Origin of the sequence: Rhodococcus sp. IEGM 1381 (assembly GCF_030056795.1) — a bacterium.
Classification (GTDB): domain Bacteria; phylum Actinomycetota; class Actinomycetes; order Mycobacteriales; family Mycobacteriaceae; genus Rhodococcoides.
In genome coordinates, this window is sequence record NZ_JASHKQ010000006.1 from 1 (window position 1) to 56512 (window position 56512).

59 protein-coding genes and 2 pseudogenes (1 of these 61 cut by a window edge) are annotated in these 56512 nt (G+C 62.4%); 21 read left to right on the plus strand and 40 right to left on the minus strand.

The annotated features are described in order from the left end of the window. Nucleotides 1-386, plus strand: a pseudogene (locus QM797_RS15460) (pyridine nucleotide-disulfide oxidoreductase); the annotation flags it as partial. Nucleotides 387-438: 52 nt separating this feature from the next. Then, entirely contained in the window at nt 439-1323 is an 885-nt protein-coding gene (locus QM797_RS15465) for an SMP-30/gluconolactonase/LRE family protein (protein WP_283276528.1), read from the plus strand. Nucleotides 1324-1376: 53 nt separating this feature from the next. Here the strand turns inward: QM797_RS15465 and QM797_RS15470 are convergent, their stop codons facing one another. The 3 genes from QM797_RS15470 to QM797_RS15480 are packed head-to-tail and all read right to left on the minus strand — an operon-like array spanning nt 1377 to nt 5292. Further along, complete coding sequence (locus QM797_RS15470) at nt 1377-2840, minus strand: aldehyde dehydrogenase (RefSeq protein WP_283276529.1); 1464 nt, start codon at nt 2838-2840, stop codon at nt 1377-1379. 14 nt (nt 2841-2854) lie between these two features. Next, a complete protein-coding gene (locus tag QM797_RS15475) occupies nt 2855-4015 on the minus strand; it encodes an NAD(P)/FAD-dependent oxidoreductase (protein ID WP_283276530.1) in 1161 nt (386 codons plus the stop codon). Beyond that, nucleotides 4015-5292, minus strand: coding sequence for a cytochrome P450 (locus QM797_RS15480; RefSeq protein ID WP_283276531.1), 1278 nt, complete (start codon nt 5290-5292; stop codon nt 4015-4017). Before QM797_RS15480 ends, QM797_RS15475 begins: the two co-directional genes overlap by 1 nt. A 173-nt stretch (nt 5293-5465) precedes the next feature. On the opposite strand from QM797_RS15480, the gene QM797_RS15485 reads away from it, so the two are divergent. Next, on the plus strand, nt 5466-5657 hold the full coding sequence (locus QM797_RS15485) for a ferredoxin (RefSeq protein WP_042938387.1): 192 nt from the start codon (nt 5466-5468) through the stop codon (nt 5655-5657). A 67-nt stretch (nt 5658-5724) separates the two neighbouring features. Here the strand turns inward: QM797_RS15485 and QM797_RS15490 are convergent, their stop codons facing one another. After that, nucleotides 5725-6462 carry a FadR/GntR family transcriptional regulator gene (locus QM797_RS15490; RefSeq protein ID WP_008713202.1) on the minus strand — a complete coding sequence of 246 codons (738 nt, stop codon included), beginning with the start codon at nt 6460-6462 and terminating at the stop codon, nt 5725-5727. A gap of 165 nt (nt 6463-6627) precedes the next feature. On the opposite strand from QM797_RS15490, the gene QM797_RS15495 reads away from it, so the two are divergent. Then, nucleotides 6628-7392, plus strand: coding sequence for an enoyl-CoA hydratase/isomerase family protein (locus QM797_RS15495; protein WP_283276532.1), 765 nt, complete (start codon nt 6628-6630; stop codon nt 7390-7392). On the opposite strand, the gene QM797_RS15500 is transcribed toward QM797_RS15495, so the two are convergent. After that, nucleotides 7393-8544: an ABC transporter substrate-binding protein gene (locus QM797_RS15500; protein WP_283276533.1), complete on the minus strand. Its 1152-nt coding sequence runs from the start codon at nt 8542-8544 to the stop codon at nt 7393-7395. It abuts the gene before it with no gap. Between the two features lie 108 nt (nt 8545-8652). On the opposite strand from QM797_RS15500, the gene QM797_RS15505 reads away from it, so the two are divergent. Next, nucleotides 8653-9237 carry a nuclear transport factor 2 family protein gene (locus tag QM797_RS15505; RefSeq protein WP_283276534.1) on the plus strand — a complete coding sequence of 195 codons (585 nt, stop codon included), beginning with the start codon at nt 8653-8655 and terminating at the stop codon, nt 9235-9237. 12 nt (nt 9238-9249) lie between these two features. On the opposite strand, the gene QM797_RS15510 is transcribed toward QM797_RS15505, so the two are convergent. Together QM797_RS15510 and QM797_RS15515 are read right to left on the minus strand one after the other, a co-directional pair. Beyond that, entirely contained in the window at nt 9250-10506 is a 1257-nt protein-coding gene (locus tag QM797_RS15510; RefSeq protein ID WP_283276535.1) for an MFS transporter, read from the minus strand. After that, a complete protein-coding gene (locus QM797_RS15515) occupies nt 10503-10916 on the minus strand; it encodes an acyl-CoA thioesterase (RefSeq protein WP_283276727.1) in 414 nt (137 codons plus the stop codon). The genes QM797_RS15510 and QM797_RS15515 overlap by 4 nt, the downstream gene beginning before the upstream one ends. A 150-nt stretch (nt 10917-11066) precedes the next feature. On the opposite strand from QM797_RS15515, the gene QM797_RS15520 reads away from it, so the two are divergent. The 3 genes from QM797_RS15520 (at nt 11067) to QM797_RS15530 (ending at nt 13203) form a co-directional block, all read left to right on the plus strand. Then, nucleotides 11067-12188 carry an NDMA-dependent alcohol dehydrogenase gene (locus QM797_RS15520; protein ID WP_283276536.1) on the plus strand — a complete coding sequence of 374 codons (1122 nt, stop codon included), beginning with the start codon at nt 11067-11069 and terminating at the stop codon, nt 12186-12188. Between the two features lie 9 nt (nt 12189-12197). Beyond that, complete coding sequence (locus QM797_RS15525; RefSeq protein ID WP_283276537.1) at nt 12198-12608, plus strand: nuclear transport factor 2 family protein; 411 nt, start codon at nt 12198-12200, stop codon at nt 12606-12608. A gap of 76 nt (nt 12609-12684) precedes the next feature. Then, nucleotides 12685-13203, plus strand: a complete 519-nt coding sequence (locus QM797_RS15530; RefSeq protein ID WP_283276538.1) for a nuclear transport factor 2 family protein — start codon at nt 12685-12687, stop codon at nt 13201-13203. Here the strand turns inward: QM797_RS15530 and QM797_RS15535 are convergent. The 8 genes from QM797_RS15535 to QM797_RS15570 all read right to left on the minus strand — a co-directional run bounded on the left by QM797_RS15535 (nt 13188) and on the right by QM797_RS15570 (nt 19160). After that, a complete protein-coding gene (locus tag QM797_RS15535; protein ID WP_283276539.1) occupies nt 13188-13691 on the minus strand; it encodes a pyridoxamine 5'-phosphate oxidase family protein in 504 nt (167 codons plus the stop codon). The two genes, QM797_RS15530 and QM797_RS15535, sit on opposite strands and share 16 nt — an antisense overlap. Further along, the gene (locus tag QM797_RS15540; RefSeq protein WP_283276540.1) at nt 13688-14143 is read right to left on the minus strand and encodes a nuclear transport factor 2 family protein; all 456 of its coding nucleotides are present in this window, start codon (nt 14141-14143) and stop codon (nt 13688-13690) included. The genes QM797_RS15535 and QM797_RS15540 overlap by 4 nt, the downstream gene beginning before the upstream one ends. 10 nt (nt 14144-14153) lie before the next feature. After that, nucleotides 14154-14993 (minus strand): mycofactocin-coupled SDR family oxidoreductase, encoded by an 840-nt coding sequence (locus QM797_RS15545; protein WP_283276541.1) that lies wholly within the window; start codon nt 14991-14993, stop codon nt 14154-14156. 2 nt (nt 14994-14995) lie between these two features. Then, nucleotides 14996-15409 (minus strand): MaoC family dehydratase, encoded by a 414-nt coding sequence (locus tag QM797_RS15550; protein WP_283276542.1) that lies wholly within the window; start codon nt 15407-15409, stop codon nt 14996-14998. After that, nucleotides 15406-15846, minus strand: coding sequence for a hypothetical protein (locus tag QM797_RS15555; protein WP_283276543.1), 441 nt, complete (start codon nt 15844-15846; stop codon nt 15406-15408). The genes QM797_RS15550 and QM797_RS15555 overlap by 4 nt, the downstream gene beginning before the upstream one ends. Next, on the minus strand, nt 15843-17399 hold the full coding sequence (locus QM797_RS15560) for a class I adenylate-forming enzyme family protein (RefSeq protein ID WP_283276544.1): 1557 nt from the start codon (nt 17397-17399) through the stop codon (nt 15843-15845). The genes QM797_RS15555 and QM797_RS15560 overlap by 4 nt, the downstream gene beginning before the upstream one ends. 33 nt (nt 17400-17432) lie before the next feature. Continuing rightward, nucleotides 17433-17840, minus strand: coding sequence for a nuclear transport factor 2 family protein (locus tag QM797_RS15565; protein WP_283276545.1), 408 nt, complete (start codon nt 17838-17840; stop codon nt 17433-17435). 168 nt (nt 17841-18008) lie between these two features. Further along, nucleotides 18009-19160, minus strand: a complete 1152-nt coding sequence (locus tag QM797_RS15570) for an acyl-CoA dehydrogenase family protein (RefSeq protein WP_283276546.1) — start codon at nt 19158-19160, stop codon at nt 18009-18011. 74 nt (nt 19161-19234) lie between these two features. Between QM797_RS15570 and QM797_RS15575 the strand changes: the two genes are divergently transcribed. Then, nucleotides 19235-19999: an SDR family NAD(P)-dependent oxidoreductase gene (locus tag QM797_RS15575; RefSeq protein ID WP_283276547.1), complete on the plus strand. Its 765-nt coding sequence runs from the start codon at nt 19235-19237 to the stop codon at nt 19997-19999. A gap of 6 nt (nt 20000-20005) precedes the next feature. Here the strand turns inward: QM797_RS15575 and QM797_RS15580 are convergent, their stop codons facing one another. Genes QM797_RS15580 through QM797_RS15625 form a run of 10 tightly spaced genes read right to left on the minus strand, consistent with a single transcriptional unit; the run spans nt 20006 to nt 30728 of the window. Then, nucleotides 20006-20797 (minus strand): SDR family NAD(P)-dependent oxidoreductase, encoded by a 792-nt coding sequence (locus tag QM797_RS15580; RefSeq protein ID WP_283276548.1) that lies wholly within the window; start codon nt 20795-20797, stop codon nt 20006-20008. 6 nt (nt 20798-20803) lie between these two features. Beyond that, nucleotides 20804-22006 carry a CaiB/BaiF CoA transferase family protein gene (locus QM797_RS15585; protein WP_283276550.1) on the minus strand — a complete coding sequence of 401 codons (1203 nt, stop codon included), beginning with the start codon at nt 22004-22006 and terminating at the stop codon, nt 20804-20806. Further along, nucleotides 22006-23478: an aldehyde dehydrogenase family protein gene (locus QM797_RS15590; protein ID WP_283276552.1), complete on the minus strand. Its 1473-nt coding sequence runs from the start codon at nt 23476-23478 to the stop codon at nt 22006-22008. Before QM797_RS15590 ends, QM797_RS15585 begins: the two co-directional genes overlap by 1 nt. 1 nt (nt 23479) lies before the next feature. Beyond that, on the minus strand, nt 23480-23953 hold the full coding sequence (locus tag QM797_RS15595) for a MaoC family dehydratase (protein ID WP_283276553.1): 474 nt from the start codon (nt 23951-23953) through the stop codon (nt 23480-23482). Continuing rightward, nucleotides 23950-24840, minus strand: a complete 891-nt coding sequence (locus QM797_RS15600; protein ID WP_283276554.1) for an HpcH/HpaI aldolase/citrate lyase family protein — start codon at nt 24838-24840, stop codon at nt 23950-23952. The genes QM797_RS15595 and QM797_RS15600 overlap by 4 nt, the downstream gene beginning before the upstream one ends. An 11-nt stretch (nt 24841-24851) precedes the next feature. After that, complete coding sequence (locus QM797_RS15605) at nt 24852-26018, minus strand: acyl-CoA dehydrogenase family protein (RefSeq protein ID WP_283276555.1); 1167 nt, start codon at nt 26016-26018, stop codon at nt 24852-24854. A 15-nt stretch (nt 26019-26033) separates the two neighbouring features. Next, nucleotides 26034-27677, minus strand: a complete 1644-nt coding sequence (locus QM797_RS15610) for an AMP-binding protein (RefSeq protein WP_283276556.1) — start codon at nt 27675-27677, stop codon at nt 26034-26036. Then, a complete protein-coding gene (locus QM797_RS15615) occupies nt 27674-28699 on the minus strand; it encodes an LLM class flavin-dependent oxidoreductase (protein WP_283276557.1) in 1026 nt (341 codons plus the stop codon). Before QM797_RS15615 ends, QM797_RS15610 begins: the two co-directional genes overlap by 4 nt. Before the next feature lie 35 nt (nt 28700-28734). Continuing rightward, entirely contained in the window at nt 28735-29505 is a 771-nt protein-coding gene (locus tag QM797_RS15620) for an SDR family NAD(P)-dependent oxidoreductase (protein WP_283276558.1), read from the minus strand. A 32-nt stretch (nt 29506-29537) separates the two neighbouring features. Continuing rightward, nucleotides 29538-30728, minus strand: a complete 1191-nt coding sequence (locus tag QM797_RS15625; RefSeq protein ID WP_283276559.1) for an acyl-CoA dehydrogenase family protein — start codon at nt 30726-30728, stop codon at nt 29538-29540. 121 nt (nt 30729-30849) lie between these two features. Here QM797_RS15625 and QM797_RS15630 point away from each other — a divergent pair, with 121 nt between their 5' ends. From QM797_RS15630 to QM797_RS15655, 6 genes and pseudogenes are all read left to right on the plus strand, one after another. Beyond that, the gene (locus QM797_RS15630; protein WP_283276560.1) at nt 30850-32016 is read left to right on the plus strand and encodes a thiolase family protein; all 1167 of its coding nucleotides are present in this window, start codon (nt 30850-30852) and stop codon (nt 32014-32016) included. Nucleotides 32017-32028: 12 nt separating this feature from the next. Beyond that, complete coding sequence (locus tag QM797_RS15635; protein WP_283276561.1) at nt 32029-32793, plus strand: SDR family NAD(P)-dependent oxidoreductase; 765 nt, start codon at nt 32029-32031, stop codon at nt 32791-32793. Continuing rightward, a complete protein-coding gene (locus QM797_RS15640; protein WP_283276562.1) occupies nt 32790-33554 on the plus strand; it encodes a crotonase/enoyl-CoA hydratase family protein in 765 nt (254 codons plus the stop codon). The genes QM797_RS15635 and QM797_RS15640 overlap by 4 nt, the downstream gene beginning before the upstream one ends. Before the next feature lies 1 nt (nt 33555). Continuing rightward, nucleotides 33556-34292, plus strand: a pseudogene (locus QM797_RS15645) (SDR family NAD(P)-dependent oxidoreductase). A 41-nt stretch (nt 34293-34333) separates the two neighbouring features. Then, nucleotides 34334-34705: a TRAP transporter small permease gene (locus tag QM797_RS15650; RefSeq protein WP_283276728.1), complete on the plus strand. Its 372-nt coding sequence runs from the start codon at nt 34334-34336 to the stop codon at nt 34703-34705. A gap of 221 nt (nt 34706-34926) precedes the next feature. Further along, complete coding sequence (locus tag QM797_RS15655; protein ID WP_283276563.1) at nt 34927-36195, plus strand: cytochrome P450; 1269 nt, start codon at nt 34927-34929, stop codon at nt 36193-36195. 24 nt (nt 36196-36219) lie between these two features. On the opposite strand, the gene QM797_RS15660 is transcribed toward QM797_RS15655, so the two are convergent. From QM797_RS15660 to QM797_RS15685, 6 genes are read right to left on the minus strand one after another with little or no spacing between them, the layout of a single operon-like run. Next, nucleotides 36220-37050, minus strand: a complete 831-nt coding sequence (locus tag QM797_RS15660; protein ID WP_283276564.1) for a mycofactocin-coupled SDR family oxidoreductase — start codon at nt 37048-37050, stop codon at nt 36220-36222. After that, entirely contained in the window at nt 37047-37763 is a 717-nt protein-coding gene (locus QM797_RS15665) for an ABC transporter ATP-binding protein (protein ID WP_283276565.1), read from the minus strand. Before QM797_RS15665 ends, QM797_RS15660 begins: the two co-directional genes overlap by 4 nt. Then, a complete protein-coding gene (locus tag QM797_RS15670) occupies nt 37747-38574 on the minus strand; it encodes an ABC transporter ATP-binding protein (RefSeq protein ID WP_283276566.1) in 828 nt (275 codons plus the stop codon). Before QM797_RS15670 ends, QM797_RS15665 begins: the two co-directional genes overlap by 17 nt. Then, nucleotides 38571-39503: a branched-chain amino acid ABC transporter permease gene (locus QM797_RS15675; protein ID WP_283276567.1), complete on the minus strand. Its 933-nt coding sequence runs from the start codon at nt 39501-39503 to the stop codon at nt 38571-38573. The genes QM797_RS15670 and QM797_RS15675 overlap by 4 nt, the downstream gene beginning before the upstream one ends. After that, nucleotides 39500-40390 (minus strand): branched-chain amino acid ABC transporter permease, encoded by an 891-nt coding sequence (locus QM797_RS15680; RefSeq protein WP_283276568.1) that lies wholly within the window; start codon nt 40388-40390, stop codon nt 39500-39502. The genes QM797_RS15675 and QM797_RS15680 overlap by 4 nt, the downstream gene beginning before the upstream one ends. 40 nt (nt 40391-40430) lie before the next feature. Continuing rightward, complete coding sequence (locus tag QM797_RS15685; RefSeq protein ID WP_283276569.1) at nt 40431-41594, minus strand: ABC transporter substrate-binding protein; 1164 nt, start codon at nt 41592-41594, stop codon at nt 40431-40433. Between the two features lie 227 nt (nt 41595-41821). On the opposite strand from QM797_RS15685, the gene QM797_RS15690 reads away from it, so the two are divergent. The 3 genes from QM797_RS15690 to QM797_RS15700 are packed head-to-tail and all read left to right on the plus strand — an operon-like array spanning nt 41822 to nt 44668. Further along, a complete protein-coding gene (locus QM797_RS15690; RefSeq protein ID WP_283276570.1) occupies nt 41822-42748 on the plus strand; it encodes an alpha/beta hydrolase in 927 nt (308 codons plus the stop codon). A gap of 10 nt (nt 42749-42758) precedes the next feature. After that, nucleotides 42759-44351: a flavin-containing monooxygenase gene (locus QM797_RS15695; RefSeq protein WP_283276571.1), complete on the plus strand. Its 1593-nt coding sequence runs from the start codon at nt 42759-42761 to the stop codon at nt 44349-44351. 11 nt (nt 44352-44362) lie between these two features. Next, complete coding sequence (locus tag QM797_RS15700; protein ID WP_283276572.1) at nt 44363-44668, plus strand: EthD family reductase; 306 nt, start codon at nt 44363-44365, stop codon at nt 44666-44668. A gap of 56 nt (nt 44669-44724) precedes the next feature. Here the strand turns inward: QM797_RS15700 and pyrE are convergent, their stop codons facing one another. From pyrE to clpB, 5 genes are all read right to left on the minus strand, one after another. Continuing rightward, entirely contained in the window at nt 44725-45273 is a 549-nt protein-coding gene (gene pyrE / locus QM797_RS15705; protein WP_283276573.1) for an orotate phosphoribosyltransferase, read from the minus strand. Between the two features lie 105 nt (nt 45274-45378). Further along, nucleotides 45379-45957, minus strand: coding sequence for a LemA family protein (locus QM797_RS15710; RefSeq protein WP_283276574.1), 579 nt, complete (start codon nt 45955-45957; stop codon nt 45379-45381). 57 nt (nt 45958-46014) lie between these two features. Continuing rightward, entirely contained in the window at nt 46015-46995 is a 981-nt protein-coding gene (locus QM797_RS15715) for a TtfA family protein (RefSeq protein ID WP_502942350.1), read from the minus strand. A gap of 93 nt (nt 46996-47088) precedes the next feature. Further along, nucleotides 47089-48030 (minus strand): DUF5666 domain-containing protein, encoded by a 942-nt coding sequence (locus QM797_RS15720; protein WP_283276576.1) that lies wholly within the window; start codon nt 48028-48030, stop codon nt 47089-47091. 150 nt (nt 48031-48180) lie between these two features. Next, entirely contained in the window at nt 48181-50727 is a 2547-nt protein-coding gene (gene clpB / locus QM797_RS15725; RefSeq protein WP_283276577.1) for an ATP-dependent chaperone ClpB, read from the minus strand. A gap of 200 nt (nt 50728-50927) precedes the next feature. Between clpB and QM797_RS15730 the strand changes: the two genes are divergently transcribed. Continuing rightward, nucleotides 50928-52091: a globin domain-containing protein gene (locus QM797_RS15730; protein WP_283276578.1), complete on the plus strand. Its 1164-nt coding sequence runs from the start codon at nt 50928-50930 to the stop codon at nt 52089-52091. Nucleotides 52092-52108: 17 nt separating this feature from the next. On the opposite strand, the gene QM797_RS15735 is transcribed toward QM797_RS15730, so the two are convergent. Further along, complete coding sequence (locus tag QM797_RS15735) at nt 52109-52780, minus strand: hypothetical protein (RefSeq protein ID WP_283276579.1); 672 nt, start codon at nt 52778-52780, stop codon at nt 52109-52111. A 291-nt stretch (nt 52781-53071) separates the two neighbouring features. Between QM797_RS15735 and QM797_RS15740 the strand changes: the two genes are divergently transcribed. Beyond that, nucleotides 53072-53491 (plus strand): helix-turn-helix domain-containing protein, encoded by a 420-nt coding sequence (locus tag QM797_RS15740; RefSeq protein ID WP_283276580.1) that lies wholly within the window; start codon nt 53072-53074, stop codon nt 53489-53491. On the opposite strand, the gene QM797_RS15745 is transcribed toward QM797_RS15740, so the two are convergent. Together QM797_RS15745 and QM797_RS15750 are read right to left on the minus strand one after the other, a co-directional pair. Then, nucleotides 53488-53802, minus strand: coding sequence for a DUF2277 domain-containing protein (locus QM797_RS15745; RefSeq protein WP_283276581.1), 315 nt, complete (start codon nt 53800-53802; stop codon nt 53488-53490). The two genes, QM797_RS15740 and QM797_RS15745, sit on opposite strands and share 4 nt — an antisense overlap. Before the next feature lie 22 nt (nt 53803-53824). Next, nucleotides 53825-54400 (minus strand): TetR/AcrR family transcriptional regulator, encoded by a 576-nt coding sequence (locus tag QM797_RS15750; protein ID WP_283276582.1) that lies wholly within the window; start codon nt 54398-54400, stop codon nt 53825-53827. A 96-nt stretch (nt 54401-54496) separates the two neighbouring features. Between QM797_RS15750 and QM797_RS15755 the strand changes: the two genes are divergently transcribed. Beyond that, a complete protein-coding gene (locus tag QM797_RS15755) occupies nt 54497-55894 on the plus strand; it encodes a cytochrome P450 (RefSeq protein WP_283276583.1) in 1398 nt (465 codons plus the stop codon). On the opposite strand, the gene dinB is transcribed toward QM797_RS15755, so the two are convergent. Beyond that, nucleotides 55895-56512, minus strand: the 3' portion of a protein-coding gene (gene dinB, locus QM797_RS15760; protein WP_283276729.1) for a DNA polymerase IV. It continues 570 nt past the right edge of the window; the window shows 618 of its 1188 coding nt (coding positions 571-1188); the start codon falls outside the window, past its right edge — the gene reads right to left on this strand; the stop codon is at nt 55895-55897.

Genomic DNA, 56512 nt, shown 5'->3' on the forward strand with positions numbered 1-56512 from the left:
GCGCCCTCCCCTTCGACGAACAGGCAGGCACCATCCCCAACGAGGCCGGACGCGTTGTCGAGTCACCGCACTCGACCACTCCGGTTCCGGCCACGTACGTCACGGGCTGGATCAAACGCGGACCCGTCGGCCTCATCGGACACACCAAAGGCGACGCCAACGAAACCGTCGCGAACCTGCTCGAAGACACACCGAACTTCACCGGTGCAGCCGAGCCCGATCTCGACGCCGTCACCTCGTTCCTCGAAAGCAATCAGGTCCCCTTCACCACCTGGGACGGCTGGTACCGCCTCGACGCACACGAACGCTCACTCGGCGAACCCGAAGGCCGCGAGCGCGTGAAGGTCGTCGAGCGTGAGGACATGGTCGCAGCATCCCAGGAATAGGCGACTCAGTCGCAGAAGACAACATAGAGATACAAACGAAAAGGACTCCGCAATGACCAGCACCAGCGACATCACCACAGTCGTCACCGACCGTGCTTTCCTCGAATGCCCACGCTGGCACGACGGACGGATCTGGGTATCGGACCTGTATGCCCACGAGGTACTTTCGATAGGCGATGACGGTGACGTCCGCGTAGAAGCAACTGTTCCCGGACGGCCGTCAGGCCTCGGTTGGCTGCCCGACGGCCGCCTCCTCGTCGTGTCGATGACCGATGGGCTGATCGTCAGACGCGAACCGGACGGCACCCTCGTCACCCACGCCGATGGCTCGGCGCTTGCGACCGGGAAGCTCAACGACATGGTCGTCGACGATCGCGGCCACGCTTACATCAGCACTTTCGGCTTCGAGTTCCGTAGTCGCTCGTACGTCGAGTCGGCCGTATTGATCCACGTTGCCCCGAACGGCAATGCCGACATTGCGGCCGGAGATCTGTTGTTTCCCAACGGTTCCGTAGTCACGAAGGACCGTAGGTTGGTAGTTGCCGAATCGATGGGCAACCGCATGACAGCATTCGACATCGCAGAAGACGGATCACTGAGCAATCGGCGCACCTGGGCGGCCTTCGGACCCGAGGTACCTCGCAGCTCGGTCAAGGACGCGATGAGCGCAGCCCAGGTTGCACCCGACGGCATCGGCCTGGACTCCGAAGGAGCCATCTGGGTGGCTGATGCACTTCATCAGCGCCTGATCCGGGTCGTCGAAGGCGGCGAGATCGTCGACGAAAGAGCCTTTCCCACAGGCGTTTTTGCATGCATGCTCGGTGGCCAGGACGGACGCACACTGTTCGCGTGCGCCGCACCGTCGTCATCCGAGCATGCCCGGGAAAGCACTCGCGATGCGAGTCTGCTGTCGGTGCGCGTCGACATTCCCGGGTAGACCCAGACCGCAGAAAGGGCCCCTCACGAAAGGGGCCCTTCGTACGTCTACAGCTAGTTGGCGAACTGGATCAATTTGGTCTCGAGGAACGAACTCAAGCCCTCGACGTTTCCTTCGCGGCCGAGCCCGGACTGCTTGTAACCGCCGAACGGCTGCGTCACGCACATGTCCCAACTGTTCACCGAGATCTGGCCGGTCCTGATGCGTCGGGCCATGCTCTCGGCCAGCGCTTCATCGTCCGCGTAAACAGCTCCCGACAGTCCGTAATCGGAATCGTTGGCGATCGCGACGGCCTCGTCGATGGTGTCGAACGGGATCACCACTACTACCGGGCCGAAGATCTCTTCCTGAGCGATCCGCATGTCATTGGTGACATCTGCGAACAGCGTCGGTTCGACGTACCACCCCTTGTCCAGTCCGGCAGGTCGGCCGCCTCCTGTGACCAGACGAGCACCTTCGGCCTTACCGACCTCGATGTAATCGAGAACGCGGGTGCGCTGGCGCTCGGCAGCCAAGGGTCCGATGACAGTGCCTTCTTCACGAGGATCGCCGACCGGAACAGATTCGAAGATCGACTTGATCGTCTCGACGATCTCGTCCTGTCGGTGACGCGGGACGACGATACGAGTGATCGCGGCGCACACCTGACCGCTGTGACCGATACCCGCGAATGCGAGAGCCGGAAACACCTTGTCGAGCGCGATGTCGTCGGCAATGATGCCTGCCGACTTTCCGCCGAGCTCGAGAGTGACCCGGGCAATTCGCTCACCGCAGATACTCATGATCTTGCGGCCGGCAAGGGTCGATCCGGTGAAAGATATCTTGTCGACGTCCTTGTGCCGCACCAGATGTTCGCCCGTCTCACGTCCACCGGGCAGCAGACTGATAACGCCCTCGGGCAGCCCCGCGGCCTCCAGCGCTTCGGCGAGAATCATGGTGCTGACCGGCCCTTCGGGCGCAGGCTTGAGGACGACTGTGCATCCCGCAGCAAGCGCCGGGGCAATCTTCAGCGACGCGGTGGCAACAGGGCCGTTCCACGGAATGATTGTCGCGACAACGCCGATGGGCTCGCGGACGAGCGTGCCGTGACCCTCGGCCCAGGTGCGCTGCTCCTCGAACTCGAAGCGCTCGTGCAGAGTCGATGCGTCACCCCACATCTTCAGTGCGTTGTTGTGGAACGCGACGCTTGCGCCTGCGGGAGCACCGATCTCAGCGGTAAAGGCTTCGGTCATCGCGTCGAAACGCTTCTCCACCTCCTCCTGAATACGAATCAAGTAGGGTGCCCGCTCAGCGGCCGTCATGCGGGGCCAGGGACCCTCGTCGAACGCTTTACGTGCAGCGGCAACCGCTCTGTCGATGTCGGCGGGCTGCGCGTCCGGAACGGTCGCGAGAAGCTCTTCGGTAATGGGCGAGACCACCTCGATCACCTTGTCGGAAGACGGCTCGACCCACTTACCTCCGATGAACAACTTGTCGTAGCTCTTCAATGTCGTTGCGGTAGGAACTGTAGCGGTCATCTTGTGCGTCTCCTCTATTGGGTGAGCGGTTGAGTAATGTCCTGCAGAGCAACGAGATCCGGCCGCAGGCCGCCGGCAATAGCAGCACGCGCCCCGATCATCAGCTTCGGGGTGTCGATGCTCAAATGAGCTGTCAGAAGCCCTGTTCCATCGAGCCAGGCGACGGCCCACTTACCGTCGTCGCCATTCCTGATCACGGGGTGATCCTCTGCTCCGTGGTGGCCGACGTACTGAAGCTTGTGCCCGAATTGATCGCTCCAGAAATATGGCACTGGATCGTGCGCTACGGGTGCGTCTCCCACCAACGTACGCGCGATGGCGTCGGGCCCCATTCTGGCATCGTCCCAATGTTCCACCAGCAGCTGATCATTGGCACGAGGTGACCATCGAACGGCGACGTCGCCGACGGCGAACACATGCGGATCGGACGTGCGTAAGTGCTCATCGACGACCACACCGCGGTCGATCTTCAGCCCCGAACCTTCGAGCCAGGCAGTGTCCGGTTTGACGCCGATTCCCGCGACGACGACATCGGCATCGATGTTTTCGCCTGAGCTCAATTCGACCCCGGTGTCGGTGACCTTCTTCACCCCGACGCCGAGACGCAGGTCTACCCCCGACCACCAGTCGAGAAATCGGCCACCGATGTCCTCGCCCAGGGCACCGGCCAGCGGAGCCGGTCCGAATTCGACGCACGTCACCTGGGCACCTGCCGCGAGGGCGGCCGTCGCGACCTCGGCCCCGATCCAACTGGCACCGACGAGAACCACTTTCGCACCGGGTACGAGGCAGTCGCGCAACGCACGGGAGTCGTCGACGGTCCGTACGGCGAGCTGCCGCGTCGAGCCTGGGAGCAGGATCGGTGCTGCTCCGGTTGCGATGACGAGGAAGTCGTAGTCGACCGACCCTCCCGCGGTGTGCACCTGTTTGGCTTCGGTATCGAGACCCGTTGCAGGAGTTGATGTTCGGATGTCGACCCGCAGAGCTTCGTAGTCGGTGCGAAGCTGGGTGTTCAGCTCACCTTTCAATGCAGCTTTGGTGAGCGGGGGCCGGTCGTAGGGAAGGTGCGCTTCGGCGGCGAGAAGAACGATCTCTCCGTCGAACCCGTGTGTTCGCAACGTTTCGCACGTGCGCGCACCGGCGAGTCCGCCCCCGACCACGACAATTGTGCTCATCAGTACATCGGCGCTGCGGGGGCGGTGGACGCAGCGAGTGCTTCACCGTCGGCGAGGATTTTCTTCCCCGGAGTGAAGTGGGCGGGGATCCGCTGCCAGCCCATGTTGGTCCCCTGGTGCGGGTAGCGCTCGAGCTTGTCTCGCTCGATCGTGTAGTCGGGCATGCGCTCGAGAATTTGAGACAGCAGCGATTTCGCCATCAGTCGACCGAGGTGCGAACCGGAGCATCGGTGCACTCCTATTCCGAATGCAGTGTGCCGGTTGGGCCATCGGTCGATATCGATGTCATCCGGGTTCTCGAACAGCGCTTCGTCGCGGTTAGCCGACGCCCAGGACAGCAACACTCGGTCGCCCTTCTTCATCGGGCATCCCTTGAACTCCACATCGTCGGTGACGGTTCGAGCGAGAGCCTGAGTCGGCGAGAAGAAACGCAGGAATTCTTCGACCGCGTGGTCCATCAGTGACGGATCATCGATCAACCGCTGACGGACATCGGTGTGATCGGCCAACCACACCAGGGTCTGGCTGACCAGAGATGCGGTAGTGCCCGTTCCGCCCGCAACCAGCAGTTCCACCATCGCGAACACCTCGAAGTCGTCGAGTACTCGCCCGTCTACCTCCTGCTGGACGAGGTAACTGATGACGTCGTCGGTGGGGTTCTCGCGCCGATCCGCGATGACCGAGCGCATCTTGGCCGACAGATAGGGGAAGTCGACCTTCATCGCATGCTCGTAATGGGGGGTCCCGGGTACACCCGCGAGAGCCTCATGGTGCGCGGCGGCGTACGTCTTCCAGTCCTCGATACCGAGCCCGAGCCAGTCGACGGTGACGATCGCAGGTACGCCGATCACCGAAGTGAAGTCGCACTCCCCCGCTTCGATCACACTGTCGATGAAGGCCGTGGTGTGATGCTCGACGAGATCTTTCATCTTCTCGACAGCTGCAGGCGAGGTGATCGGGTTGACGATCTTCCGATACTTACGGAACTCCGGCGGATCGAGCTCGATCGGGATGTGAAAGTGCATGGGAGTCTTGGGAATGACGACCGACAAGCCCTCTCCGCCGTACTCGTTGCGCGCCGAGGAAAACGTGTCGTCGTCACGAGATGCATCGAAGACTGCGTCGTAATCGGAGAGCACCCAGTATCCGCCGTGCGCTTCGGACCAGCCTCGCTTCTCGGCGTTTCTGAGCTTCCGATAGGAGCCGACGGGGTCCGCGGAGTGTTCCTGTGAGTTGTGGTCGAAGTGAATGACCGGGCAACGGCCGCTTTCCGTCATGTCTTTCAGTCCTCCTACAGGCGAAATCTGGCGCAACCATTTCGAGCGATGTCCTGATAATGGTTATACTAGATTCACCTGTTGTCAACATCACAACAATGGCAACATAGGTACGTGGTCACTGAGGTGGCCAGAATCGAGCAGAGCCTCGAACAGTTTCCGAAGGAGGAATCGTGAACGTATCGGTCGACGCGAACCAGTGCCAGGGCCACGGACTGTGCCAGATGACATCGCCCCAGGTCTTCGCCTTGCGTGATGAGGACGGGCACGCGTATGTGCTGCCCGAGGGACAAGAGCCGAACCATCTCGGCGAGGCCAGAGCAGGCGCGGACAGCTGCCCGGAGCGCGCGATTTCGGTCGAGTAGCGCGGCTCCGCCGCTCGTGAGTGGAAATGCGCATCAGGGGTCGCATTTCCACTCACGCGCGGAGTAGCTACAGCGCGCGGTCCCACTGAATGACCGAGCTCATCACGCCCGGAAATTTTCGCTCGGCGTAACGCACGTACTCGTTGATGTGCTGCGCCATCCGCTCCTGCGAAAGTTCGGGATCGCGTACGAGGAGAGAGTCGTAGATCGATTGATGCGCAGTCAGGATCGCAGCGCGACGCGGTGCCGGGTAGTCGATGCCGATAATCGTGCCGTCCATGATGCCCAGCAGCGAGTCGACCAAATACCCGAACAGCGGGTTGCCCGAGGACCAGGCGATGATGTCGTGGAACTGCTTGTTCGCCTCGAGGAAGATGTACTGGTCGTCCAGGGAACCACGCATCGTCTCGATAGTGCCGTTCAGTTCGACGAGGGATTCGTCGGAGATCCGCTCGGCAGCAAGCCTGCTGATCATCGGCTCCATCGCAACACGAGCCTCGGCGATCGCTTTGAACGGCGCATTCTTGAGCTGCATCAGGAGGATGACCGTGCTCGCCAGATGCTGGGCATCGGGATCGAGCAGGACCGGGCCGCCCTTGGGGCCCGGCTTGAGCGCGATGACACCCTGAAATTCGAGAAGTCGAAGCGCTTCGCGGAGCGTGCCGCGGCCGATCTGATACTTCTCCAGCATCGCCTTCTCCGGAGGGAGAAGGTTGCCGACAGTGAGGCCTTGCCGCAAGGTGTCACGGATAATCTGCTGCGCGATCACCATCGCCGCCTTCGGGGCACGATTCGTCACGGTCATGGTGCAGTCCTCCCAGCTGAACACGGACTCGTCCTGCGGTCCGCAATCCCCTCGAATATCGAGGCGAATGATTATAACAATAGAGTCTGAGCTGAGCTCAACTGCCGAATTCGATATCCCCTCTGGACATTTTTTCAACCCGACGTCTCACGAGAAGGAAATCCCATGCCCGACGTAATCATCGAAAGTACACCGGCGACCCTGTGGATCAGGCTCAACAGGCCTGAACGACGGAACGCGTTCGATCCCGAGATGTCTGCGGCAGTAGCCGATGCACTCGACGACGCATCGGCGTACCGATCTGTCGTGATCACCGGATCAGAGGGCAGTTTCTGCGCGGGCGGGTCGTTGGCCAAGCTCAGCGAGCCGTCACCGAAGGAGATGCGCCGGCTCTATCGCGGCTCGCTGAGGTTGTTCGACTCCATCCGCAATTGCCCCCGGCCCGTCATCGCTGCCGTCAACGGGGCAGCGGCAGGTGGAGGAAACGAGCTGGTCGTGGCATGCGATCTTGCCGTCGCAGCGCGATCCGCCACGTTCGGACAAACCGGCCCGAGAGTCGGCAGCGCACCGGTCACGGGAGCCACCAATGTAATGGGCGTGCAGATCGGGGAGAAGCGAGCCAAGGAAATGGCCATGCTGTGCCGTCGATATTCGGCTCAACAGGCCTTGGATCTCGGTCTGATCAACGAGGTTGTCGACGACGACAAGCTCGAAGAGACGGTGCAGTCGTGGTGCGACGAGATCTCCGCGCTCAGCCCGCGATACCTCGAGATCACCAAGACGAGTTCGAACCTGTGGTGGAACGCCGCGCGGGACTCGTTCTCGTCGGGACTCGGTATGTTGAATCAGGCGGTGGGCAGCCCGGACATGATCGAGGGTGCGACGGCCTTCCTCGAAAAAAGAAGAGCCGTCTTCCCCGATCCTCAGTGATCACTTCTCCGACAGCAGCACCTCTTCGGTGCCGTTCCATTGCACGAGAGCACCTTTGACGCGCATGTCGTTGCCGTCGAAGGTAACATCTCCTTCAGCACCGGTGAAACCTTCGGCAACCAACTGTTGAAGTCCGTTCTGAATGTCATCACGTGACGCGCCGCCCGACTTGTCGATGGCGTGGGCAATCATCCAGGCTGCGTCGTATCCCTCGGCTGCATAGTTGTTCGGGTTGTCGCCTTCGTATTTCGCGCGATAGGCCTCGACGAATTCTTGCGTCGCGGGATTCGTACCGTGGTAGGTGAAATCCGTCGGCCAGGTCATGCCGGCACCCGCCGGGCCTGCAGGCGTGAGGTTGCCTGCTCCAGAACCCGTATGCGTGACGAGAGTGCCGTCGAAGCCGGCCTGCCTGAGCTGCGCGACGGCAGTTGCATTCTGGGCACCGTTCATCATGATCGCGATTCCATCGGGGTTCCCGTCGAGAATTTTGCCGATCGGGGCCGTGAAGTCCTGTGTGGTGTTCTGAACCCCGGACGCCGAAGTCACCGCGTAGCCGAACCGATCGGCCATCCCGGGGATCGTTCGTTCGGACAGTTCGGTCAACGTCGGGTTCGCGCTGTTGTAGAGAATTCCGAGCGTCTTCACGCCCTCACTCTGCAAGTATTCGCCGGCTTGTTCGTAATAGGTGGCCATGGGAGCGGTTGCTCGATAGGTGTATTCACCCACCAGAACGCCCTCACTGCCGGACTGAGTGAAGACAATCGGAATCTTGGCGGCCTGAGCGAGTGGCGCAACGGCGATCGACTGCGAACTGGTTACAGTGCCGAGAATTGCTGCAACCTGCGGGTTCACGGTTGCCTCGGTGACCTGACTGGCTGCAGTCTGCGCTTCGCCCGCGGCGTCGCGGCTTTCGAGCACAACGGTCGAATCACCCAGGTATTTCTGGTCATTGATCTCCGCAATGGCGAGTTCGATGCCCTCGAGTTGACTCGTTCCCGCATACGACAACGGCCCGGTCTTGTCGGTGACCGAGAAGAGCGTGATCGCCGAGGGCATCTCGCCCGACGCCGTCGCTCCCTCGCCCCCTCCGCTGCACCCCGCGACGGTCGATACCAGCGCGACGATCCCCACCGGAACCCGTAGCATTCTCATCCGAAACCTCATTTACTCATAATGATGCGCATAGACTGGTCACCACCATGATGCGGGTTCAGGTAGGCAATGTCCTGATTTCCGTGAAATCGCAGGGAGGCAACAGAATTGAATGCTGTCGAGATAGCCGCGCGCCTCGACCGGATCGAATCGCGTTCGGCCATCCAGGAACTTCCCATCGTCTACTGCCTCGTCATGGACGAGCGAAACCTCGACGGGATCCGTGCGATCTTCTCCGAGACAGCAACGATGCGGTCCATCGACGGGGTCTTCACGGCCGAGGGTCGCGAAGAAATCGTCGAGACGTTCCAGCGCCGGTTCGACTCCCTCGGACCGACCCATCACTTCACCCACGGCCACATCGTTCGATTCGACGACCGTGATCCCGATCTCGCGTACGGCTCGCTCGGGGGGCACGCCGAACTCGTTCGCAATTCGGTTCCGATGGTTGCCGCCCTACGCTATCGAGATATCTACCGCCGGTACGACGGCATCTGGCAATTCGAAGATCGTCTCATGTCGTACATGTACTACCTCCCCGTCGGAGAATACGAAGCTGGCCTGGGCGACTCGAAAAGCATGCGCGCATACGGCGATCATCGATCCGCTGATTGGCCTGACGCCCTGCACGACGGCGACGGCAGTTGGTTGGCTCGCTACTTCCCGATTCCGACTCCCGGCGGGACCCCATAGTCGTAACCTCGCCTACACGGCCCCCGGCGCTGCAACAGTCTGCGAGACAGGGCTTTCCGCAGCTTTCGGCACATCCCAGCGGTCACGCCCGAGTATGGCGACCGTGGTGCACAGCGCCACGAATACGACACCTGCAACGGTCATCCCTGCCCCAGTACCCCACGCCGTCGACACCGCGCCTGTCCCGAGCGCGAGCACAGCAGTGAGCCCGTAGCAGAACGACGCGAACCGCGAGGCGGTGCGCCCTTGTTCGACTGCCGACAAACCGCGGGTGAGAATACGCAAACCGCAGGCGTAGGCGAAGCCCTGACCAAGGCCCCAACACACACACCCGGCAATGACCAACGGCAGACTCGCCAGCACCACTCCCATTGCGCAGAGAACGGCTCCGAGACCGATCAGAGCCAGCGACTGCACGGGGCGAAGCGCAGTCTGGAGTGCTGCGAAAACGAACGGTGACAACCATGCGATCGACAGCAGCACAACTGGTGCGAGAGCCCCGACGACCAGCGAATCGCTGCCCGTCTGCTCACGTACCGCTGTCGGCAGAATCCCGACGGCTATGCCGCCGATTGCCCAGCCTGCCAACCCGATTCCATATCCGGCGGCACGCGCCCTCCGTTCGACGGGAGGTTCCGACTCCGGGGTGCCGCCGACCACCGGCTCGTGCAACGCGACTCGCAAAGTCTCGCGAGCCGAGTAGAGCGCGATCACCAGGACTACCGCCACCACCGTGAGCAGAGTCATGTGAACGAGGTAGACAGTGGTGGTCGGCCCTGGAAGATATTCGGCCACTACAGCTCCCAGAATCAAACCGACGAAGGATCCGAAAATGGCCCCGGAAGACGCGATGGTCCGCCCCTTCTCGCCACGGGCTGCGACGACAATGGTGGCGGTGGCACCGGTCGCCACACCGACACAGGTGCCCGTCAGAAAACGACCCAGAAACAGAAACATGACGCTCTCGCCCCCGGCGAGCAGCGACAGATCCGCTACGACGCCCCCGAGCATCGCAGCAGGCAACAGCGCCCACGCATACCGAGTCAACCGCGTACGGGCCATCACCGTGAACGTGATCACCAGTGCGACGAGGTACACGGCGAACAGGGCCGACACGGCGAACGTCGACAACGACATCCGATCGGCATAGAGCGGTAGCAGCGGGCCCGGCACGTTCGACCCCACGACCAGCGAAGCGAACGCACCCGCCGCCGCTGCCCCCAGCACTCGCTTCCTGCGGGCACCGACGGGCTGCGCCGTGGACGTCACGGACGGTCGAGGGACTCGAGAGCCGCGCGAAGGACATCGGGGATCGGGGCCTTGAGCCCGTCGTGGCCGCGCACCGCGTACTTGATCTTGCCGTAGGCAACGCGCTCGTCGCCGCGTGTGAACGGGAATCCGATGACGTAAGAGGTGGTGCCCAGGTGTTCGAGTTCCATACCGCACACGATCTCGTCGAACACCCGACAGGAGGTCAGATAGCTGCATTCCGACGCGAACCCGACGGTGCCAACCCCGACCGTCTCCATCATCGTGTGACTGTCCAGACCATAGGTGTGCAGCCACACGCTGTACGTGCGTTCCATCCACGGATAGTTCATCGCGAAATACGAAATGCCGATCGCATCGCAGTCTCCGTAGGCGAGCGTGAACGTCTGGCTAGTCGGATGGTCGACCATCTTCGCACCTCTCTCTGCACTCATTGTCCAGCATTCCACTCTTTACACTAATCATTATCATGGTTATGGTGACTGCAGTCACATCAAACAATGCGCATCAATTCAACAGCGCACGTGCACAACAGCGTTCGCCTCGAAGAAGGAGCATCAATGAAGACCATCGGAGCCTTGATCTGGGAACCGGGCACACGCTCGGGCTGGAGCGTCGAAGAAATCGAGATCGATCCACCCAAGAGCCGCGAGGTCCGCATCAAACTCGCAGCGTCGGGCATCTGCCACAGCGACGATCACGTCGACACCGGCGATATCCCGCTCGACTGGGCTCCCATCATCGGTGGCCACGAGGGGGCAGGAGTCATCGAGGAACTCGGGCCCGATGTGACCGGCTTCGAGGTGGGCGACCATGTCGTACTCTCGTTCCTTCCCTCGTGCGGGCATTGTCAGATGTGCACCGTCGGCCGTTCCAACATGTGCGAGATGGGTGCAGGCGTTCTCGCCGGCTTCGCTCCCGACGGCACCCACCGCGTTCACGCCCGCGGTCAAGGCGTCGGACCCTTCTCCTTCCTCGGCACGTTCTCGCCCTACCTCGTCGCCAACATCGACTCGTGCGTCAAGATCGGCAAGGACATTCCGCTGGACAAGGCCGCGCTCATCGGCTGCGGTGTGCCCACCGGCTGGGGTTCGTCGGTATATGCCGCCGAGGTCACCCTCGGTGAAACCGTGGTGATCATCGGCACCGGCGGCGTCGGCATGAACGCCGTCCAGGGCGCACGTCACAAAGGCGCGAAAACAATCATCACTGTCGATCCCGTCGAGTACAAGCGCGACCAGGCCAAGCTGTTCGGAGCGACGCATTCCGTCGAGAACCTGGACCAGGCCAAGGAACTGGTCGACAGCCTCACCAACGGTCAGGGCGCAGACAAGGTCATCATCACCGTCGACATCGCCTACGGGCACCTTCTCAACCCCGCCCAGGAAATGACCCGACGCGGCGGCACTCTGGTCCTCACGTCGGCAGCGCCCGTCACGCAGCGCGACGTCCCGTTCGACCTGTTCACCTTCGCGATGTCGGGAAAGCGGTTGCAGGGCACGCTGTACGGCACCACGACGGCGCGACGCGACATCCCGTTGATCGCGGACATGTACCGCCGCGGCGAGTTCATGCTCGACGAGTTGGTCACCAAGACCTACAAGCTCGAGCAGATCAACGAGGCCATCAAGGACATGCGCGACGGCAAGAACATCCGCGGCGTCATCATGTACGACGAGTAGGAGAATGGCATGCGAGAAGACATCATCGCCGCAACGCACACCTACGCGCTCGGGTTGGACAAGTTCGATCCGAAACTCGCGTTGAGTGCGTTCGCCGCAGACGCCGTATGGGACGCAACTCCGGTGGGCTTGGCACGCTACGAGGGACACGAGCAGATACTCGACTTCTTCGAGCGCGATGCGGAGCAGATCGAGAACCAATTTCACATCATCACCAACCACATCGTGCACGCCGATTCGGACACCACAGCTCACGGAACCAATTACGTCTTCTCCGAGGGCAGCACGAAGGGTGGTGCCGCGTTCAAAGCCATTGCACTGAACGAGGATACGTATGTTTTGACCGAAGACGGTTGGAAGATTTCCTCCCGTGTGATCTCACCTCTAACGCCGCCACAGATGGACGGTTTCGAGGCCTGACAACAAGCAGACGTACGTGCGTGTGTGCTGATACTCAGCGCACACGCACGTACGTTTTGTGCTGGAACGGAACACCATGGACCCGCTCGACACCCTGATCGCCAAGGACGCGATCAGAGACCTCGCCGGCGCGTACTCGATGGCCGTCGACGACCACGACATCGAGTCGGTACTCGAGATGTACGCACCCCACGCAACCTTCACGATCGCGGGGAAGACTCTCACCGGCCGCGGGGAATTGCGCACGTTCTACCTCGACAGTATGGATCGCTACACCACCATGCTCCATACGCCCGAGATCCATTTGATCACCGTCGAAGATCCTCGGCACGCAACGGGCCGCATGACCGGACATGCCGAGCTGGCTGTCCGAGACACGTTGATGATGAGCGCTTTTCGCTACGCAGACCGATATGTCATGACAGATCGCTGGCGCTTTCAGCACCGCCGAGTGTCGTTCATGTACGCGGTTCCGTTCGAGGCCATGGGCGCGAGCTTTCGCACGGACCAGCGAATCCGGTGGCCGCAGACCAGATACGCCGGCGCGGATTACCCCGAATCCGCGCCGACCTGGTCCACCTACCGAGACCGATAGCCGCCCCGCCCATCACCGGGCATCTTGGTCGAATCATGGCTCACCGCAACACGAACCGTCTCGACCTCGATGACGACGCGCTGCGGACTGTCCAGCAATGTCGCGAACGCGTCCGGATCTGCAGGCGCGAGGTGGCGCGAGAACTCCGGGTAGAACCACGACTTCACTGCCTCATCGGAATGCACGGTGGCGGTGCCGCGAACGGACAGCATCTGCCGCCCCGGCAACGTCGTGCCTGCATTGGAGATAACCAGCGTCACCCGAGGGTCACGGACGGCGCCCCGCACGTGGGCGCGGCCCGCCGCCGCCGTCAGCCAGAAGCGACCACGAGTGAACAGATAGCTCATTACGACGCCCGCCGGCCACCCTGCCTCGGTGGTGAACGCGAACGTGCATTCGGTCTGCGTCGAAATCAACGTCGAGCGCCCCTCGGCCGTCGCCCGGACCGACTCGAGGTTCTCGTTGTCGTCGATCCCCACCCGGCTCACGACGAGGCGGAACCGTACGGGACGAACGCCGACGTCGCGACAGGCAAGGCCATCACCCTGTCGACCAGGATGCGCTTGTGGGCCAATTTGAGATCCCCGTCTACCTCGACCAAGGAGTCCGAGTATCGACCGAAGATGCGGGAGGTGCTGTCGGCATTGAACAGGGTGGCCTCGAAGTACGCATCGATGCGAACTCCACCGTCCTCCTCACTCACCACCGTGTTGGTCACGGCGTGCCGCGAGATCTCGGTGTCGGACGCCGCGAAGGCCCGATAGATGTCGAGAAATTCTTCTATTCCCTGCTTCGTCTCCGTCGTCTGCGTGACGCTGATGTCCTCCATCGCGAGACCGCGAAGGGTGTCGAGATCGCCCGCATCTGCGGCCCAGGCGTACCGGTAGAGAGCCTGCTGTGCGCGGTGGGCGAGGTCCTGGGTAGCGAGACTTGTTGTCATGAAGGTCCTTTCACTTGACGTAGGCGCCCGCATCGACGGGCAGGGTGACTCCGGTGACGTAACGGCCCTCGTCGCTGGAGAGGTAGAGCACGGCGTTGCTGATGTCGACGGACTCGATCCACGGCACCGGAAGTGTGTTGAGCGAGGCGAACCCCGCCATTGCCTTGTCCTGCGTGGGCTCCGGATCACCCGGCGCGAACATGGAATAGGTGCCAGGGTTCTGGATCATGATGGTGTCGACATTCGTCGGGTGGACGGTGTTCACACGAATCTTGTACTGGCCCAGCTCATTGGCCATCGTGCGCATCAGGCCGACAATGCCGTGTTTCGCGGCCACATAATGCCCGACGTGCTGAATGCCCTTGAGTCCGCCTATCGAGCTGGTAAACACGATCGATCCGCCGCGGCCTGCCTCGATCAGCGCCGGGATGGCCACCTTCGCGGTGTGGAAGACGCCGGTGAGGTTGACGTCGATCATGTCCTTCCACTGTTCGGTCGTCAGCTCCCAGGAGAGCCCGTACGTCGCGATTCCGGCGTTGGCGACGACGATGTCGACGCGGCCGAGCTCGGCGACACCCTCGTCGAACACTGCTTGTAGCTGCTCCAGATCACGCACATCGGCGCGTCGAGCGAAGATGCGTCGATCTAGAGCCTCGACCTGCTTCACCGTTTCGGCCAATTCGTCCTCGGTGGCGAGGGGGTAGAACGGGGTGACGGTATCGATGTTCTCGCAGATGTCGACGGCAATGATGTCAGCGCCCTCCTGCGCCAATCTGATTGCATGGCTTCGACCCTGGCCGCGTGCGGCTCCGGTGATGAATGCAACTTTTCCTTCTAGGCGGCCTGGCATGGTCACTCCTTATCAATGGTTACGGTCCCGGCACCGGTCAGCACTTGGGCACCGTCGATCACGGTCAACGTCAGCGAGCACTCCACCTCGAACGAGTCCGAGGTTTCGCGGACTGCGGTGACGACCCCGCCTGCTTCGAGTCGGTCGCCTTCGAATACGTTTCCGAGGAAACGGAATCGATAGTGGGTTATGCGGTCGACGCCGCCGGCCCAGGACCCCAGCATCGACAGCACGTAGGCCATGTTCGACGGACCCTGGTTGACGGTCTTGTCCCCCATGCCGAGTTCGGCGACTGCCGTGCGGTCGAAGTGAATCGGGTTGGGATCACGCATCAACGCCGAGAGCAGCTTCATTTTCTCTGGATCGACGCCGTCGATGATGCGCGACGGAAGCACCTGTCCTACTTCGATACTCACGCGGCCTGCTCTCGACGCGGGAAGACGATCGAGTTGGTAGTGGAGGCCACGAGCGTGCCCTCGGCATCGTGGATGTCCAACCGATATCCGACGATGTCGAACACGCCGGTCTTCTTACCGATCTTCCGTGCAGCGGAGACGATCTCGCTGGTCACCGTGTAGGTGGAGCCGGTCAGCAATGGTACGTGTACGACGGTGTCGGTTTCGCCGAACATCGGACCGTCCGCGTCGGTCGCGGAGAACGCCGCGAACAACTCGTCCCACGTCCACCCCATCGACCCGGTGGCGACCAGAAATACGAAGGTCGGGTGCGCCGCGCCGTCGTCGGCCGTGCACTCCATCGCGTCGAGAACGAGGCTTACCCACCACTTCTCCAACGTTCGGGTGCCGCCCGGCATCCGGATCCCGATCATTGCGCGTAATTCTTCTTCGGTCATACGGTGCGACCTGCGGCCTCCCAGTAGGGCGTCCGCAGATCACGTTTCATGATCTTGCCTGTGGGCGCCTTGGGTAGTGCGGTGACGAAATCGACCGATCGCGGTTTCTGGTACGACGCCAGATTCTTCTTCGCCACGTCGATGATCTCTTGCTCGGTCGCTTCCGTTCCGGGTTTGAGCACGACGACTGCTTTCACGGCCTCACCCCATTCGTCGTCGGGAACCCCGATGACAGCGCATTCCAATACCGAGGGGTGTGCGCCGATGGCTTCCTCGACCTGAACGCTGAAGATGTTCTCGCCGCCGGAGATGATCATGTCTTTCGCCCGATCGACGATGTAGACGTATCGCTCCTCGTCCCAGGTTGCGATGTCGCCGGTCCACATCCAGCCGTCACGCAACGTGTCCTTCGTGAGCTCGGGACGGTTCAGGTACCCGATCATGTTCGCTTCGGAGCGCACGACGATCTCCCCTGGCGTCTTGCCGTCCCGCGGAACTTCCTCACCGAACGCGTCGACGATACGGATGGTGGTGACGAACCCTTCACGGCCACAGGACTTCAGACGGTGAGCATCGATACCCTTGACGGCGTTGAGATGGTCCTCCTGAGAGAGGAAGGACATCGTCGTGCCCTCGGTCTGTCCGTATCCCTGAATCAGGGTGCACGGGAACGCATCGAGCGCTGCACGGACGATGGTCGACGGCATCGGACCGCCGCCGTACTGAATGTTCCGCAGACTGGAGAGATCGTAGGAAGCGAAGTTCGGGACTGCCATCATCCAGTTCAGCATCGTGGTGATCCCCAAGAACGCAGACACCTTCTCGGTCTCGATGATCTCGAGCGCCTGCTTCGCCTCGAAGTTCACCAGCACCACCGGGCAACCGTGCTTCATGTAGTTCATCGAAAGTACCACCGGGATGTGATACATCTGCCCGGTCAGCATGTAGACGTCGTTCGGGACGATGCGTTCTGCCACCGTCTGATTGAGCATTCCGTTGGCGGCACTGGTGTGGGTGTGGATCGCGCCCTTGGACTCGCCCGTCGTGCCCCCGGTGTACAGGATGAAGAACGGATCGTCTCCGCCGATCGACGGCGTCCAGATCGGCTCGTCGGCACTCGACCGAGCAAGAAGCTCGTCGTAACTGCCGTCGGAATCGGCACCGAATTCGAGCCAGTGATCGACATTCACCGCGCGCTGCAGTTCCTGCTTCGTTTCCGACCACTCGGAGGCGGTGATGATCACCTTGGGGGTTGCGTCCGCGATCAGACCGATGAGCTGTTTGACACCGAGTCGCCAATTGAGCGGCTGCAGAACGAGACCGGCGCGGCCGGCTGCGAAATACAGCTCTTGGAACTCGACGCTGTTGCGGGTCAACACCGCGACCCGATCGCCCTTCTCGAGCCCGAGTCCGCGAAGACCGTTGGCGAGCCGTCGAACACGCTCGTCCAGTTGGGAGAAGGTGATGCGTCGATCGTTCGGCACGTCGAACACTGCCTGCCGGTCAGGCGTCAGTGCTGCCCATTTGGCGGGGATCAATCCCTGATTCTGCATGCGAGATTCCTAAGCTCGGTACGACAGGTGGGCTCAGTACGGCAGGTCGAGAGCAATGTGCCGCTTGGCGATCAACCAGGTTCCGTCGACTCGGGCGAACTCGTCCTCGTATTTTCCGGTGGACAGAACAGTGAGCTTCCCGTCGGCGACCGAGATGATCGTCAGGTACGCAATCACTGTCGCGTGATCATCATCGACATCATCGATCAGGACGTTCGTCGTCAGGTGTCGGCGCTGGTCCGACTGCGAGTGCGCGGAGCCGTTCATCAATTCCATGATCGCGTCGATTCCGTCGAACGGTCCGATCAGATCACCGTCGGCAATTTTCATTGTCAGGACGGCATCCTTGGTGAACGACGCAACGATCATCTCGGGATGGTGATCATCGTATCCGAGGCCGTAGCGGCTGAGCGTGTTCTCGATTCCGGGGCGTGACGACATGACTTTTCTCCTCGATCCAGGCGTGACGACAATCACAACAAGGCCAATCATAATCATGAATCATGTTGCGTCAAGCGCGATTACATCCGATGGCGACGCGTCCAAGGCGCGACAATCCCCGCCCGGCGTCGTGCATTACCGGACGGGGAATCGCGCCGCGAGACTTCTCTAGAGCGTTCCGTCCTTGACGAGTTGCTTCGCCAGTGAGTCTAAAATGACCTCGGTCGAGCCCTCGTAGATCCGCATGGGGCGGGCCTCGCGGTACAGACGCTCGATATTGCTGCCGCGTGTGATGCCATAGCGGCCCATCACCTGAACCGCACGGTCGACCACACGACCGGCAACCTCGGTTGCAGCGACCTTGGCCATCGACGAGAGATGTAGGTTTGCCCTCGCGTCGCGAGCCGAAGCCGCCGCGGCGCGATAGGTCAACGAACGCGCCATCTCGATGTCGGTCCAGCACATGGCCAGATGCTCGGGCACCGAGCCGAGACGAGACAGACTGACACCGAACTGCTCTCGGCCGTTCGCGTGGCGCACAGCCTCCTTCAGAGCAGCCTCGGCGAGACCTACCGCAGCACCCGCGACCGACACCCGGAAGGTCGCCAGAGTTGCCAAGACCAGCGAGAATCCTTTGCCCTGCTGTCCGATTCGGTGATCCAAGGGCACCCGTACGTCCTTCAGGATCACGTCGCTCAACACGTGCGGAGCGATGATCTGATGCGGTCGTTCGGTGGTGACACCCGGTGTGTCCGCCGGGATCAGAACGAGGGAGTAGCCCTCGCCCTCACGTCCGAGGATGCTGTAGAAGTCTGCATCGCCACCGTTGGTGATGAACGACTTGTGTCCGTTGACCACCAGCTCACCATCGACCTCTTCGATCGACGTCGTCAGCGCCTTGAGATCCGAGCCGACATCCGGCTCGGTGAGGCCCAGAGCAGCGATTGCATCGAGATTCGCCACCCTCGGGAGCCAGTACTCCTGCATCGTAGGCGTTCCGCCGACAGACAATCCGTAGCTCCCGATGCCCTGCATCGCAAAGAGCGAATCGAGGTGTCCGCACTCGGCTGCAAGACGCTCACGAATCACCGTGACGGCGAGCGAGTCGACCTCCTCGAAGCGACCGCCGAACCGAGACGGCACGGTCACGCCGGCCAACCCTGTCGCCTGAAGCCGCTTGCGTACGTCGACGTCGATACCGTCCGACTCGTCGGCGCGCGCAGCGATATCGCGGACGGATTCTGCAAGCGCCCGCGCTTCGACCTGCAGTTCGAGATACTTACGTGGGAGCTCGAACAGTCCCTGTTCCGATTCCGACACCCTGTCTCCATTCGTCAATCTATGATTACCATACTAAGGAATTGCTCGGCGTGGCCCGGATCCAGGAGAAATAGATGCCCCAGTTCGACGCCCCATCCCAGTTCGATCTCAGCGGGCGCGTCGCCCTGATCACCGGCGGTAGCCGCGGCCTCGGCAAAGCGATGGCCTTCGGCCTCGCCCAGGCGGGAGCCGATGTGATCATCGCCAGCCGTGACTTCGAGTCCTGCCAGGTGACAGCCGAAGAAATCGAAAAGGCGACCGGGCGGCGGGCATTCCCGATTGCTGCTCACGTCGGTAAGTGGGATGCTCTCGACTCGCTAGTCGATGCCTCCTACGAGCACTTCGGCAAGGTCGACATCTTGATCAACAACGCGGGCATGTCCCCGCTGTACGACTCCGTGGACACCATCTCCGAGGCCCTGTTCGACAAAGTCCTCGGGGTCAATCTCAAAGGCCCCTTCCGCCTGGCCGCACTCATCGGAACACGGATGGCCCAGGGCGACGGTGGCTCGATCATCAATATTTCGAGCGCCGCATCGACCAAGCCCCGACCCGACGTGCTGCCCTACGCCGCTGCGAAAGCCGGCCTCAACGCCATCACCGTCGGCTTGGCCAAGACATTCGGGCCGAGTGTGCGCACGAACGCGATCATGGCCGGCACGTTCCTGACCGACGTTTCCAACGCCTGGGACATGGAGGCTTTCGGTAAGCGTGCCGAGACCTTCGCAGCCAAGCGAGGCGGCGACCCCAATGAAATCGTGGGAGCTGCTTTGTATCTCGCAAGTGACGCCTCCAGCTACACCACTGGATCTATCATCACCGTCGACGGCGGGATGTAGGCAGCCCTACGTCCGCAAGCCCCGCCACGCCATCGTCCCGCCATCGACGGGGACGTTGGTACCCGTCATGAACGACGCTGCATCCGAGGCCAAGAAGCACGCAACTCGCGCGACCTCCACGGGATCACCGAGGCGCGGAATCAGATGGGCACCGCTCATGTGGCGCTCCTGCTCCACCGGATCGGCGGCGGCATCGATATGTTTCTGCGCCATCGTGGTCCGAAAGCTCCCAGGAGAGAAGCTGTTGCACCGAACTTCGTTTGCCAGTGAAATCGCGGTGGTTCGAGTCAGCTGGATCACCGCAGCTTTGCTCACGGAATAGGCGGGCGTCTTGTAGCCCATCATCCCCGACACCGACGCGGCGTTGACGATGGACGGACCCCGGTTCGACGCCCGGAGATGCGACGCAGCGTATTTCGTCGCCAACCACATCGACTTGACGTTGATGTTCATGACGGCATCCCACACGTCCTCTGGGAGATCGACGATATTGGCCTGCTCCCCCGGTACGAACCCGGTGTCGATGACGCCCACGTTGTTGACCAGAGTGTCGAGGCCTCCTGCGGCAGCGACGGCGGCGTCGATCATCTGCCGGACTTGCTCACCGTCGGACATATCGATCCGCAGCGCAACGCTTTTCGCTCCCGCCGCCGCGATGAGAGTTTCGGTCTCGGCCAGCAGCTCCGGTGAGATGTCGGCGACAATCACGGTCTCGGCACCCTGAGATGCAGCCTCGACGGCAATGGCCCGTCCGATTCCCGAGCCGCCGCCGGTCACGAGTACTCGTTTGTTCTTCACAGCCACCTACTTACTGACGATTCCTCGTCCGGCCAGATCTGCCAGTTCCTCTGCATTCATGGACAACTCGGCCGCCAGAATCTCGGCAGTGTGCTCGCCGATTCCCGGCACGCCGTCGTACACCGGGCCGTCGTAGCTCTTCATGTGCAACACAGGCCCCGGCATGAGCACCTTGCCGAGGACGTCGTTTCCGGTGATCTCGACGAGGGTCCGTTCCAGGAAGTGCGGATCCTGCACCACGTCGGAGGCATCGTTGACGGCGGCGCTGACCACCTCGAATTTTTCCAGCGTGGCCAACACCTCGGCGCGCGGCATGGATGCGCACCACTCGATCACCATCTTCTGGACATCGTCGTTGTTGCGCAGTCGATCCGCGTTGGTTGCGTACCGCGGGTCCTCGATCACCTCGGGCTTACCCATGGCAGCGAACAGCCGCTTGGCAATGGCTTGGTTCGATGCGGCTATCGAGAGGAACTTGCCGTCCGCTGCCTCGTAGATTCCGCGTGGCGACGCCGCTCCGGTCGAGTTGCCGATGCGCTGCTGGATCTCCCCGGTTGCGGTGTACTTGAGAAACATGTCGCCGACGATGAACATCAGCGGCTCGTAGAGCGCGACATCGACTTCCTCACCGAGACCGGTCTTCTCGCGTTTGAACAAGGCCATCGCAACCCCCATCGCCGCGGACAATCCGGCGATCGAGTCGGCGAAGCCGAACGGCGGCGACGTCGGCGGTGAATCGGGCCAACCGTTGACGTTCGCGAAGCCGCTGGCGGTCTCGGCAACAGTGCCGAATCCCGGCAGCAGACGGTTCGGACCGGTCTGACCGAATCCGGAGACGCGAGCCAACACCAAACCTGGGTTGACCTCGGACAATTCTTCGAATCCAAGCCCCCATGCTTCGAGCCTGCCGGGCCGGAAGGATTCTATGACGACATCGGCTCCAGCAATGAGTCGCTTCACCAGCGCTCGACCCTCCTCGTCACGCAGGTCGATGCCGACCGAGCGCTTGCCCGCATTCAAACGAGAAAACCCGAGCGAGAGGCCGTCCTTCTGCGGAATCCATTGCCGCGCATAGTCACCTGATGCCGGGTCCTCGACCTTGATGACTTCAGCGCCGAAATCTCGGAGCATACGTCCCGCCGTCGGCGCGGCGTACATGGTGCCGAGCTCGACCACCTTGATGCCCGCAAGTGGCCCTTCAGCGCTCATCAAACCCTCCACTGAATGTGCTTGACCTCGAGGTATTCCTTCATTCCCCACTCGCCGAGTTCGCGGCCGACCCCGGACTTTCCGTAGCCGCCGAACGGAGCGTCGGGACGCATCGACCCACCGCCATTGATCCACACGGTTCCGGCTCGGACCTGCTCCGCGACGCGGCGCGCCTCGATCGGATCGTCGCAGTAGACGTTGGCCGCAAGTCCGTACTCGGTGTCGTTGGCCAAACGGATGGCTTCCTCGGTGTCCTTGAACGGGACTATCACAGCGACGGGCCCGAAGATCTCCTGCTGCACCGCGCGGGCGCTGTGTGGGAGTCCGCCCAGCAGAACGGGGTTGACGTACCAGCCCTTCTCCGGAAGCGGCTTGGTGACCTCGAGCAGTTTCTTGCCGCCCTCGGCCACCGAGCCGTCGATGAAGCCGTTGACGCGCGCTTGGTGGTCGGGCCGGATCATCGGTCCGATGTTGGTGGCCGGATCCCAGGGATCGCCGACGATCATCTGATCGAACGCGGACGCTCCGGCTTCGAGGAACTCGTCGTACACGCTGTCGTGCACAAGAAGACGGGCGAGCGCCGCGCAACCCTGGCCCCCATTGCGGGCCCAGCGGAGGTGCATCTCGACGGCGATCTTCTTGACGTCGACGCCCTCGAGGACGATGTTCGGGGACTTGCCTCCGAGTTCGAGCGTCACACCGGCCAAGTTGGCCGACGCCTGCTCCATGATCTTGGCTCCGACTCCGTCGGACCCGGTGAACGAGACCCGATCGACACCGCGGTGCGAGGAAAGCTGCTGTCCCACATCGGCACCACCGATGATGACGTTCATGACGCCCGGCGGCAGGCCGGCTTCTTTGATCAAGTCGCCGAGGAACAGTGTCGTCAGCGGAGTCCGCGGCGACGGCAGCAGCACGACGGTGCAGCCTGCGGCAAGTGCCGCACCGAACTTGAAGATCGCGAGATTGAGCGGGTAGTTGTACCCGGTGATTGCCGCAACCACGCCGACGGGCTGATGGACTACATCGCTCATCGTCGGAACAGGTTTGTCGTAGCCTCCGAGATGAATGGTGCGGTCCGTTTTCGCCGCTTCCGCCGCCCATCGCAGGTGTTCGTCTACGGCCATCTTCACCTGGAGGTACGCCGCTAGCGAGACCGGACAACCGACCTCGTTGACGATCGAGGGCAGCAGCCGATCGGCGGCCTTTTCGAGAGCGTCCGCGAATCGGTGGATGTGCACCGAACGCTCCTCGCCGCTGAGAGCGGCCCACCCGGGGAACGCCTTTCGTGCCGCGGCGACGGCATCGTCGACCTGGCTGCTCGAGGCGCCGCCGACGGTGGCGATCACTGCTTCGGTTGCCGGATTGAAAACGTCCCAGCTCTCGCCTTCGGGCTGCGCATCGGTGTCGCCGATCAGGAGCGTCCTGGTGTCCGGAACCCAGTCCTGCTGAACTTCTGCCACTGCGGTCATCTCACGCACCATCCTTCTCGATGTCTGCCGGGAGCTTGGCCATCAGGCCGACTCGCTCGAGCACACAGACGATTTCGTCCCGTTGGTTGTATCCGATGTGTTCGAACCAGACGATTCCCGAATCGTCGCGGCTCTTGGACTCGCGCTTGTTCTTGATGGTCGTTTCCGCCCGAAGTGTGTCGCCGTGGAACACCGGGTTCGGGAACGTGATCTTCTCGTAGCCGAGGTTGCCGAGTGTGGTGCCCATCGTGAGCTCGGGCACGTGAAATGCACCGATCAACGCGACAGTGAACAGGCTGTTGAACAGGCGCTGGCCGTGGATCGTGCCCTTGCAGAACTCCGCATCCAGGTGCAGCGGTTGGATGTTCATCGTCAGCGAGGTGAACATGACGTTGTCCATCTCGGTCACGGTGCGGGTCATCGCATGCTTGTAGTGCTTGCCCACCTCGAACTCCTCGAAATACAGACCTCTCACTTGCTGCCTCTCTTCGTGATCGCCTCGGCACGCTCCAACCACTGGATTGCCTTGTCGTAGTGCGCTTTGTCGATATGCAGCCCGCGGTACCGCAATGCACCGGTCCCCTGCGCTTCGGCTTTCTCGTACGCCTCCGCCAGCCCGCGGTAGAACTCGATGTCCTGCTCGGACGGGCTGAACACGTCGTTGACGGTCTCGACGTGCGACGGGTGGATCGCGATCATTCCGCGGAAGCCGAGCTGCCGTCCTTTCGTTGCGAATTCGCGCAGGCCGCTCAAATTTTCGAGATCCTCCCACAGTCCGGTGAGAGCGTGAATCTTCGCCTCCCGGCACGCGAGAAGCACCCGACTTCGTAGATACAGGGTTTCGAGACCCTCGGGCGTCCATTCGTATCCCACCTCGCGGGCGATGTCGGCATGCTCGGCGGACGGCCCGATCATCGCGCCGACGCGCGGGGACGCCGTCGCCACCTCGAGGCAGTTGTGGATGGCCTTCACCGTCTCGACGGGAACGATGTATTCCAGGCCGTCGACGTTGTTGCGCGCCTCGAAGTGATCGAGCAACGCGTCGTACTGCAAGACGTCGACGGCCCTCTCTATCTTCGGCGCGAACACGCCCGTCAGACCAGGCACAACGACAGCTTCGAGGTCTGCGCCGGTGAGCCGCGTCGCAAGTGGATTGACGCGGACGAACAGTCCCACATCGAAGTTGGTCTGCCGAACTCGTGCGATGGACTCGGCCACCGTCGCACGGGCGGACTCCTTCTCGGCGGCGGGCACCGAGTCTTCCAGATCGAGAACGACGCAGTCTGCGCCCGACGCAACGGCCTTGTCCACCCACCGCGGGCGGTGACCGGGCACGAACAGAATGGAACGGTACGGCTGCACGTCACTTCCCTTCAGTAGCTACGCGGCAGGCCGAGGACATGCTCGGCGGTGTAGTTGAGGACCATTTCCTGGCTGATCGGTGCGATCCGCATGAGGCGTGACTCGCGGAAGTAGCGCTCGACGTGGAATTCCTTGCCGAACCCGAATCCGCCGTGCACCTGCAACGCGACATCCGCGGCGAAGAAGCCGGCCTCGGCACACAAGTATTTGGCGGCGTTCGCTTCTCGGCCACAGGGCAGCCCGGCGTCGACCATCCAGGCGGCCTTGTCGACGACAGCCGCTGCCGCATCGAGCCTGATTCGGGCCTCGGCAAGTTGGAATGCGATGCCCTGATTCTTTCCGATCGGCCGACCGAAGACTTCACGGTCCTTGGCGTACTGGGTGCCGCGGCGCAGGGCAGCCTCACCGATTCCCAGAGCCGCGTTCGCGGCGATGACACGCTCGGCGTTGAGCCCGCCGAGGATGGTGCGGAAACCGTGGCCGACCTCGCCGACGACGTCCTCGTCGGCCACGAACAGTTCATCGATGAACAGCTCGTTGGTGTCGACGGCGTTGCGGCCCATCTTGGGAATCGGCCGGATCTGGACCTTGCTTCGATCCATATCGGCGAACAACAATGTCATTCCTGCAGTGCGCTTCTCGCCCTCGACACGCGGACTGGTTCGGCACAGCAGAAGCATTTTTTCCGCTTCCTGCGCCTTGGTGATCCAGACCTTCTTGCCCGAGACCAGAAATCCACCGTCGACCTTCTTGGCAAAGGTCTTGATGTTGGTGGTGTCGGTACCGGCGTCGGGTTCGGTGACCGCGAAAGACGTGTGCAACTCACCGGTGATGACCCTGGGCAGGTACTTCTGCTTCATCGCCTCGCTGCCGTGATTGATGATGGGCTCGAAGCCGAAGATACCGATGTGGACGGCACTGCAGCCGCCCATCCCTGCACCGGATGCCGAGATCTCACGTTCGACGATGGCCGCCTCGGTAACGCCGAGCCCGCCGCCGCCGTACTCCTCGGGGACGGTCAGTCCTAGCCAACCACCCTCGGCCACAGCGTTGTAGAAGTCCCAGGGGAACTCGTGGCTATCGTCGTGTTCCATCCAGTAGTCGTCGGGAAACGCCTTGCACAGCGTCTTGACGGCTTGTCTGATGTCCTCGTGCGTCGGGTCGACCGTGTAGTCCATGTCGTGTCTCCAGCTCTAGGCGACCGGCACCGCAGTGCGATCGAACGTGTCGGCGGTGATGCCCTCGTCGCGCAGAACTGCCTTGCGCACTTTCTCCGAGGGCGTTTTCGGAAGCGCGTCGAGGAATCGCACGTACCGCGGCGTAGCGAAGGCCGGGATCTTCCCCGCGCACCAGTCCAGAATCTCTGCGGCATCGGCCTTTTCGCTGACCACGACAGCGGCGAGCACCTCGTCCTCACCTGCTTCGACGTCGGCAGGAACGCCGATCACCGCGCATTCGACAACGGCCGGATGCCCGAGAACGGCCTGCTCGACCTCGTAGGAGCTGATGTTCTCCCCCCGCCTGCGCAGAGCGTCCTTGTACCGGTCGACGAAGTAGAACCATCCGTCCTCGTCCGTACGTAAAGCATCTCCGGTGTGGAACCACAGGTTGCGCCAGGCTTCGAGAGTCTTCTCCGGCATTCCGTAATACCCGAGACTGCATGTCCAGGGTTGCTTCGGGCGAATGACGAGCTCGCCGACTTCACCGACGGCGACCTCGCGGTCGGTCTCTGGGTCCACGAGCCGAATGTCGAACCAGTCCGAGGCAACCTTGCCAGCCGCGCCGGGTGGAATCTTTTCCCCGTACGGAGTCAAGATGGGAGCGCTGGTCTCGGTCAGCCCGAAGGCGTTGACGAAAGCCTCTATGCCGTAACGGTCTTTGAACTCTTCTACGACGGTGTCGGCGATAGGTGCCGCGTAAACCGCGCGGAGCTGATTGTCGCGATCGTTCTCGCGCGGTGCCTGCTTCCAAGCGAAGTCCATCATGACGCCGACGAAGTTGGTCACGGTCACTTCGGAGTCGCGGACCATGTCGATCCATCGACTTGCGCTGAACTTCGAGTGCACCACGGCGCTGGCACCGGCGACGAGCGCCGGGTAGACCGCCATGAACTGCGCATTCCCATGGAACAGAGGCGTCGTGGTCATGTATCGATCTGCCGCGGTGAGCCGGGTCAGCGACACCACCTCCTGCGCAAAGAAATACAGCTGAGAGTGCGGCATGGCGACACCCTTGGAGGGGCCGGTTGTACCGGAGGTGAAGAAAATCGCACCGAGGTCCTGGGCCCGTGCAGCCGGAACCGCGACGGGGCTGCCCGCCTCGAGTTCGTCCCAGAGTTCAGCCTGCCAACCGTGTTCTCGCAACAACGAGACAGCCGCATCGCCGTGTCCGGTGTCGATGACCCAGAACCTTTCGATGCCGCGCGCGTGCTCGGCGATCGCCACGAAGCGCTCGACGAACGTGTCGTCGATGACCGCCCAGCGCGCACCGACCGTGACGATCTGGTGCCGAAGGAATTCGCCTTCGTAGTTGGTGTTGATCGGCACCTCCACGGTGCCGCCCACCGCGGCGGCGAACCAACTACGCACCAGCCGGGAGGAATTGAGCGCCATGATGACGACACGATCCCCCTGCTGTGCGCCTGCCGCGTGCCACGATCCGGCAATGCGCTCCGCCGAAGCGAGCATCTCGGCGTAAGTGAACTCGAGGTTCTCCTCCGGAACGAGTAGACACGGCGCGTCCGGCGTGGTCGAGGCGTGCGTACGCAGGACGTTGTTCAGCGTCCACCCTTCCGGATCGACGAAGTTGGGATGCAGATCTCGATAGGTCTGTGTCACTTGAAGTCCCGGAACGGTTCGATCGCCAGCATCGACGGCACAACGTCCTTCCCGAGACGTTCGATGGCGGCGATGGTCTCGTCGCCGTCCATCGTCGGCCACTGCGGACGCAGTAGGAGCGGGTCGACCGGCAGCGTGGTCACAAGATCGGTGAGCTTACCGACGACATCGTCCGGAGTTCCGACGATGACGTGATCGGAGACCGACTCGGCGAACTGGTTCGCGAGGTCGCGGCCGGCCATGACTTCGAGACCCTTTGCGGCGTAGGTCAGGTAGCGGCCCTGCGCGACCCGCGCGTACTCGACCATAGCTTCTTCCTTGCTGTCCGCGACGAGTACGTTGCGGCGCAGCGGCTGAAGGCCGAACTCCTTGCCGCGCGCTTCGAAGAGATCTTTGACGACGCGGTAGCGCTCCTCGACCTCGTGCTTCGGGGTCTCCGGCGGCACCGCGTAGGCGTCGCCGTACTTCCCTGCACGCCGGACGCCGCCCATCGCGTGGGCACCGATCCAGATCGGGACGTGTGGCTGCTGGACGGGATGCAGGTGGGGCTTGACGCCGTCGAGCTGGAAGTACTTGCCCTCGAAGGTGACCTCGTCCTGAGTCCACAGCTGTTTCATGACTTGGAGGGACTCATCGAACCGTCCAGCGCGCTCCTTGTACGGAACCTGGAGGTAGTCGAATTCCTCAGGGCGGTAACCTAATCCGGCACCGAATATCAATCGCCCCTCGGTGACGACGTCGAGCGTCGCAATTTCCTCCGCGAGCATCACAGGATGGTAGAGCGGCGCGATCATGATCTGCGTGACGAGCTTGGTCGTCGGGGCGACATGTGCAGCAAGGCGAGCAAGCAAGGGCACCGGCTGCAGCCAGCGAAGGTCGCCGTAGAGGAAATGCTGACCGATGGCGATGTAGTTGAATCCGTTGTCCTCAGCGCTCTCGACGATGCGGAGGATGTCCTTGAACTGCTGCGCCGGCGTCACCGACTTCGGCACGTCGCTGAGCAGTAAGCCGACCTGAACCATGTGAGTCCCTTCGAGAAGTATTGAGCTGGCTGCACTTACTGCGCGGTGAGGCCACCGTCGACCGGGATGGTGACTCCGGTGATGTAGCTGGCGTCATCACTGTTGAGGAATGCGATCACCGATGCGATCTCCTCGGGCTCGGCACCGCGGCCGAGCGGAATGGTCGCGACGAAGTCCGCTGCCAGAGCAGTGACGTCCGAGCCGGGCTCGCGGCCGAAGAATTGCGCGAGCATGGGCGTCTTGACCTGACCCGGGCAGATGACGTTGACGCGGATCCCGTCCTTGGCACCGTTGAGGGCCAGGGAGCGACCGAAGGGAACAAGCGCTCCCTTGGTCATCGAATAGATCGGGCTGAACGGCGACCCGATGAGCGCCGACGTCGAAGAGGTCAGCGTGACCGAGCCTTTGCCGCCAGCTTTTTTGAGCAACTCGAAGCCGAGTGTGGTCGAGTAATAAGCACTCTTGACGTTGACATCGATATTCCTCTGCCACGCAGCGTCGTCGACGTCCAGCCCACCGGGACCGGGCATGCCTACCTGCGCGTGCAATGCGTGCAGAACGCCCTTCTCCTCGTCGATTTTCGCGAACAGTGCGCGGAGATCGTCGTTGTTCGTGGCGTCGACGGTCACGGCTGTTGCCTGACCACCCTCGGCTACGATCTCAGCCGCGACCTTCGACGCGGACTCCGCACTGAGGTCGGTGACGTAGACGAACGCTCCCTCGGACGCGAGGCGGTGGCTGATGGCGCGGCCCATCCCGGAGCCACCACCGATGACCGCTGCGATGCGACCTTCATAACGCTGCATTTTCTGTACTCCTTCTCGAGCTACTGAACTATTCAGCCTCGTTGGTCGAACGAACGTCCCAGTAATTCGGAAACTATTCGAGTTCGCTGCATGGTCGGGGTGCCACCGGCGAGCGCCCAGCCATGTGCGTCGCGGTGCATCCGCTCGATGCCGAATTCTTCGGTATAGCCATTGCCGCCGTGCAGCTGCATCGCCAGATCGGTCACGTTTTTCGCCATTTCGTTGGCAGTGCACTTCGCCAGCGAGACGTGTAGGGAATTGGGGAGCTGCTCGCCATCGGTCACTGCTCCTGCTGCACGCTGCAGCAACAACCTGGCCGCATCGACCTGGAGTGCCATGTCCGCGATGGTCATCTGGACGGCCTGAAACTCGATCAGCGGTTTGCCGAACTGTGTCCGCTCCTGCACGTACCGGATCGACAGGTCCAATGCGGCCTGACCCAGCGCAAGACTCATCGTCGAATTGCCGAGCCGCTCGATCGAGAACGCGGTGAACAGAGTGCGGAAACCACCAGGCTCGATGACGACGTTCTCCACGGGAACCGCGACATCGTCGAAGTAGATGTCCGCGGAAGGAATGCCACGAAAGCCCATGAGCTTCTCACGCGCCCCGTAGCTGACGCCTGCTCGATCCGCCTCGACAAGAACTGCCCCGATGCCCTTCGCACCGGGTGCGTCGCTCATGCGCGAGTAGACAAGGTAGACATCTGCCTCGGAACCGTTGGAGATCCAGCGTTTGTTGCCGCTGACACGGACAGTGTCGCCGTCGATAGTCGCTTTGGTCGTCAGATCTGTCGCGGCCGATCCTGCGTCGGGCTCGGAGATGGCGACCGCCATCGTGATGTCGCCCGCGATGATGCCGGGGAGGAATCGTTCACGCTGCTCTTCGGTACCAATTCGGGCGATGACCTGAGCCGGGCCGGTATTGGCCTCGAAAATCTGGAACGCCGCCGGTCGGCAGTGGTAGGCAAACTCTTCGATGACATTGAGCGCTTGCTGCAGGGGCGCTCCTCCGCCGCCGAAACGCTCCGGAAGCGCAATACCCAGGAACCCGAGCGAACCGAGGTACTTCCGCTCCTCTAGGGGGAACGCAGTTCTCTCCGCATCCCACTGCGCAGCCTTGGGCGCGTAGCGCTCGGTGGCAACTTTCGCAGCTACCTCTTTGATGGCGCGTTCGTCGTCGTTCAGGATGCTGGCGGACATGACCACCCCTTTCATGTTCATGATTATACTAATACGATGTGATCTACGGTACAACAATCCTTACAGCTTCCGCTAGGTTCATGCTAAACATAATCATCAATACCTCGTCACGTTTCCAGAAACCTGCTTCAAGAGAGTTGTCATGACACGCGCAGTTATCGTCGACGCCGTTAGATCCCCCATGGGAAAGGGCAAGGTAGGTGGTGGTCTCTCGCATCTGCACCCCGCGGACTTGCTCGGTCAGGTACTGCGCCAGTTGGTGGATCGTTCCGACCTCGACGCGGGGCTTGTCGACGACGTCATCATCGGATGCGTCGGCGGCAGCGGCGAACAATCCGGCACCCCCGGTCGCCAGGCCGTGCTCGCTGCAGGCTTTCCGGTGCACGTCCCCTCGGTGACGGTCGAGCGCAAATGCGGATCGGGCCAGCAAGCTCTCGATTTCGCCGTCCAAGGGGTTGCAGCCGGCGCGTACGACATTGTCATCGCCGGTGGAGTCGAATCGATGAGTCGAGTTCCGATGGGTAGTGCACGCGGAGATGCCGATCCGTTCGGCGAGAGCGTCCACGATCGATTCCCGGTACTGGTTCCCCAGGGTGTGTCTGCCGAACTCGTCGCCCAGAAGTGGGGCATTTCTCGGACGCAGCTCGACGAGTACTCCGCGCTTTCCCACGAACGTGCCTCCACCGCTCGTGATTCCGGATGGTTCGGCAATGAGATTGTGCCCGTCGACGGACTGACGACCGATGAAACCATCAGGACCGGCACCACGGCGGAAAAACTCGGCGGGTTGAAAGCAGTCTTCGGGACCGATGAACGGCGCGCGCAGTTCCCAGACCTCGACTGGTCCGTCACCGCGGGCAACGCATCTCAAATGACCGACGGAGCGTCCGCACTGCTCGTCATGAGCGAGGCGCGGGCAGCCGAGCTGGGTCTGCGCCCGCGCGCCCGAATCGTTGCCTCAGCGGTGATCGGCGACGATCCTCTGCTCATGCTGACCGGTCCCATCCCCGCAACCGAGAAGGTGTTGAAGAAGGCCGACCTGACCCTCGCCGACATCTCGGCCTTCGAGGTCAACGAGGCCTTTGCCTCGGTGCCGCTCGCGTGGGCCAAGGAATTCGGCGTCGACGAAGAGTTCTTGAATCCAGTGGGCGGTGCGATTGCACTCGGACATCCCCTCGGTGCCTCGGGCGCGCGCCTCATGACCACGATGATCAATCACCTCGAACGCACCGGCGGCCGCTACGGCCTCCAGACCATGTGCGAGGCCGGCGGTATGGCCAACGCGACCATCATCGAAATTCTGAAGTAAGGAACCCGATTCATGGATCTCACCAATTCCTCCGCCGTCGTCACCGGCGGCGCATCCGGACTCGGACTCGCAACCGTGAAGCGATTCGTGGCCGCGGGCGTGCACACTGTCATCGTCGACCTCCCGCAGTCGGCCGGTGAAGACGTCGTTCGCGAGCTCGGCGACCTCGTACAGTTCGGACCGGCCGATGTGGCCGATCCCGATGCCGTCGATGCCGCCCTCGACCTCGCCGAGTCGCGGGCTCCCCTACGCTCGGTGGTGCACTGCGCAGGCCGGGGCGGCACCGTCCGAGTGGTCGAAAAGGACGGCACCCCTGGATCGTTGGAGCTCTACACCTCGTTGATCCAGACCAACCTGATCGGCAGTTTCAACGTACTGCGGCTCGGAGCTGCCCGTATGGTCCGCAACGAACCGGTCGACGGTGAACGCGGAGTTGTCATCATGACCGCGTCCGTCGCCGCCTGGGAAGGGCAGATCGGGCAGATTCCCTACGCCTCGGCCAAGGCCGGCGTCGTCGGTATGACCCTCGTCGCGGCCCGGGATCTATCTCGAAAACTGGTTCGCGTCAACAGTATTGCGCCCGGAATTTTCGACACCCCCATTCTGTCCCGCTTCTCGCAGGAGATTCGTGACGGCCTGGCCGCGCAGATTCCGCACCCCGCTCGCCTGGGCGACGCCGACGAGTACGCCAAACTTGCCCTGCACATGATCGACAACGCGATGATCAACGGTGAAGTCATCAGACTCGACGGCGCGATCAGAATGGCACCGCGATGAATGCATCGGTTCGCGTGGAGCAGATCGATGGAGTTCAGGTTGTCACGATCACGCGCCCCGAGGTGCGCAACGCGATCGACACTGCCACGGCCCAGGCCATCGCCGATGCCATGGACGAGCTCGATGCTCGCGACGACCTCGTAGCCGGGGTCATCACGGGTGAAGGCAAAAGCTTTTGCACCGGAATGGATTTGAAGGCATTTCTGGCCGGTGAGAAGCCATCGATCCCTGGTCGCGGATTCGCAGGTGTCGCCGAGACTCCCCCGGCCAAACCGCTGATCGCCGCCGTCGAAGGACACGCGATCGCAGGCGGTTTCGAGATAGTACTGGCCTGCGACCTCGTAGTTGCCTCGGAGACTGCGGTGTTCGGGTTGCCCGAGGTCAAGCGCGGTCTTCTCGCCGGCGGAGGCGGATTGTTGCGCCTTCCGCTGAGAGTTCCTTACGCCCTTGCCGTCGAGTGGTCTTTGACCGGTGATTTCATCAGCGCGCAGGAAGCCAAGGACGCTGGGTTGATCAACAGACTCACCGCCCACGGCGAGGCCCTGGCTACCGCTATGGAATTGGCGAAGAAAATCGCCGCGAACGGCCCGCTTGCAGTCCGTGCCACGAAAGAGATAATAACCAAGGCGCGGGACTGGTCCAACGACGAGCAGTTCGCGGAAATGTGGAAAATCTATGAGCCCGTTCGGTCTTCCGAGGATGCCCGAGAGGGTGCCTCAGCGTTCAAGGAGAAGCGGAAGCCGGTCTGGCGAGGTCGGTGACATGGCTGCCATCGTCACCGGTGCAGGCAGCGGAATCGGGAGAGCCGTAGCGCTCGAACTGTCTTCCAACGGCTCCGCGGTGCTCGCAGTCGACATAGACCACGACGCCGCCGAGGAAACCGTGAGACTGTCGACCGGCACCGTTCTCGCGCACCATGCCGACGTGTCGAAGCCCGACGAGGTCGCCGCGTACGTCGAGCGTGCGGTCGACGACCTCGGCGTGCCGGACAAGTTCTTCAACAACGCTGGCATCGCCGGCTGCAATCGCAGCATCGTCGACATGTCCATAGACGAGTGGTCGTCCACGCTCTCGGTCAACTTGGACGGCATGTTCTATGGCCTCAAATATGTTCTGCCACATATGATCGCGGCCGGCCGCGGCCAGGTGGTCGATACAGGGTCCATTGCCAGTCTTCAGGGCGCACCAAGCGAGCCGACTACGTCGCCTCCAAGCACGCGGTACTGGGCCTCACTCGTACTGCTGCCGCGGAAGTACGAGAACACGGCGTTGCGGTGAACTGTATTTGTCCAGGCTCGACCGACACACCGATCATCGGCAAGTTCAGGGCTCTGCTCAACCGCGACGGCCAAGCAGTACCGACCCTCGGGGTCGGGGGGCGAGGAATGGCAACGGCCGAGGAGGTAGCTCGCGCAGTAGCTTTCCTACTTCGCGCAGACTTGCCTTTCATGACCGGATCCGCGCTGTCGATGGACGGCGGAATGTCGGGACAGTACTGATTGTCCGATTCTATTCCGCCGTCGTCGGTCTACTTGCAATGATGGTGCACACCGTCGCGAATGCCCTCTCCCGCACCGTTTTCGGTGAGCCGATCGGCGGGACCCTGGAACGTGTCCAGTATTGGTACATGCCGCTGATAGTCCTGTTGGGTTTCGTCATTGCCATGCAGCGCGGTGAGCACGTACGGGCCGACATGTTCTTCAGCAGATCCCCTGACGCGTCCAAGCGATACGTCGCCTCGTCCGCCAGCGTGATCTGCGCCGTAGTGTGCCTTTTGACGGCGATCTACTCGTTCGGTCAATTCGCGAGCTTCTACGACGACGACGCTATCGATCTGGATCCCTTCGTCGATGAAGTCTTCGAGCGCATTCTGATGCCCCACCGTCCGGAGGGTTCGAGCGAGGGAACGTAGTTCTCGCAGTGCGTGACACGCGGCAGTGACCTGAGGTCACCGCCGCATTGTCGTCTCGGTTCACATCGAGTCGAAAACCATTGACATCATTCGAATGATAACTATAGTTAGCAGTGATTTGAGTCACTCTTACTCGGTCGACATCTCGCGCGAACCGAACCGCCACGACTGATGCCTGACTGCACCGATTCTGCTCGACTCGACATTCAGGAGACGCCAGCGTGATCGCCCCAGATTCCCAAGCCACCGCCCCGGACATCCTCTCGCCCGAGTTCCTCGAGAACCCGTATCCGCTCTACCGCGTTCTGCGAGAGCATCATCCGGCCCTGTATCACGAAGCGACCAAAAGCTTTCTGATCAGTCGGTACGAAGATTGCGCCGAGGCGTTCCGTAGCGCCAAGTTCTCGAGTCGCAACTACGAATGGCAGCTCGAACCCATCCACGGCCGCACTATTCTCCAGATGGAAGGACGAGAGCACTCGACGCACCGCTCACTGCTCAACCCGTTCTTCCGCGGCAACGGACTCGAGAAGTTCATGCCTGCCATCACCCACAACGCGGCCGAATTGATCGGCAGCATCGTCTCGCGCACTGCCGAGGACCTGATCGGGGCGGTCGCCTCTGACGGCGAGGCCGAGCTCGTCGGCCAGTTCACCAGCCGGTTTCCCATCAACGTGATGGTCGACATGCTCGGGTTACCCAAGAGCGATCACGAGCGATTCCGGAGTTGGTATTTCTCGATCATGGCCTACCTCAACAACTTGGCCGGGGACCCCGAGATCAACGCCGCCGCCGAACGCACCCATGAGGAACTGCAGGAGTACATCCTTCCGATAGTTCGCGAACGCCGCTCCGGCGACGGCGACGATCTGCTCTCACGCCTGTGCCGCGCAGAGGTCGACGGTGAGCAGATGTCCGACGATGAGATCAAAGCATTCGTCAGTCTCCTTCTCGTCGCTGGAGGCGAGACGACCGACAAGGCAATCGCCAGCATGATTCGCAATCTGATCGACCATCCCGATCAGATGCGAGCCCTTCGAGAGGATCGCAGCCTCACCGATCGCGTTATCGCCGAGACTCTTCGGCACTCCGGACCGGTCCACATGATCATGCGCCAGACCGAAGAGGAGGTGCAGATCGAAAACACGACGATCCCGGCAGGGGCGACATGCATCATGATGCTCGCGGCAGCCAACCGCGACGAGCACCAGTTCGCGAATCCGGATGACTTCGACATCTTCCGAACCGACCTCAATGTCGACCGTGCATTCAGCGGCGCAGCAAACCACGTGCAGTTCATCCTCGGACGCCACTTCTGCGTAGGTTCGATACTCGCGAAGACGGAAATGACCATCGCGCTCGATCTCGTACTCGACACCATGGACTCGATCGAATACCAGGACGGCTTCGTGCCACACGAGAGAGGCCTGTACTCCCGCGGCATCCCCGAACTACGCGTGAAGTTCCAACCGACCGGGAAGTTCGTCTGACAGACCCGCACTGTCGATAGGCCACTACTTTATCAAGACACCGGCATCAACTGGAACCGAAATCCCTGTGACGTAACGGGACTCGTCCCCCGCCAGAAACAGCACTGCGTTGCTGACGTCGTCGACCTGCACATAGGGAATGTCCAGCACATGCATGTCATGGAGCAGCGGAACTACTTGTTCGCGAGTCGGCGCATCCTCGTCGGGCAGGAACAGCTTGTAGATGGCGTCGTTCAGCAACATTCGGGTGTCGACGTTCGTCGGATTGACCGTGTTCACTCGGATGTTGTGCGGCCCCAACTCATTGGCGAGACTCTTCATCAGTCCCACCACACCATGCTTGGCTGCCGTGTAGTGCGCGTTGTACGGCAGTCCTTTCATACCGGCGACCGAGCTGATCAACACCATCGAGCCGCCCTTGCCACCCGCAAGAATGTGCGGAGTCGCCGCAGTCGTCGTGTTCCACACCCCGGTCAGATTGGTCTCGATCATGTTGTGCCAGTTCTGTGCCGACAACTTATGAGTCGTTCCACTTCCGGCGATACCCGCATTCGCGACGACGATATCGAGTCTGCCGAGTTGGGCGACCCCTGCATCGACGGCGGCCTTCAATGCTTCCAGGTTGCGCACGTCCGTCTTCGACGCAAGAATTCGCCGATCCAACTGCTCGACGAGGCGGACCGTTTCGGCCAGGTCCTCCTCGGTTGCCAGATCGTAACCGACAGTGTCGACATCGGCACAGGCGTCAACCGCAATGAGGTCCGCGCCCTCCGCCGCGAATCGAAGCGCGTGATTTCGTCCTTGACCCCGTGCAGCGCCGGTGATGAGTACTACGCGACCCTCGAATCGACTCATGCCTCCAACGCCGCCTCACCGAGGAACGCCAAGACCACGGACGAGTGGGACCTGGCTTCCTCGACACTCCCGGAGTAGACCGATTCACCGCGGTTGACCACAACGACATCGTCGGCAACGCGTAACCCGGCTTCCGCGTTCTGCTCCACCATCAGCACACCCAACCCCCGGTCCGCGATCTCGCGGACGCTGCCCATGACGGTATCGACGATGGCAGGCGCGAGACCCATCGACGGCTCGTCCATCATGATGTATTTCGGGTCGGATATCAGGCCTCGGCCGAAGGCGAGCATCTGTTGCTCGCCACCACTGAGCAGTCCCGCCGGACCGTCCTTGCGTTCACGCAGAATCGGGAACAGCTCGTAGGCGAGTTCGGTGTTCTGGGAGCGCTTCTCGCTCGTCGAGGTGTATCCCCCGATTCGCAGGTTCTCGGCCACGCTGAGCGATCCGAAGACCTGGCGGCCCTCGGGAACCAGCGAAATACCGTGCTTGACGACGCGGTGGGCCTTGAGACCGACGAGCGACTCACCGTCGAGCACGATCGTGCCCGCTGTGGGTTGCACCAAGCCTGCAATGGTTCGCAGCGTCGTACTCTTGCCGGCACCGTTCGCGCCGAGTACCAGCGTTATTCGGCCGGGTTGGACCGTCAGTCCGATGTTCGTGACCGCACTGACCTTGCCGTATCGAACGTGGAGATCACTGACTTCGAGCATCCTGGGCTCCTCGCTTTCCGAGATAAGCTTCCTGCACACTGGGTTCGCGAACCACGTCCTGAGGCTTTCCCTGGGCAATCAGAACGCCGAAGTTCATGGCTATCAACGTGTCACACGTATCGACCATCATCTGCACGTCGTGTTCCACGAGGAGCTGCGTCAAACCCTCTTCACGCAACTTCTTCAGAAGCGAGGAGACATCCTCGCGTTCGGACTTGTTCATACCCGCGGTTGGCTCGTCGAGCAGAAGAAGTCTGGGAGACATCGCAATTGCACGTGCGATCTCCACCCGGCGCTGCAGCCCGTAGGACAACTCTCCCGGCCGGATGTCCTCCAGCCCGGTGAGCCCGGTGCGCTCGAGCGCCTCCGCGACCGCGGCCCTCGACCTGTTCAGCAACGCCTTGCGCCCCAGTAGCAGTTCGCGCATCCCGCCCTGTTCAGCCCCGAGGTCGGCACCGAGCGCGACGTTCTCCCGCACCGTCAGATCGGGGAGCAGCCGGACCGTTTGGAACGTACGCGCGATGCCGAGTTTGGCGACCTTCTGCGCTGACACCTTGGCAAACGGCTCACCCTCGAATGTGAGGGTGCCACGCGTGAGCGGGGTCAATCTCGTCACTGCTGCGAGCAGAGTGCTCTTGCCGGATCCGTTGGGACCGAGGATGCCGAAGATCTTGCCGCGAGTGATGTCGAACGAAATACCGTCGACCGCCTTTATACCGCCGTAATGCACGGCAACGTCGTCGATCCCGAGGACCACGTCGGTTGTCGATTCGTTCAGCGTCGCCTCACGCGATCTCGAGTCGGTCGTCATGGCTTGTCTCCTGCCTTGGCCAGATCCAGCTTCTCGACGGCATCATCGGGCGCTTTCACGCGTGCATCTCCCGCAAGCCGCCTGGCCTTGGATTTACGAACGAGATCGAGGACCGTTCCATAGATTCCACCTGGGACGTACACGGCGGCGATGGCGACAATGATGCCGTAGACGATCGCCTGATACTGCCCGACGATTTCCAGGTAGTACGGAAGCCAGGTGAAGATGACGGCTCCGATGACGATACCCAGCCACGATCTTCCGCCGCCGACGATGATGATGGTCAGCCCGAGCACGACCAGCGGGAAACCGATGCTCTCGGGTGCCACCGTCGTCCGCAGCAACACATTGATAGCGCCGCCGAGCGCACCGATGAATCCGCTGATCACGAAGGACGAGATGCGGTAGCGAGAAACATTCACACCCATCGACGACGCCAGTTCCGGGTCCTCACGAACCGCATCGATACGACGACCCAGCCTGCCTCGCTCACTGAGTGCCAGCAGCGCCACCACCAGTACCGTGATTGCGATGATATGGCCGATCGTCAACTGCGGGTAAGCCAGTGCTCCGAACAGTCCGACGGAGGCACCGGTGAAAGCGCCGCCGTTGTGCGCGACGACCGTGATGATCAGGTCGAAAGACACCGTCGCCATCGCGAGATAGAGACCGTTGAGCCGCTGCACCAGCAGTGCAAGTAGAAAGCCGATCACACCGCACACGATCATGATCGCCGCGATCGCCGCGAACGACGAGAAACCGTATCGAATGACGAAGATTGCGGCCCCGTAGGACCCGAGACCGTAGAAGCCTGCACCCGCGAACGAGAAGACACCCATCCTGAGCTGCACCTGGATGCTGAGGGCTAGCAAAAGCACAGTGAAGGTGCTTTGGAACAGGACGATATGAGAGTAGTAGAAGGTACTCATACGCGCCGCACCTCCTGACGACCGAAGAGACCCTGCGGACGCAGCAGCAGCACCAGGAAGATCATGCCGAAGCAGACTGCATCGACCCATCCCCCACCGGTGAATCGCAGCACCAACGTCTCGGACAGCGCGAGGATGTATGCGCCGGCCGCGACACCTGCGGTACTGCCGACGCCACCGAGGATGATCACCGCGAAAGCCTTGATCAGCAGTGTTTCACCGCTTTCCGGTGTGATCGCTCCGAGATTGAAGGTGAGAAGCGCTCCGGCCAGACCGGCAAGACCGCCGGCGAACGCCATGGTCGCGAATGACAGTTTGCGTCGATCGACTCCCATCAGAGCTGCGGTTTCGGAATCGACACCGATGGCCCGCAAAGCCAAGCCCGCCATCGACTTCCGCAGCCAGATCGCCATTCCGACGGTGAGAACGACAGCGGACAGGACGATCACCAATCCGGTGTTCGATATCCGCAAGCCCAAGAACGAGAAGACCCGAACGGCGTAGGAGCTGTTCGAGAAGCCGAACGGCTCACTCTTGGTGACGTACTGGGCGATCGCAAGCGGAATGGCAGCCACGCCGATGCCGCCGATCAGAATTTGCAGCTCTGCTATCCGGTGAGTCTTCGCTCTTCTCAGAATCGGTTGGAAGGCAAGCACTTCGATCGCGATGGACAAGAGTGCGCCCACGATCACCGACACTGCGATAACGCCGATCATCGGGAGTTGCTGGTCTTTTACCACTAGATAGCCGACGAACCCAGCGAACATGAAGATCGCACCGTGGGCGAAGTTGAGGATCCCGACGGTACCCCACACCAGGGACATGCCGAGACAGAAGAGTACGTAGATCGATCCGAGAATCGCCGCGTCGACGAGTGTCTGCCCCATGACTCTCAGATCACCTCATCTCGTGAGTGGTCCATGTATCTCATTCCGCCAGCAGCCCTTCCGAGGTCCCGTCCCATTCGACGACTACCCCAGCGACCCGCTGGTCGTTGCCCTCGAACGTCACTGGGCCGACTGCACCATCGAAGCCGGCGGCGGCTACGGCGTCGAGGCCGTTCTTGATGTCCTCACGAGACGCTCCCCCGGATTCCTTGATTGCGCGGGCGATCATCCACGCTGCGTCGTAGCCTTCCGCCGCATAGTTGAGTGGGTTCTTGCCGTATTTGGCGTTGTACGCCTCGACGAACGTGACCGAGGATGGCGCAGTCTGCAGGTAGTTGAAGTCAGTGGCCCAGAACATTCCGGCCCCGGCAGGTCCGGCAGGCGCGAGGTTGCCGGCACCCGCGGCGGGGTTTCCGACGGCCGGGCCGTCGAAGCCGGCCTGTCGAAGCTGCGACATCGCCGTCGAATTCTGCGCGCCGACCAAGAGGAACACCACAGCATCCGGCTTCTCACCGACGATCTTGGTGATGGTGGACGCGAAGTCCTGCGTCGTCGACTGCACGCTCGTGCTCGACAGAATTTCGAGGTCCTCGCTCTCCTGCATCGCGGGCAGCTGATTCTCCGCTATTTCGGCAAGAGTCGGCTGACCTGCGTTGTACAGCACGCTGATTCGCTTGGCGCCCAGCTCTTTCAGATGGTCGATGGCCTTCGGGAAATAAGTTTCCTGTGGGGCTGTCGAACGGAACGTGTAATCGCCGATGACGACGCCGTCGCTGCCGGACTGGGTGAAGACGATCGGTGTTTTGGAGGACTCCGCGATCGGTGCCACTGCGACGGACTGCGCGCCCGACACGGTTCCGAGAATTGCTGCGACGTTGGGGTTCGCAATGCCCTCGGTAACCTGGCTCGCCGCGGTCTGCGCGTCGCCTGCGGTGTCTCGACTGTCGAGCTTGACGATGGAATCCCCGAGGAACTTCTGTTGATTTATCTCTTCGACTGCCAGCTCGATCCCCTCGAGCTGCGACCCGCCCACATAGGTGAGAGCGCCGGTCTTGTCGGTCGTCGACAGGAGGGTTATCTCGGACGGCATCTCCCCCGAGGCCGTTGCACCGGATGGTCCGGACCCACTGCATGCCGCTACCGACAGCATGGTTCCGGTCAACCCCACCAGGATCAGCCTGCCGGGACCAGTGGTGAATTTCATCGTTCCTCCTATTTCATGGCAATGATGCGCATGAACTCGTGATCGCTGTCACAGTAAGTCCAATTCATTCAGTTGTCCAGATCACACCGACTGACGGAATTGCTGCATAGCGACTGGGCGGACCAAAGGGTTGCGGCGAATCATTATCATTGATTAAGGTGAGCTGCATCACGATGCCCTTGCCCACCCACCTCGCGTCTCGCGATCACCATCGAAGGAGTCACGTCTTGGCACTCGACGACGCCACCGCCGCCTTTCTCGCGCAAGCCGCTGAGGGGGGCGGCAAAGCACTGCACGAAATGACGCCCACCGAGGCCCGTCTGATGAACGACAGTTTCATCGGCCTCTACGGCCCCGGTCCCGACATGGACAACGTGGAAAACGTGACGGTCGCCGGCGCGGACGGCCACGACATCGACGTCCGGGTGCTTACCCCCTCCTCCGAACCCCGCGGTGTGCTCGTGTACTTCCACGGCGGTGGCTGGGTCGTCGGAAACCCCGATCAGTTCGACACGCTCGCCCGAAAGATCGCCGTCGAGACCGACTGTGTCGTCGTCCTGCCCGACTACCGACTCGCGCCAGAACACGTCTATCCGGCTGCAGCTGACGATGCGTGGGACGTACTGCAGTGGAGCGCATCCCGGTTCGACGCCGGACTACCGTTGATGGTCGGAGGAGACAGCTCGGGAGGCAACCTGGCCGCAGTCGTCGCCCAGCGTTCGGTGCGCGAGAACGGGCCGAAGGTAGCTCTCCAGGTCTTGGTCTATCCAGTCACAGACCACGATTTCGACAGCGCGTCGTATGCGGACGCTTCCAACCAGCTGATGCTCGATCGCACCGCGATGATGTGGTTCTGGGACCTCTACACACCCGAGGCCGAGGCGCGGACCAACTGGGACGTGTCCCCGCTTCGCGGCGACGTGACCGATGTTGCACCGGCCGTAATCCTCCTCGCCGAGCACGACGTGCTGCGCGACGAAGGTCAGAAGTACGCCGACAAGCTAAGTGCTGCAGGCATTCCTGTCAGTCTCAGAGTCTTCGACGGCCAAATGCACGGCTTCTTCCAATTCGTCAACATTCTCCCCGGTGCCCAAGACGGTATCTCCTACGTGGGCGACGCAGTTCGTGCCCACCTCGACACAGTGAGCGCGTGAAAGGAACATCATGACAACGGATGCAATTGTGGTGGGTGCCGGTTTTTCCGGTATTTACATGACACACAAGCTCGAGCAGCTCGGATTGTCGGTACGCGGCTTCGAAGCCGCCGAAACCGTAGGCGGAACATGGTTCTGGAACACCTACCCAGGTGCGCGATGCGACGTCATCAGCACGGAGTACGCGTTCACGTTCTCGCAGGATCTCATCGACGAGTGGGAATGGACCGAACGCTATCCTGCGCAGCCCGAAATCCTGCGCTACATCGACTTCGTCGCCGAGAAACTTGATGTCAAGAAGCATTTTCAGTTCAACGTGCGCGTCGAATCCGCGGTGTGGGACGAGGACACCTCGCTGTGGACGGTGGGCACCGACTCGGGCGAGTACGTGAGCGCAAAATACTTGATCACTGCTGCGGGATGTCTGTCGACGTCGTCCACCCCGGACTTCGCCGGCCTCGACGCGTTCGAAGGCACAACACTTCACACCGCCGCCTGGCCACGAGACGGCGTCGACTTCACCGGTAAGCGCGTCGGCGTCATCGGTACGGGATCCTCGGGCGTGCAGGTGATTCCGAAGATCGCCGAGCAGGCAGCACACCTCACGGTGTTCCAGAGATCACCTGCGTTCAGTCTCGACTGCGGCAATCGGCTTTTGACCGAGGACGAGAAGCGCATGTTCAAAGAGCTCATCGAGGACTACAAGGTTGCGTCCAAGGCATCCGGCGGTGGCCAACCCGTCGACACTCTCGAAGTCAACACGTTCGATCATTCGGAAGAGGAGCGCGCGGCGGTATTCGAGGAGCGGTGGGATCGCCATCGCGCTATCGATCTCATCGCGGCCTATCCCGACCTGCTCAGCAATCGTGCGGCCAACGACACCATCGCCGAGTTCTTCCGCGGGAAGATCCGCGACGTCGTCGACGACCCCGAGGTGGCCGAGACCCTCTCCCCACGGGAGCACCCCCTGGGGGCCAAGCGAATCACACTGGACACCAATTACTTTCAAACTTACAACCGCGACAACGTCTCTCTCGTCAGCGTGAAGAACGCACCGATCGAGGGACTCACGCCGGCCGGACTGAAAACAGCCGGTGCAGAGTATCCACTCGACGTCGTCGTGTTCGCCACCGGGTTCGACGCAATCACTGGACCGCTGATGAACATCGACATCCGCGGTCGCAACGGAAAGACGTTGCAGGACAAGTGGGCCGATGGACCGGTCACCTACCTAGGGATCGCCGTCGACGAGTTCCCGAACCTGTTCACCATCACCGGACCAGGGAGCCCGAACGTACTGACCAACATGGTCTGCGCTATCGAACAGCACGTCGAGTGGACTGCGGACGCCGTCGCACACCTGGAATCAGTCGGTGCCAAGACTTTCGAGGCCGACGAGACGGCTGCGAAGGAATGGACGGCCCGCGCGGTCGAGCTGGCAGACATGACCCTCTACCCGGAGGGCAACTCCTGGTACACCGGCGCCAACATTCCCGGAAAGCCTCGCGTGATCATGTCGTACGTCGGCGGACTGAACGTCTTCCGCGAGACCTGCGATAGCGTCGCCGCCGACAATTACACCGGCTTCATCACCTCGACCTAGGAGTTCGACCCATGTTTCGCATCACCATCGCGTACAACCACCCCGAGAACCCCGACGCCTTCCTCGCACATTATCGGAGCGTTCACGCACCGTTGACTGCGACGATGCCAGGGATCAGTTCGTTCGAGTGGGGTGTCTCCGAAACCCTCGACGGTTCCACGCCCGCCCACTTCGTCGTAGGAAATTTGAATTTTCCGTCGAAGGATGAGGCCATCGCAGCTCTCGGATCACCCGAGGGTAAGGCCGGCGGTGAAGACATGGCCAACTTCGCAGGCGCAGGATTCGTCATGGACATGCACGAGGTCGAGGTCGCCTGACTGCGGCTCCGACGCAGTGGTCAAGTGCTGCCTGGGGCACTTGACCGCACTACGTCCTACAGGCCGAGGTCTGCCAATCCAAGGAGCGAACGATATTCGAGCCCCTCGGCAGCAATGACCTCGTCCGCCCCGGTCGCCCGATCCACCACCGTGGCCACCCCGACGACCGTCGCGCCTGCGTCCCGCAGAGCTGTGACGGCAGTGAGTGGCGAATTTCCGGTCGTCGTCGTATCTTCCACCACCAGAACACGTTTGCCGACGATGTCCGGTCCCTCGATCTGACGCTGCATGCCGTGCGCCTTCGCCGCCTTGCGCACCACGAATGCATCGATCGGACGACCCTGGGCATGCATGATCGACATCGCCACCGGATCTGCACCCATGGTCAGCCCGCCGACCGACACGAAGTCCCAATCGGAGACCAAGTCACGCATCAGCGAGCCGATCAACGCGCCCGCCCGATGATGCAGCGTCGCCCGACGCAGATCCACGTAGTAATCGGCTTCCTTGCCGGAGGACAGCGTGACCTTCCCATGCACGACGGCAAGCTCTTTCACCAGATCGGCCAGTTCCTGCCGGTCCGAATTCGCGGCACTCTCGGCCATGTCGGGGTTCCTCTCGTCGCACCAGGGATGTTCGAAGGTCGCTACGAACTTACCCACAACAAACTGGGTCGTTCCTGGCGGCTCGTCACTCCAGCTGCTGCACCCCTACGCAGCGACCTGGGCCGACAACTGCTCGTCGAGCACGTCCCTCGTCTCGACGAACGGTTCGGGCGCGGTCACCGAACGAGACTTGGCGACGATGGACGACGGGAAGGTGCCGATCGCCTGCGATAGTCGGTAGGCGGTGTCGTTGTACACCCGCACTGCCCCGGCAATTCGACGTTCGGTCACGGCAAGCTCCCCGGCTGGTCCCTGAAACGCCCAGTTGCCCAACACGTTCCGACCCGCGTCGGCCTCGGCGAGAACGGCGTGAAATGCGGCGGACAGCGCATTCTCGGCCGCCGCCTGCGCCGTCAGTCCCAGGCCGCGCTCGCGTACGGCCTTGGACCACGAGCGAGCACCACCGAGCTGACGCACTGCATCAGCGGACAGCCCGGAAGCCTCTGCGGCCTCGATGAACGGCACCAACTGTTGGTGCCGCCGCTCGAGCTCCACGTCGACCAGCCGCAGGCTCTGCTCGGTCTGCTCGCTGTACCGGCCCAGCCGACGCACCATGCTCGCGACGTAACCGACCAGCAACAGGACTACGACAACCACGATGGCCACAACCACAAAAACCGTCACGAGGTACGAATTTAGCCGCGTCTACGCTCCCGAGCCCGTAAACACGCCCGAAAGAAATCAGGGCTGATTGCGTCGACGCTCGGAATCGAAGGGAATCGGACGCGACGCCGGTGGACGCGGTAACGGGCGCGACGGATTCGCTGAACGTACGGCTTGCGGGCCCGCCGCATCGGGCCTGGGTGGACGCGGCCTGCGACCCGGTTCCGGAGGTCGCGGCTCGTGATCACGGGGTTCCTGAGGACGGGATGTCTGGGGAGGTCGAATCCGCGGCGCAGACCTGGTGGGCTCGGCAGCTCGCGGCTCCAGCACCCCCGGCTGAGCCTGCGGAGGCTGCGCGCCGCGGGCCTGCTGCGGGCGAGCTTCCTGAACCAACGGCCGTCCCGGATCGCCTCGATCACGGCCGGGCTCGCCTGCGCGTGCGCCGTAAACCGCGCTACCGCGCACGGGGGGAAGCACGTGAAGCATGCCGGACAGTCGTGCGACTGCGTCGATTGCAGCATCCCAATCACGGCCCGAGCTGCCCAGTGGCAGCGATCCGAGCGTCCAGTCCTTCTCGCTCCACAGCAGCTGAAGATTTTCGGGAACGGATTCGGTGAAAGCAGCCATTCGCTGGTCGCAGACCCGGCGAGCGATATCGACATCGGTGGCGAACACCACGCGCGGACCGATGGACCCGAGCAGTTCCATGTCCTCGTCGCGCGGCGGTGGCGTCGAGCGGGGCCGTAGGTCAATGTCGACATCGGAACCGACCGAGCGCTGCACGGCCACGATGGTGGCCGTTTCCTCGACGTCGAAGAGAACGAACTCCTCACCCCGTCGAACACCGGTCACGACGCCGAGAGCGACGTCGAATTCGGGCTTGGACAGGGCGGCGCGGGAGAACCGGGTGACCAGTTCTTCATCGTGCGGTCGGTAGTCGTACCCCTGCGCCTTGGCCCACATCTGCCGCAGCCGCCCGGACTGATCTCGCTTGGACCTGTCGATATAGAGCAGGGCCACTGCACCAACCAGTGCAATCGCCGCCAGGCCGAACCACATTGCCGTCATCGCGAACCACCTTAATCGACAATTACACCGTCACCGCCCAGCACCGCCGGGTCCTGTGAACGATCCCTACAACACTGCGGGTTGCTATCCGCCGAGATTCGGAGTCTCGATGATGACGTTCGCGCGAATGGTCCCGTCCGCGACGGCCTCTCCCTGCACCACGACAAAAGCGCCGACGGTCAGCGACGCCAGATCGGTACCGGACAACGAGATTATCTGGGTCTGCGGCGTGGTCTGCACCGTGACCGGCGCACCATCGAGTCCGTCGATCGTCAGACTCGAACCGTCGTTGGCGCTGATCGTTCCCACTGACGAACCGAGCTGACCGAGGATCTCTGGAATTCCACCGGGGATCAACTCCGGCGTGGTCGTCGAACCTGATTCTGTGGGCCGCGGCGTCGTCGTCGGCGCACTGGACGTGGGTTGCCGAGTCGAGGTCGACGGCGCAGCAGCCGAGGTGCTCGACTCGTCCGATCCACCGCTCAGGAAGGAAATTCCAAAAATTACGACGATGGCGAGGACGACGAGTCCGATCAAGGCCAGAACCCACGGACGAGGCCCCTTGCCACCCGAATCGGCAGCGGCGGGTTCCTGAGCGGGTGGCCCTCCGAACTGCTGGGGTTGGCCGAACTGCTGAGTGTCGTAACCCGGTGCCTGACCGTATTGCGGTTGGCCGTACTGCTGCGTCTGGCCGTATTGCGGTTGGCCGTACTGCTGAGTCTGGCCGTAGGCCTGATTTGCTGCTGCCTGTTGATCGGGATCGTACGGCGGTAGCGCCTGCGTGGGCTGATAACCCGGCGGATACGCCTGTGGATCTCGGGGCTGCTGGGCCGGGTTCTGCTGGGTCGGATCCTGATACCCCGGGTCCTGGTACCCCGGATTCTGGTACCCCGGATTCTGGTACCCCGGACTTCCGTACGCCTGCGTCGGATACGCCTCGGTGGGATGAGCGGCGTCGGGTTGGTTGCGCTCTGCCGCATCCTGCTCGCGTTCGTGCGGTGACCGTGGGTCGTCCGGATTGGTCATTCCAAGAGGGTACCTATCGGGTCGATGCGTTCGCTGTGAACGATTCTTCCCCACCGACGCTGACCTCAACGCCCACAATTCGCATTCGCGATCGGAAAACCGTTCCCGTGATCGAATTGTGGTCGCTGAGGTCAGCTGGCTCGAGCGCGACTAACCCAGGATGAGGCGGTCGCCGTCCGGGCTTGCGTTGACCGACACCACGTCGCCGTCGTGGACATCCCCGGCGAGCAGCAGCTTCGCCAGTTGATCGCCGATGGCCTGCTGGATCAGTCGACGCAGCGGCCGAGCGCCGTAGAGCGGGTCGTAGCCTCTGGCCGCGAGCCACATCTTCGCCGGCGACGACACCTCGAGCGTGAGACGTCGAGCGGCCAGACGCTTGGCGAGGAAGCCGAGCTGGATGTCGACGATCGACTCGAGCTGGTCCTCGGACAGGGCGTCGAACACCACCACGTCGTCGAGTCGGTTGACGAACTCGGGCTTGAACGAGCGACGCACCGCGTCCATGACCTGCTCCTTGGTACCGCCGGCACCGAGGTTGGAGGTGAGGATCAGGATCGTGTTGCGGAAGTCGACGGTCCGGCCCTGGCCGTCGGTGAGGCGGCCTTCGTCCAATACGGCGAGCAGGATGTCGAACACATCGGGGTGCGCTTTTTCGACCTCGTCGAACAGCACCACGGTGTACGGCCGCCTGCGCACCGCCTCGGTCAGCTGGCCGCCGGCCTCGTAACCCACGTAGCCCGGAGGCGCACCGACCAGGCGAGCCACAGCATGCTTCTCGCTGTACTCGCTCATGTCGATCCGCACCATCGCGCGTTCGTCGTCGAAGAGGAACTCCGCCAACGCTTTTGCAAGCTCGGTCTTACCCACGCCGGTGGGACCGAGGAACAGGAACGACCCCGTCGGACGGTTGGGATCGGCCACGCCTGCGCGCGCTCGACGGACGGCATCGGACACCGCCTGCACCGCATCCTTCTGTCCGACGACTCGCTTGCCGAGTTCGTCTTCCATGCGGAGCAGTTTGGCGGTTTCGCCTTCGAGCATCCGGCCTGCCGGGATTCCGGTCCAGGCCGCCACCACGTCGGCGACGTCGTCCGGCCCCACCTCCTCCTTGAGCATCACGTCACCTTGCGCGGGCGACGCCTCGGTCTTGACGGCGAGCTCCTTCTCGAGCGTGGGGATGCGTCCGTAGCGCAGCTCGGCAGTCCTGCCGAGATCGCCGTCGCGTTCGGCGCGGTCGGATTCGCCACGCAGATTCTCGAGCTCTTCCTTGAGCAGTCGTACCGAGTCGATGGCGTTCTTCTCGTTCTGCCAACGCGTGCTGAGCCCGGCCAGCTTCTCCTGCAGGTCGGCAAGTTCCTGACGCAGCTTGTCCAGACGAGCCTTCGACGCGTCGTCGGTCTCCTTGGCCAGTGCCATCTCCTCGATCTCGAGGCGTCGCACGGCGCGTTCGACCTCGTCGATCTCGACGGGGCGCGAGTCGATCTCCATGCGCAGACGCGACGCAGCCTCGTCGACGAGGTCGATCGCCTTGTCGGGCAGGAACCTGGCCGTGATGTACCGGTCGCTCAGGGTTGCCGCGGCGACCAGGGCAGAGTCCGTGATCCGGACACCGTGGTGCACCTCGTAGCGTTCCTTGAGCCCGCGCAGGATGCCGACGGTGTCCTCGACCGAGGGCTCACCGACGTAGACCTGCTGGAATCGACGTTCGAGGGCAGCGTCTTTCTCGATGTACTTGCGGTACTCCTCGAGGGTCGTTGCACCGACGAGACGCAGTTCGCCACGAGCGAGCATCGGCTTGATCATGTTGCCCGCGTCCATCGCGGATTCGCCGGTCGCGCCGGCTCCGACGATCGTGTGCAGCTCGTCGATGAACGTGATGACCTGGCCTGCGGAGTTCTTGATGTCGTCGAGCACGGCTTTGAGGCGCTCCTCGAACTCACCGCGGAACTTCGCGCCCGCGACCATCGAACCGAGATCGAGCGAGACGACGGTCTTGCCACGCAGACTTTCGGGTACGTCGCCGGCGATGACGCGCTGCGCGAGTCCTTCGACGATGGCCGTCTTGCCGACGCCGGGTTCGCCGATGAGCACCGGGTTGTTCTTGGTTCGCCGCGACAGAACTTGCACGACGCGCCTGATCTCGGTGTCGCGGCCGATGACCGGATCGAGCTTGCCTTCTCGGGCCAGCGCGGTCAGGTCGGTGCTGTACTTCTCCAGCGCCTGATAGGTGTTCTCCGGATCCGCGCTGGTCACCCGAGCGCTGCCCCGGACGGCTTGGAATGCGTCGCGCAACTCTTTGGCTCCGGCTCCGTGGCCGGAGAGGAGCTTGGCGACGTCCGAGTCACCGGTCGCGAGCCCGACCATCAGATGCTCGGTCGAAACGTACTCGTCGTCGAGTTCGGTGGCCAGATGCTGCGCTGCGGTGATCGCGGCGAGAGTTTCACGGCCGAGTTGCGGAGTGGTGGTCGAGCCGGATGCCGAGGGCAGGCGATCGACGAGGTTCTGCGCTTCTCGACGCACAGTTGCAGGGTCGACGCCGACGGCCTTCAGCAGTGGAGTGGCGATGCCGTCGGTCTGATCGAGCAACGCCACCAACAAATGTGCCGGACGGATATCCGGGTTGCCGGCCGCGGATGCGGCCTGCAGAGCAGACGAAAGGGCTGCCTGCGACTTCGTGGTGGGAGTGAAACTGTCCACCGGTCACCTTCTTTCTCGGATCGGTTCTTGCGTGTCGCTGGGTACAACCATAGACAAGTTGAGTCTGTTCCGCTCAACCTTGAACTTCTTGTGCGCCCTCTCGCGCGAAAGTCTCCATCGGTCTACTTTGGTGACGGTCGACAGTGACTGTGTCATCAGTGGCGAACTCGGTGGCGAATCGGTGGGGTGGAGGTTGATCGATGCTCGACGCACGAACGATCTCCCTGGTCCGTACCGGTTTCAAGTCCGTCGTCGCGTCGCCGGACGGCCCTGCCCGCCTCTCCAGGTCCTTCTACGCACACCTCTTCGCCGAGTACCCCGACTTCCGATCCCTGTTTCCCGCCTCGATGGATTCGCTTCGCGAACACTTCGTACTGGCGCTCGGCTACGTCTTCGAGCATCTCGACGACACCGACCGCGTCGAACCGTTTCTCGAGCAACTCGGCCGAGACCATCGCAAGCACGGCATCTCGGGCGCGCACTTCCGCGCGGGCAGCTCGGCGCTGATCAGCGCGTTCCGCACCTTCGCGGGTACCGAGATGTGGACCGACGAGGTCGAGACGGCCTGGCACGACGCCCTCACCGTGGTGAGCAGCGCGATGGCCGCCGCCGCCGACGACGACGAACTGCCGCCGTATTGGAGTGCCACCGTCGTCGAACACCAACGGCTCCTCGACGACCTCGCGGTGGTGCGATTGAAGACCGACGGCGAGATCCCGTACTTCCCCGGGCAGTACGTCAGCGTGCAGATCCCGCAGCGACCCAAGTTGTGGCGATATCTGTCCCCGGCCATTCCGAGCAACCCGTACGGCGAGATCGAGTTCCATGTTCGACGCGTATCCGGGGGCTGGGTGTCCCCGGCCATGGTCACCGAGACCCGGGTCGGTGATCGCTGGTCCATCAGTCCTCCGCTGGGTGGGATGTACGTCGATCGCGCGATTCGCGAGGACGTGTTGATGATCGCGGGAGGCACCGGTCTGGCTCCGCTGCGTGCTCAGGTGATGGAGATGGCTCAGCGCAGCAACAATCCGCGGGTGCACCTGTTCGTCAGCGGTACGTATCCGTGCGATCTCTACGATCTGGACACCCTGTGGCAGTTGTCGCTGTCGAATCCGTGGCTGACGGTCGTTCCGGTGACCGAAGAGCTGGAGGATCCGTGGTGGTACTCCGGCCCGGCGCGCGAACTCCCGTGGGGAATGCACCATCGACTGCACGGTGCGGTGGGCAAGGTCGTCACCCGATTCGGCTCCTGGGCCGATCGCCAGATTCAGATCTGCGGGTCGCCGTCGATGGTGCGCACCACGCTGTACGCACTACGCAAGGTCGGCACCCCGATGGAGCACATTCAGCACGATCCGTTCTGATTGTGCCGCAACGCTTTTCAGCTGGACAGCGATTTCGGCGGCATGTCCTCGACAACCCCGCCGCCCACCAGACGTGGAGTCCAGGCCTCGGTGACGAGTCGGCCGTCTCCGGTGATGATGGCATCGGGATCGGGATCGATCAGGATGGGGTACCCGGTATCCGCGGTAGCTCCGACGTTCTGCACCAGCAGGCCGTTCTCGATGGTGTAATACACGTGCACCGGCTGCAGGTCACCGTCGAAAGCCCACGGACGGCCGATGAAGATCACGGCACTGCCGACCTCGTCCAGTACCGACACCGAGCCATCGTGCTCGAGCCGCAGGCTCCACAACGCCGGCATCGACGTCGTGAACTCGAATCTGTGCGGTGCCTGCGGGGCGAGAAGATGAATCATCAGCAACGCGCCGTCGTGCGGATCCCGCTGCGGCACAATAACTTCGTACGATCCACACTCGTAGAACCTGGATCCGAACGGCCCGGGAATGCCCGTGCCGAGATCGCCCGCAATGGCAAGTTCGAGCCGAATGCAGCCGGAGCCGTTCTCGGCACGGAGAGTGATTCCCTCGGAAGGATGCGGCGTGGGCGTCTCGTCCCGCGGGGCGTAGGACAGAACTGCGCGCAGCAGTGGCTCGACCACCTCCGCGTCACCGTCGCGTGAATCGAACGTTCGTCGTCGACGATCGGCCATTTCCACCCCCTTCGCCTGGCTATCCAGTGTGCCACCGAGGTGCCGATCGTGCGACGAATTCTGCCCGAAAACCATCTGTTCGATCGGGACGGACCACTATCGAAGCGCGCTGGACGCACCGGTGTGCCCGCTGAGTCAGGAAACCGATCAGTACTGTTCTCGGCTAAGTTTCTGCAGGTCAGCCATGGTCCAGCGGACCCACGGTACCGGCTAGTATCAACCGGTTCGGTCCGCGGCGGACCGATCTGCCCGGTGGGCAGCGGCCGTGTCAGGAAGGCAAACACATCCCCGATGTCCGCTGATTTCGCCGCACGTCTGAACCATCTGTTCTCCACGATCCACCCTGCGGGACGCAAGCCACATACCAATGCGGAGGTGGCCGACGCTCTCGCCGTGCGCGGGCACCAGATCTCCAAGCCGTACATCTCGCAACTGCGGTCGGGCCAACGCGCCAACCCGTCCGCCGACACCGTGACGGCATTGGCCGCCTTCTTCAAGGTCAAGCCCGACTACTTCTTCGACAACATCTACGCAGCCAAGGTCGATCACGACCTCGAACTGCTGGGCCGACTCCAGGGATACGGCCTACGTCGCCTCTCTGCCCGGGCGTTCGACCTCTCCGAGGAATCTCAGAATCTGCTCAGCTCGATGGCCGAGAAACTGCGCGTGAGCGAGGGACTGCCGGCGGTGCCGCCGGACAGCACCCGCTAGGACCCGGTCTTCGTCGCTGAGATGGGTCGTTCCGCAGGCTCCACTCCCGCCGCGGCAATCCTCGCCTGCACTTCGGGACGCCGCATCGGCGGCACCGTGGGAGGTGGCTGACGCCGCTCCGGCAGTGCATCGAGGAGCCGATGCGTCGTCGCCGTCACCTCGGCGACGGCCGACTCAAAGGCGTCGCGGGTGGCATCGGATGTCTTCTGCACGCCACTGATCTTGCGGACATACTGCCGCGCGGCTGCTTCGATCTCGTCGTCGGTTGCGTGCGGTTCCAACCCCCGCAAAGTGGTGATGTTTCGGCACATACCTCGACGATAGCCCCGCAGCTCACCCCTCGAGAAGACCCGAAAGTGCGCGTAGGCACAGCTCGCGGACCTGCTCGCGGGAGAGGGTTCTGCGCTCGACCCAATCCAGACACACCGCTCGCACGAAGGCGATCCAGCCGCGAAGCGCTGTTCTGACCATCTCGTCGTCGGCGAATGTCGTAGGCAGCGCGGCGAGGATCCGCTGCTGCTGAACATCGAACTCTCGCGTGAGGATGTCGTTGATCCGCTGGTCGCCGAGCAGTGTGCCCCGGTTGACGGCGCGGAGGCCGTGCGCGTGCTCGTCGGAATAGGCGATGTATGCGTCGAGTCCGGCTGCGACCTGCTCGAGGACCGGAAGCGAGGTGTCCGGCGCCGTGACTTCGAGGTTGCGCTCGGATTCTGTTCGCACGATCTCGACGAAGAATTCCCGCTTGGACGGGAAGTAGTGGTACATCAGCCCTCGCGAAACACCCGCGAGATCGGCGACCTCCTCGATCCACACATCCTCGTACGGCCGCTCGGCGAACAATGCGGAGCCGATCTCGAGTAATTGCGCGCGACGCTGCGCCGGCGTCATGCGCTTCCGGGGTGTGGTCATGGGCTTCGGATCTTACTTGACACGAGTTCAACAGTGAGTACGGTCACTATTAGACACTGGTTCAACAAGGGGCGGGTCGTGAACGAGGGAGCGGCAATGTCGACACAGTTCGCGGTGCGAAACGGGTCGCTACCGCATCCCCCGTACCGAGTTCCTGTGCTCGGCGACATCGTCGGCGTCGATCCCCGCACCCCGATTCAGGACTCGACCGTCTTGGCCGGCCGACTCGGCCCGATGTTCGAGCGCGAAATTCTCGGGCGCCGCTTCGTCTTCGCCTCCGGTGCCGACGTGGTGGGCGAGCTGTGCGACGAAAAACGCTTCGAGAAGTTCCTGCCCCCGGGAGTCGAGAATCTACGGGATATCGGGGCGGACGGACTGTTCACCGCCTACAGTCACGAGCCGAATTGGCAACGCGCCCACGACCTTCTGCGTCCGGCCTTCACCGCGGGCGCCATGCGCGGGTACCACGAGATCATGGTCGACGTCGCAGACGACCTGATCGAGCACTGGGAGGGCCGCTCTCGTAGCCGTGCCGGCACCGACGTCTCCTCGGACATGACGAAACTGACACTCGAGACCATCGGACGCACCGGCTTCAGCTACAGCTTCGGCTCGTTCGCGCGCGCCGAGCCGCATCCCTTCGTGGCCGCCATGGTCGGTGCACTGACCTACAACCAGCGGCGGTCGCTCTTGTCGATCCCCGCGTTCGCAAAGCCGTTGTTCGCCCGGTCCGATCGCAGATACGCGGACAACAAGCAGTACTTGGCCGATGTTCTTGCCGATGTCGTCAGGACCCGACGCCGGTCGACCGAGGAGTTCAGCGACCTGCTGCAGATCATGATGGATGCGGCGAAAGATGCCGACAATCCGAATGCACTGAGCGAGGCCAACATCGGATACCAGATCCTGACGTTCTTGATCGCCGGTCACGAGACCACCTCGGGTGCACTGTCTTTCGCGCTGTACTACTTGGCGAACAATCCCGAGGTGTTCGAGCGCGCCCGCGCCGAGGTCGACGAGGTCTGGGGCCCGGGCAAACCGCAGTTCGGTCAGGTTCCCAAACTGCGGTACGTGCGCCGAGTCCTCGACGAATCACTGCGCCTGTGGCCGACGGTTCCCGCGTTCGGACGCGGCGCACGGGCCGACACCGTCATCGGCGACGACTACCGCATGGCGGCCGGCGACTGGGCAGTCGTTCTGGTGACGGCCTTGCACCGCGATCCGGTATGGGGTGAGCGTCCGAACGACTTCGATCCCGACAATTTTCTACCAGATCGCATCAAGGCTCGCCCCGCGCACGTGTACAAACCCTTCGGTACCGGCGAACGCGCCTGCATCGGTAGACAATTCGCCATCCACGAAGCGGTTCTGGTACTCGGGACAATACTGCAGCGCTTCGACCTGCAGGCCGACCCGTCGTACCGACTGAAGGTCCAGGAGCGACTGACCATGATGCCCGACGGCTTTCGGGTCCAGCCCACAATTCGCGCGTAGTCAGTCCGGTAGAAGGGGGACCGAGATTCCCGGGTCTCGGCCGAGCAGCACCCCACGCGTCAACGACGTGGACCCGAACTTCTTGTGCACCCCGTCGAGCGCGCGGTCGAGAGCCGACGCCTCCGGGGGCGTGCGCACCTGCGGTGCGTCGAACTGCAGTTCCAGTTGCTCCGCGCCGCCCTTGTCGATACTCGAGACGGTGACGCCGACAAGGGTGATGCCCTTCTCCGCGATCATCGGTGCCGCGTCGTGCAGCAATTCCAGTGCGGCGTCGAGAATATCTCGGGTGTCGGCGGTTGCTCGATCGAGTGTGTGCGATCTGGTGGCGCGGGTGAAGTCGGCAAAACGCAAGCGCAGCATGACAGTTCGACCGGTTCGTTCCACTCCGCGCATGCGATGTGTGACGCGATCGACGAGCCCGATCAAAGATGCCTCCACCTCGGCTGCGTCGTGCCTACCGCGCCCGAGAGCCCGCTGTGCGCCGATGGAACTACGTGACTTTCCGGGCTGGACGCGTCGAGGATCCCGACCCATTGCCAGCGCGTACAGATGCGCGCCCGCACCCTTGCCGAGCACCGAGGCCAACGACCGCTCGCCGTAGGCCGCGATGTCGCCGAC

Coding starts and splice junctions, on each gene's coding strand:
- QM797_RS15465 (WP_283276528.1), top strand. CDS start 439: ATGACCAGCACCAGCGACATCACCACAGTCGTCACCGACCGTGCTTTC.
- QM797_RS15470 (WP_283276529.1), bottom strand. CDS start 2,840: ATGACCGCTACAGTTCCTACCGCAACGACATTGAAGAGCTACGACAAG.
- QM797_RS15475 (WP_283276530.1), bottom strand. CDS start 4,015: ATGAGCACAATTGTCGTGGTCGGGGGCGGACTCGCCGGTGCGCGCACG.
- QM797_RS15480 (WP_283276531.1), bottom strand. CDS start 5,292: ATGACGGAAAGCGGCCGTTGCCCGGTCATTCACTTCGACCACAACTCA.
- QM797_RS15490 (WP_008713202.1), bottom strand. CDS start 6,462: ATGACCGTGACGAATCGTGCCCCGAAGGCGGCGATGGTGATCGCGCAG.
- QM797_RS15495 (WP_283276532.1), top strand. CDS start 6,628: ATGCCCGACGTAATCATCGAAAGTACACCGGCGACCCTGTGGATCAGG.
- QM797_RS15500 (WP_283276533.1), bottom strand. CDS start 8,544: ATGAGAATGCTACGGGTTCCGGTGGGGATCGTCGCGCTGGTATCGACC.
- QM797_RS15515 (WP_283276727.1), bottom strand. CDS start 10,916: ATGGTCGACCATCCGACTAGCCAGACGTTCACGCTCGCCTACGGAGAC.
- QM797_RS15520 (WP_283276536.1), top strand. CDS start 11,067: ATGAAGACCATCGGAGCCTTGATCTGGGAACCGGGCACACGCTCGGGC.
- QM797_RS15525 (WP_283276537.1), top strand. CDS start 12,198: ATGCGAGAAGACATCATCGCCGCAACGCACACCTACGCGCTCGGGTTG.
- QM797_RS15530 (WP_283276538.1), top strand. CDS start 12,685: ATGGACCCGCTCGACACCCTGATCGCCAAGGACGCGATCAGAGACCTC.
- QM797_RS15540 (WP_283276540.1), bottom strand. CDS start 14,143: ATGACAACAAGTCTCGCTACCCAGGACCTCGCCCACCGCGCACAGCAG.
- QM797_RS15545 (WP_283276541.1), bottom strand. CDS start 14,993: ATGCCAGGCCGCCTAGAAGGAAAAGTTGCATTCATCACCGGAGCCGCA.
- QM797_RS15555 (WP_283276543.1), bottom strand. CDS start 15,846: ATGACCGAAGAAGAATTACGCGCAATGATCGGGATCCGGATGCCGGGC.
- QM797_RS15560 (WP_283276544.1), bottom strand. CDS start 17,399: ATGCAGAATCAGGGATTGATCCCCGCCAAATGGGCAGCACTGACGCCT.
- QM797_RS15565 (WP_283276545.1), bottom strand. CDS start 17,840: ATGTCGTCACGCCCCGGAATCGAGAACACGCTCAGCCGCTACGGCCTC.
- QM797_RS15575 (WP_283276547.1), top strand. CDS start 19,235: ATGCCCCAGTTCGACGCCCCATCCCAGTTCGATCTCAGCGGGCGCGTC.
- QM797_RS15585 (WP_283276550.1), bottom strand. CDS start 22,006: ATGAGCGCTGAAGGGCCACTTGCGGGCATCAAGGTGGTCGAGCTCGGC.
- QM797_RS15590 (WP_283276552.1), bottom strand. CDS start 23,478: ATGACCGCAGTGGCAGAAGTTCAGCAGGACTGGGTTCCGGACACCAGG.
- QM797_RS15605 (WP_283276555.1), bottom strand. CDS start 26,018: ATGGACTACACGGTCGACCCGACGCACGAGGACATCAGACAAGCCGTC.
- QM797_RS15615 (WP_283276557.1), bottom strand. CDS start 28,699: ATGGTTCAGGTCGGCTTACTGCTCAGCGACGTGCCGAAGTCGGTGACG.
- QM797_RS15620 (WP_283276558.1), bottom strand. CDS start 29,505: ATGCAGCGTTATGAAGGTCGCATCGCAGCGGTCATCGGTGGTGGCTCC.
- QM797_RS15625 (WP_283276559.1), bottom strand. CDS start 30,728: ATGAACATGAAAGGGGTGGTCATGTCCGCCAGCATCCTGAACGACGAC.
- QM797_RS15630 (WP_283276560.1), top strand. CDS start 30,850: ATGACACGCGCAGTTATCGTCGACGCCGTTAGATCCCCCATGGGAAAG.
- QM797_RS15635 (WP_283276561.1), top strand. CDS start 32,029: ATGGATCTCACCAATTCCTCCGCCGTCGTCACCGGCGGCGCATCCGGA.
- QM797_RS15640 (WP_283276562.1), top strand. CDS start 32,790: ATGAATGCATCGGTTCGCGTGGAGCAGATCGATGGAGTTCAGGTTGTC.
- QM797_RS15650 (WP_283276728.1), top strand. CDS start 34,334: ATGGTGCACACCGTCGCGAATGCCCTCTCCCGCACCGTTTTCGGTGAG.
- QM797_RS15660 (WP_283276564.1), bottom strand. CDS start 37,050: ATGAGTCGATTCGAGGGTCGCGTAGTACTCATCACCGGCGCTGCACGG.
- QM797_RS15665 (WP_283276565.1), bottom strand. CDS start 37,763: ATGCTCGAAGTCAGTGATCTCCACGTTCGATACGGCAAGGTCAGTGCG.
- QM797_RS15670 (WP_283276566.1), bottom strand. CDS start 38,574: ATGACGACCGACTCGAGATCGCGTGAGGCGACGCTGAACGAATCGACA.
- QM797_RS15675 (WP_283276567.1), bottom strand. CDS start 39,503: ATGAGTACCTTCTACTACTCTCATATCGTCCTGTTCCAAAGCACCTTC.
- QM797_RS15680 (WP_283276568.1), bottom strand. CDS start 40,390: ATGGGGCAGACACTCGTCGACGCGGCGATTCTCGGATCGATCTACGTA.
- QM797_RS15685 (WP_283276569.1), bottom strand. CDS start 41,594: ATGAAATTCACCACTGGTCCCGGCAGGCTGATCCTGGTGGGGTTGACC.
- QM797_RS15695 (WP_283276571.1), top strand. CDS start 42,759: ATGACAACGGATGCAATTGTGGTGGGTGCCGGTTTTTCCGGTATTTAC.
- QM797_RS15700 (WP_283276572.1), top strand. CDS start 44,363: ATGTTTCGCATCACCATCGCGTACAACCACCCCGAGAACCCCGACGCC.
- pyrE (WP_283276573.1), bottom strand. CDS start 45,273: ATGGCCGAGAGTGCCGCGAATTCGGACCGGCAGGAACTGGCCGATCTG.
- QM797_RS15715 (WP_502942350.1), bottom strand. CDS start 46,995: ATGTGGTTCGGCCTGGCGGCGATTGCACTGGTTGGTGCAGTGGCCCTG.
- QM797_RS15720 (WP_283276576.1), bottom strand. CDS start 48,030: ATGACCAATCCGGACGACCCACGGTCACCGCACGAACGCGAGCAGGAT.
- QM797_RS15730 (WP_283276578.1), top strand. CDS start 50,928: ATGCTCGACGCACGAACGATCTCCCTGGTCCGTACCGGTTTCAAGTCC.
- QM797_RS15735 (WP_283276579.1), bottom strand. CDS start 52,780: ATGGCCGATCGTCGACGACGAACGTTCGATTCACGCGACGGTGACGCG.
- QM797_RS15740 (WP_283276580.1), top strand. CDS start 53,072: ATGTCCGCTGATTTCGCCGCACGTCTGAACCATCTGTTCTCCACGATC.
- QM797_RS15745 (WP_283276581.1), bottom strand. CDS start 53,802: ATGTGCCGAAACATCACCACTTTGCGGGGGTTGGAACCGCACGCAACC.
- QM797_RS15750 (WP_283276582.1), bottom strand. CDS start 54,400: ATGACCACACCCCGGAAGCGCATGACGCCGGCGCAGCGTCGCGCGCAA.
- QM797_RS15755 (WP_283276583.1), top strand. CDS start 54,497: ATGTCGACACAGTTCGCGGTGCGAAACGGGTCGCTACCGCATCCCCCG.